Consider the following 56,365-nt stretch of genomic DNA (forward strand, 5'->3'; position numbering starts at 1 on the left):
GGCCAAGGTGGTGGTCGATCCCGGCCTGCCCTCGGCGGTGTCGGCGTCGTGGGTCGCGCCGCCGGACCTCGCCGCCGATTCCGAAGGCCGCCGGCGGGCGAGCCTTCAGCGCGAAATCCTCTTCGCCGTCCTCAACCAGCGGCTTTCCGACCTGGCCAGGGGCCCCAATCCCCCCTTCATCGGCGCCGCCGCCTCCTTCAGCCAGCCCTTCCAGGCGCAGAAGAGCGCCGGGGTCTATGGCCTCGCAAGGGCAGGCCAATGGCGGCCGGCGCTGGAGGCCATACTGACCGAGACCCGCCGGATCGAGGCCTTCGGCGTCCGGCCGGACGAGGTGGACCGCGTGATCTCCGACTGGCGGGCCGGCCTCACCGCCGCCCGGACGGGCTCTGGGACGCGAACGCCGTCGGCCCTTGCCGCGACGGTCACGGGGCTCATCCTCGATGGAACCGTGGTCACCAGTCCTGAACAGGACCTGGAGCGTTTCGAGCGGGAGGTGAAGGCTCTGGACCGCGCGGCTCTCAATCGGCTGGCGGCTGAGGTGTTCAAGGGCTCCGGCCCCCTGGTCCTCCTGACCAGCCCCACCCCCGTCGAGGGGGGTGAGTCCGCCCTCCTCGAAGTCACCCGCTCGACCCTGAAGGCCCGGGTGAGCGCCGGGACCTCCGCCGCAGCCTCCGCCTGGCCCTACACGTCCTTTGGTACGCCCTCGGAGGTCGTTGAGCGGCGGGATGTCGTGGACCTCGACACCACCCTGGTCCGCTTCGCCAACGGCGTTCGCCTGACCGTGAAGCCCACCAAGTTCAAGGCCGACCAGATCCTGGTCCAGGTGAACGTCGGCGCCGGCCGTCTCGGCCTGGCGCCGGACCGGCCAAGCCCGGAGTGGTCGGGCGGCGCCCTGGTGGAGGGCGGCCCGGCCCGGATCAGCGCCAAGGACATGGAAAGGGCCCTGACCGGCAAGGTCTACTCGGCGAGTTTCGGAATGTCCGACGAGGCCCTGGTGCTGTCTGGGGCTACGCGGGCCGAAGACCTGGACACCCAGATGCAGGTCCTGGCGGCCTATGTCTCCGATCCCGGCTGGAGACCAGAGGCCTTTGACCGCTACGCCGCCGTCGCCGCGAGCATCCACGACCAACTGGCCTCGACGGCCTCAGGGGTGATCAGCCGGGACCTTCCCTCTCTCATTCGGGGCGGCGACGCGCGCTGGGCCTTCCCCTCGCGGGAGGAACTGGCCGCCGCACGCCTCGATGACCTCAAGGCCGCCGTGACGCCGGCCCTGGCCTCAGGCCCGCTTGAGATCGTGATTGTCGGAGACATCACCGTGGACAAGGCCATCGACGCGGCTGGCCGCACCTTCGGGGGCCTGCCTCAGCGGGCCGACCCCGCCCCCCTGCCTCCCGGGGCGCTAAAGGTCCGCACCCCCTCCGGAGGCGGCGAGGCCGTCGTGCGCACCCACAAGGGGCGCGCCGACCAGGCGGTCCTGTTCACGGCCTGGCCGACCACCGGCTTCCTCGAGGATCCCCGCGGCGCCCGGGCCAACCGGCTCCTCGCCGCCGTCCTCGGCCTTCGCCTGACCGAGGAGCTGCGTGAGAAACAGGGGGCGACCTATTCGCCAAGCGCCGACTCCACCCAGAGCCTGGAGATCCCCGGCTGGGGCTACATCTCCACGGTCACGGAGATCCCGCCGGACAGGATCGCCGCGGTGACCCAGGACATACGGCGCATCGCCAAGGATCTCGCCGGCCGGGCTCCGACGGATGACGAGATGGCCCGCGCCCGCAAGCCCATGCTGGAGAGCGTCCTCCAGGGCCGCGAGACCAATGGCTACTGGATCAGCATTCTTTCGGGCGTGCAGGCTGACCCGCGCGGCCTGGACGCCGTGCGCAGCCTCATCCCGACCCTGGAGGGGCTGACGGCGGCCGACGTCCAGGCGGCCGCCCGGAAGTGGCTGTCAGACGATCGCCTGTGGCGCCTGGAGGTGATCCCGGAAGCCGGGCGCACCCGGACGGCGCCCTGATCAGGCGGCGACCTCGGCGTCGTCCGGGGCCGGCGCAGGCCGGCCGAGGATCATGTCGGCGGCCTTCTCGGCGATCATGATGGTCGGCGCATTGGTATTGCCGCCCACCAGGGTCGGCATGACCGAGGCGTCCACCACCCTCAGGCCCTTCAGGCCGCGGACCCGGAGCTGGGCGTCGACCACCGCCATGGGATCGCCATCCGCGCCCATGCGGCAGGTCCCGACCGGGTGATAGATGGTCTCGGCCACGGACCGGATCCAGGCGTCCACCGCCTCGTCCGATTCGACGCCCTCGCCGGGGAAGAGCTCTTCGGAGCGGTAGGGGTCGAGGGCCGGCTGGCGGGCCACCTCCCGCATCATGCGGACGCCCTCGCGCAGGGCGCGGCGATCCTCCTCGGCCGCCAGGTAGTTGGCGAAGATGGCGGGATCGTCGAAGGGGTCCGCGGACCGCAGTCCCACCCGGCCCCGGCTCTCGGGCCGCAGCTGGCAGACATGGAAGGTGAAGCCGTCGCGCTCGACCACGGTCTTTCCGTGGTTCTGCATAACGGCCAGCACGCAGTGGACCTGCAGGTCGGGGCGGTCGAGATCCGGGCGCGACTTCAGGAAGGCGCCGGATTCCAGGAACTGGCGACGGCCGAGGCCCTTCTTGAAGAGAAGGTAGCTCAGGCCGACCAGCAGGGTCTTCAGCCCCTTCCGCTGGGAATAGATGGTGATGGGCTGCGGGCAGGCCCAGGACAGGGTCACGTCAAGGTGATCCTGCAGGTTCTCCCCCACCCCGGGAAGGGCGTGGACGGTCTCGATCCCCGCGGCTGAGAGGGCTCCGGGATCGCCGATCCCGGAAAGCTGAAGGATCTGCGGCGACTGGACCGCGCCGGCGCAGACCAGGACCTCGCGGTTGGCCTTCACCTGGGTCCGGGCGCGGGTCTTCTCGTCCGCATACTCCACGCCGGTCGCCACGCCGTCCTCGATCAGGATCCGGGTCGTCCGGGCGCCGGTCACGCAGGTCAGGTTGGGCCGGGACAAGACCGGATGCAGGTAGCCGCGGGCGGCGCTCCAGCGCTCGCCGTCATGGACGGTCAGCTGGTAGGGACCCCAGCCCTCCTGCTGGCGGCCGTTGAAGTCACCCGTCAGGGGATGCCCTGCCTGCTCGCCGGCGCGGATGGCGGCCGAGTAGATGGGATTGGGGTCCGAGGCCTTGGAGACCTTCAGCGGCCCCTCGCCGCCATGCCAGTCGTCGGCCCCGCCCTCGAACGCTTCAGACTTCTTGAAGTAAGGCAGGATGTCCCGGTAGGCCCAGCCCTCCAGGCCCATCTGGCGCCACTGGTCATAGTCGCGGGCGTGGCCGCGGATGTAGATCATCCCGTTGATGGAGGAGGATCCGCCCCAGCCCTTGCCGCGCGGCCACCACAGGCGGCGGTCGTCGAGTTGGGGCTCCGGCTCGGTCCAGAAGCCCCAGTTGTAGTCGCCCTTGTCGCCGATCAGGCTGCCAACGCCCGCCGGCATGCGGACCAGAAGGGAGTTGTCCTTCCCCCCGGCTTCCAGCAGCAGCACCCTGACCGAGGGATCCTCGGTCAGGCGCGCGGCCAGCACGCAGCCGGCCGAGCCGGCCCCGATGATGATGTAGTCGTAGGCGTCCATGGGCGGGCCTCGCAGCTAAACAGTGTTCAGTTGCGCCCTTCTGACGATCTTGCCCGCCCGCGGCAAGGGGCCTGGGTCAGCGACCCTTCCAGTTCGGCGCCCGCTTCTGCGAAAAGGCCAACGGCCCTTCCACGAAGTCCTCGGACGTGAACAGGGCCGACACCGCCGGATAGCGGTTCTGGCCCTTGATGGCGGACTCCAGGGTCGGCTCGTCCAGGCCCTTGAACACGGCTTCCTTGGAGGCCCGGACCGACATCGGCGAGAGCTCGGCGATCTGCGCCGCCCAGCGCCGGGCGGCGATCATGAGGTCGGCGGCGGGAACCACCTCGTTCACGAAGCCCAGTTCCGCCCCCTCGGCGGCGGAGACGCGACGGCCGGTCAGGATCATGCCCATGGCGCGCTTGACCCCGATGGCCCGGGGCAGGCGGTGCAGGCCCCCCGCCAGGGCGGCCAGGCCCACGCGGGGCTCGGGCAGGGCGAAGACCGCCGCCTCCGAGGCGACGATGATGTCGCAGGCCAGGGCGATCTCGAAGCCGCCGCCCATGGCCACGCCGTTCACCGCGGCGATCAGGGGCTTGTTCAGGTCGAACCGCGAGGTCAGGCCGGCGAAGCCCGAAGGCGGGCTGCGCATCTCGCCGCCCGTGGCCTGGTGCTTGAGGTCGTTGCCGGCCGAGAAGGCGCGCTCACCCGCCCCGGTGATGATGCCGACCCACTGCTCCGGATCCGCGGCGAAGGCGTCGAGGGCCTCGTGCATCTCGAAATGGGCCGGCGAATGCAGGGCGTTCATCACGTCCGGCCGGTTCAGCGTGAAGATGGTGACGTGGCCTTCGCGGTCCACGCGGATATGTTCGTAGGCCATCGCCCTTCTCCCTTGAATACTGCCCGCCAGAAAGCGGCTGGCGGGCCGCCGGGTCAACCCTTGTGCCGCAGGCTGGCCCGGTAGCGCTTCCAGTTCTCGACATAATGATGGGCGCCCATGGCCACCGACCGGGCCTGGGCTTCCGACAGTTCCCGCACCACCTTCCCCGGGGCGCCCATGACCAGGGAGTTGTCCGGGATCTCCTTGCCCTCGGTGATCAGGCAATTGGCGCCGATCAGGCAGTTCTTCCCGATCCGGGCGCCGTTCAGGATGATGGAGCCGATCCCGACCAGGCTGTTGTCCCCGATGGTGCAGCCATGGAGCATGACCATGTGCCCAACGGTGACATTCGCCCCGATCGTCAGGGGTGATCCGGTGTCCGTGTGCAGGACGGAACCGTCCTGGATGTTGGAGTTCTCGCCGATCTCGATGGGATCGTTGTCGCCCCTCAGTGTGGCGCCCCACCAGACCGAGGCATTGCGCCTCAGGATCACACGTCCGATCACCGCAGCGGTGGGGGCGATCCAGTACTCGTCGTCCGCGGGCAGTTCGGGCGTCGCATCGCCCAGTGAATAGACAGACATCGTCCCTCCCATGACCCTTTGGTGACCGGCGCATTCACGCTTCCGCAATACGGCCGCTATCATCCTAGTCAGGCGATTCGAGGCTGCGAAGCCCCGGACGACGCCTTTATCCCGAATGCGGGAGACCTGATGTCGATGCAGAGCCCCTGGCGGCCACGGCCGCCGGCAGCAGACCGAGGAAGCGGCCCGCCGGGCGCCTCCCGACGCCGCGTCGATGCTTCCAATTCGCTTTTCCCCATGGGCGGTCCGATCCGGATGCGCCCCTTTTTCGCGCCCAGACGGAGGCCCTCATGACCAAGCGAGCCCTGAAGCGTCAACTTCGCGAAGGCGCCCTGGACCTTACAGAGTTCAATGGTGATCCCCGGATCCGGCGGTTGCCCGTGGAACGGGCCTGGTCCCCCCTCCCCCGCCGGCCGGAGGACGACCGCGAGCAGGGCTTCGTCAAGACCGTCCGGGCGATGTCCGAGGGCCAGAAGGCCATGATGGAGGCCATCGACACGCACAACCTCGTCCTGGCCCTCGGCCCGGCCGGGACCGGCAAGACCTACCTGGCCATCGCCAAGGCGGTGGAGGCCCTGGAGGCGGGGAAGGTCGGCCGGATCGTCCTGTCCCGCCCCGCGGTGGAGGCGGGCGAGTCGATCGGCTTCCTGCCCGGCGAGATGGAGGACAAGCTCGCGCCCTATCTCCGGCCCCTCTACGACGCCCTGTCGGACCGGCTGTCGATGAAGCGCGTCAGGGCCATGATGGCCGAGGGGATCATCGAGATCGCCCCGGTCGGGTTCATGCGCGGGCGGACGCTGAACAACGCCTTCGTCGTCATCGATGAGGCGCAGAACTGCACCTACGTCCAGCTCAAGATGTTGCTGACCCGGCTGGGCTGGCATTCGACCATGGTGGTCACCGGCGACCCGGCCCAGTCCGACCTCCTGCCGGAACTCTCCGGACTGGGGCCCGTGGCCGAGCGTCTCGAGGCCGTCGGGAACATCGCCGTGGTGCGGCTGGCGGAACGCGACATCGTCCGCCATCCCCTGGTCGCCGAGATGCTGGGGGTCCTCTGACCCCCGGCGCGGCCGTCAGGGCAGGTCTTCGGCAAGGATGGCCATCTCGAACATGAAGGAGCCGGCTTCATCCTCGTCCTCGAAGACCACGCCGATGAACTCCTCGCTGATGTAGACCTCGGCGGAGTCCTTCTGCCGCGGACGCGGCACGACATTGATCCGCGCGTTCGCGAAGGTGCCGCGAAGGTGACCTTCGATCTTGCGGAGGGTGCGTTCGTCCAAGGGTCTGCTCCGTCGACAGTCTGAAATTCCCGGGGTCGGCGACCCCGGCGGCTGATCCGTGGATCAGATGACGTAGTCGTAGACCACATCCGCAAGGGTGTGGTCCATGCTCCGCGCAGGCTCGTCCCCGGTCGGGCAGTTGACGAGCCGGGCCGGGACGCCGGCGGCGGTGCAGTGCGCCGGCACCGGCTTGAGGACGACGGAGCCCGAGGCCACCTTGGCGTAGTCGCCGATCTGGATGTTGCCCAGCACCTTGGCGCCGGCGCCAAGCAGGACGCCCCGGCCGATCTTCGGGTGCCGGTCGCCACGTTCCGCCCCCGTGCCGCCCAGGGTCACGCCCTGGAGCAGGGAGACATCGTCGCCGATCACCGCCGTCTCGCCAATGACGATACCCGTGCCATGGTCAATGAAGACCCCGGATCCGATCTGGGTGGCCGGGTGAATGTCGACCTGGAAGATCTCGCTCATGCGGCTCTGCAGGTAGAAGGCCATGGTCTCGCGTCCCTGGCTCCAGAGCCAGTGGGCGATCCTCTGGGTCTGCAGGGCCTGGAAGCCCTTGAAGAAGAGGAAAGGCTGCACATAGCCCTTGCAGGCCGGGTCCCGCTCGAACACGGCCTTGAGGTCGGCCTCCGCCGTGTCCACCAGGCCCGGTGCAGCCCTGTAGGCTTCCATGGCCAGTTCGCGCAGGCTCATGGCGCGCAGCTCCTGGTCGCCCAGCTTGTGGGCCAGGGCGTAGGACAGGGCGTCGCCGAGGTTGTCGTGGCTGAGGATGATGGCGTTGACCAGCGACGCCAGCGCCGGCTCCGTGCGGGCCGCGCGCTCGGCCTCGTTGCGCAGGGCCGCCCAGACGGGGGGCGCGGCGCGCGGGTCGATCACTTCGAGCTTCTGGGTCATCCGGTCCTCCCCCGCTGACAACACCAATCTAGCACAGGGGCGCCGCCACGCGAATCCCCGGCTTGCAAGGACCGGCTGGAGAGCTATCAGGAGCACGAATCCCACGAGGCCAGGCATGACCGGATCCCCCCTTTCGTCCCTTCCGCCGCCCGCCTTCGGTGATCCGATCGGGATCGAGGCCGCCCCTGAGGTGCTCACCTTCCTGGCTCGCCGCCGGTCGGCTTCGGCCCTGAAGCTGGCCGCGCCTGGTCCAGACGCCGCACAGGTGCAGGACCTCCTCCGCCTCGCCTGCCGTGTCCCGGATCATGGCAAGCTGGCGCCCTGGCGCTTCATCCTGCTGGAGGGGCCGGACAAGGCCGCCTTCGCGGACCGGCTCGACGCCCTGGCCCGCGCCCGGGGCGATGAGCGCGCCGCGGGCAAGCTCGGCAAGCTTCGCACCCCGCCCATGGGGATCGCGGTGATCTCAGCCCCGCGCGAGGCGGACGTTCCGGAGTGGGAACAGGTGCTGTCGGCGGGAGCGGTCTGCATGACCCTGGTCTGCGCCGCTCAGGCCATGGGCTTCGGCGCCAACTGGATCACCGACTGGTACGCCTACGACGCCGAGGCGCGGGCCTGCCTGGGGGTGGCCGGTACGGAGAAGGTGGCGGGTTTCATCCTGATCGGCAGCCCCTCAGAGCCGCCCCGGGAGCGCGAGCGCCCGGATCCGGCGGGCCGGGTGTCGCGCTGGACGGCCTGAAGGTCCGCCTCGCTTAGCCGCGGCCGCGGTAGGGGGCGACGCCCTGGTCAGGCAGCCAGAGCCCCTCGGGCGGTGCGCCGGTCTGCCAGAAGACATCGATGGGAATGCCCCCGCGCGGATACCAGTAGCCCCCGATCCTCAGCCAGAGCGGCTTGGCCGTTTCGACCAGCCGGCGGCCGATGGTCAGGGTGCAATCCTCATGGAAAGCACCATGATTCCGGAATGATGAAAGAAAAAGCTTCAGCGACTTGGACTCCACCAGCCAGTCGCCGGGAGCGTAATCGATGACCAGGGTCGCGAAGTCCGGCTGGCCCGTCACGGGGCACAGGGACGTGAACTCCGGGGCCGTGAACCGGGCCAGGTAGACCTGCCCCTTCTGGGGGTTGGGTACGCGTTCAAGGACGGCGGCCTCGGGGCTGTCAAAGCCCGCCACCACCTGGCCCAACTGGGTGACCTGGATCTCGCTCATGGGGGCCGATTACCCCGCGCGCCCCTTGCGGGCAAGCGCCCGGGACGGCCTCATATGGTGTAGTCGGGCTCGCCCTCAAGCCAGGCGGTGATAGCCTCGGCCGCGTCCGGGGCCGACACCTGGGTGGTGTCGATCCGGATGTCGGGGGACTCCGGCGGCTCGTAGGGGCTGTCGATCCCGGTGAAGTTCTTGAGCTCCCCGGCCCGGGCCTTGGCGTACAGGCCCTTCACGTCGCGCTGCTCGGCCACCTCCAGGGGCGTATCCACGAAGACCTCGACGAAATCCCCTTCCGGCATCAGGCCGCGGGCCAGGGCCCGCTCGGCCCGGAAGGGCGAGATGAAGGAGACCAGGACGATCAGGCCGGCGTCGGCCATCAGCCGGGCCACCTCGGCGACACGCCGGATATTCTCCACCCGGTCCTCGTCGGTAAAGCCCAGGTCCCGGTTGAGGCCATGCCGGACATTGTCCCCGTCCAGCAGGTAGGTGTGCCGGCCCATCGCATGAAGTTTCTTCTCCACCATGTTGGCGATAGCGGATTTTCCGGAACCGGAAAGCCCCGTGAACCAGATGACGCGGCCGCGGTGCCCCTTCAGGGCGGCGCGCGCCGCCCGGTCGACGTCGAGGGCCTGCCAGTGGACGTTCTGGCTGCGCCGGAGGGCGAAGCGGATCATGCCCGCCCCCACCGTCCGGTTGGTGATCCGGTCGATCAGGATGAAGCCGCCGAGGTCGCGGCTCTCGGCGTAGGACTCGAAGGCCAGGGGCGCGTCCGTCGAGATGTTGCAGACGCCAATCTCGTTCAGATCCAGTCGCTTGGCCGCCAGATGTTCAAGCGTATTCACGTTCACCCGGTACTTGGGCTCGGTGATCGAGGCCGAGACGGTGCGCGCGCCCAGCTTCAGGAGGTAGGGGCGCCCCGGCAGCATGGGGGCCTCGTCCATCCAGACCAGGGTCGCCTCGAACTGGTCTGCGACGCTGACCGGCGCGTCCGCGCGGGCCAGGACGTCGCCCCGGCTGATGTCGATCTCGTCCTCGAGGGTCAGGGTGACCGACTGTCCCGCCTGGGCCTCCGGAGCCTCCGATGTTCCCGTGATGACCTGCCGGACCCGACTCTCCCGCCCGGACGGCGAGACACGCACCGCATCGCCCGGACGAACCGTCCCGGCGGAGATCAGGCCCGAGAAGCCCCGGAAGTCGAGATTGGGGCGATTGACCCACTGGACCGGCATGCGGAAGGGCTGGCCGGACGCATCATCTCCCACCGGAGCCGTCTCAAGCCAGGACAGGAGGGTCGGTCCGTCGTACCAGGGAGCGCCGCCCCCGGCCTCGGCGACATTGTCCCCCTTCAGGGCGGACATGGGGATGGCCTGGAAGGCGTCCAGCCCGATCTGGGCGGCGAAGGCCCGGTACTCGGCGACAATCCCGTCGAAAACCTCCTGCGACCAACCCACCAGGTCCATCTTGTTCACGGCGACGACCACGTGCCGGATGCCCAGCAGCCGGACGAGGTAGGAGTGCCGTCGGGTCTGGGTCAGCACCCCTCTCCGGGCGTCGATGAGGATGACCGCCGCATCCGCCGTAGAGGCGCCCGTGACCATGTTGCGGGTGTACTGCTCATGCCCGGGCGTATCGGCGACGATGAACTTCCGCCGGTCCGTCGAGAAGAAACGATAGGCGACGTCGATGGTGATGCCCTGTTCCCGCTCGGCGGCGAGTCCGTCGACCAGCAGGGCGAAGTCGATTTCTCCGCCTTGGGTGCCGACGCGGCGGGAGTCCGCCTCCAGGGCCGCCAGCTGGTCCTCGAAGATCATCTTGGAATCGTAGAGCAACCGCCCGATCAGGGTGGACTTGCCGTCATCCACCGAGCCGCAGGTCAGGAACCGAAGGAGGCTCTTGGTCTCATGGGCCTTCAGGTAGGCCTCGATGTCGGTGGCGATGAGGTCGGACTGGTGGGCCATCAGAAGTAACCCTCCTGCTTCTTCTTCTCCATCGAGGCCGCCTGGTCGTGGTCGATCACCCTGCCCTGCCGCTCGCTGGTGGTGGTCAGGAGCATTTCCTGGATGATCTCCGGCAGGGTGGCCGCCGTACTCTCAACGGCGCCGGTCAGGGGGTAGCAGCCCAGGGTCCGGAAGCGCACGGACTTCTGCATGGGGACCTCGCCAGGCCGCAGGGGCATGCGGTCGTCATCCACCATGATCAGGGTCCCGTCGCGCTCCACCACCGGACGGACGTCCGAGAAGTAGAGGGGGACGATGGGGATGTTCTCCAGGTGGATGTATTGCCAGATGTCCAGCTCGGTCCAGTTGGAGATCGGGAAGACCCGGATAGACTCCCCGGGGTTCTTCCTCGTGTTGCAGAGCCGCCAGAGCTCGGGCCTCTGGTTCTTGGGGTCCCAGCGGTGCTGGGCGGACCGGAAGGAGAAGATCCGCTCCTTCGCCCGGCTCTTCTCCTCGTCGCGCCGGGCGCCGCCAAAGGCCGCGTCGAAACCATGCAGGTCCAGGGCCTGCTTGAGACCCTCGGTCTTCCAGATGTCGGTGTGGACCGCCGAGCCGTGATCGAAGGGATTGATCCCCTTCTCCAGCGCCTCGGGATTGCGATGGACGATCAGGTCGAAGCCCAGCTCGCGGGCCATGCGCTCGCGCATTTCGTACATGGCCTGGAACTTCCAGGTCGTGTCGACGTGCAGCAGGGGAAAGGGCGGCTTGCCGGGCCAGAAGGCCTTGGCGGCCAGGTGCAGCATCACCGCGGAGTCCTTGCCCACCGAATACAACATGACCGGACGCTCAGCCTCGGCGACCACCTCCCTCAGGATGTGGATGGCCTCGGCCTCCAGCCTCTGCAGGTGAGTCAGGGTCGCCCTGTCCGTCGTTTCCGTCATCCGACCGCCTCGCACGCCTGCGCCGCGAAGGCGCGCCTTCGCCATATAGGGCATCCCCTGCCGCGATAACCCTTCCGCCCCGTGTCCCGGCGACCAATTCTTCTGGCGCCCCGGCAAGAAATCCTTCGCTTCCCGCCCCCCTTCCGCCCGGGCGGTGATCGGCCTATGCCTTCAAGAAAGCGGAGGAGATCAGACCATGAGCGTCTCGGATTTCGAGAATTTTGTCGTTGTCGTCACCGGCGCCTCCACGGGGCTGGGCCGGGCCCTGGCGGTGGAGACCGCCCGGCGGGGCGCCTCGGACGTGGTGATCAACTATGCGCGTAGCGCCGAGGAAGCCGAGGTGACGGCCGGCCTCGTCCGCGCCGAGGGAGCCCGCGCCCTGCTGGTCCAGGGTGACGTCTCGAAGGACGAGGACTGCCGCACCATCGCCGCCGCGGCCGCGCCCCTGGGACGCATTGACGCCCTGTTCAACAACGCCGGCGTGACCAAGTTCGCCCAGAACCACGCCGACCTCGACGCCGTGTCCGCCGAGGACTTCCTGCATCTCTACGGGGTCAACGTCGTCGGCGCCTTCCAGATGATCCGGGCCGCCCGCAGCCTGCTGGAGGCGGCGCCGCAGCCGGGCGCGGTGGTCAACACCTCCTCCATCGCCGGCGTGGCGGGCATCGGCTCTTCCGTGCCCTACGCGGCGTCGAAGGGGGCGATGAACACCCTGACCCTTTCCCTGGCCCGCGCCCTGGCCCCCAGGATCCGGGTGAACGCCGTATGCCCGGGCTTCATCGACACCCCCTGGTTCGGGAAGGGCATGTCCGAGGAACGCGTCGCGCGGCTTCGGGAAGGCTCCGCGGCTTCAACCCCGCTCAAGGTGGCCTCGACGGCCGAGGACGTGGCGGCGGCGGCGGCCTTCCTGGCCTCCCGCCAGTCGCGGCATGTCACTGGCGAGACCCTTTTGGTGGACGCCGGATCCCACCTGGGATTCGCCCCGCTCGGGATGCGGTGAGCCCGGTTCATGCCCCGTTAATCCGGATCAGGGCTTGGTGAGGCCCTGAGCTTCGGCCGGGACGCCTGAAAAACAGGCGCCCAAAGCCATCAGGGCCTCAAAAAGCGTCAAGTCCGGCTGCACAGGGTCGGCGGATGCCCGGTCTTGTGGCAAGGCGTCGGTTCGGGGGGGAAGGTCCGGGTCACAGGGTCAGGCCTGATAATCAAGGGGATTGCACAGTATGAACTCGATCAAGCTCGCGGCCTTCGCCGCCACCGCCGCCCTCGCTCTTGGCACAGCGGCGCAGGCTCAGGACAAGCCTGAGTTTTCCTTCAATGTGGGCGTGGCTTCTGACTACGTCTTCCGCGGCTTTAGCCAGACGGACAGCAAGCCCCAGGTCTATGGCGGCGCGGACGTCGGCATCGGCATCTTCTACGCGGGGACTTGGCTGTCCAACGTCGACTTCGGCGACTCCACGGATATGGAGTATGACCTCTACGCTGGCTTCAAGCCGACCCTCGGTCCCGTTTCGCTGGATGTCGGCATTGTGCGCTACGGTTACACCAACCAGTCCGATGGCGCGGACCTTGATTTCTGGGAAGGCAAGGTCGCCGGGTCGGTTCCCGCCGGCAAGGGCACGATCGGCGCGGCGGTCTACTACACTCCCGAGAACTTCAACCAGACCGGCAAGGCGACCTATGTCGAACTCAATGGCTCCATGCCCGTGACCGACAAGCTGTCGGTCTCCGGCGCGGTCGGCCACCAGTCGCTTGAGGGGCCCCTCGACTACGAAACCTGGAACCTCGGCGTCGGCTACGCCATCAACGACGTCTTCGGCGTCGACCTGCGCTACTGGGACACCAACGTCGAGAAGTCGGATGACCCCTTCAAGGTGTCTTCGGGCCGCGTGGTGGTGGGCCTGAAGGCCGCCTTCTGACCTCGGCGACTTCGCCACAACCCACAGGGAAAGCCGTCGACCTTCGGGTCGGCGGCTTTTCTTTTTTGGTAAATCGGCGTCTATGCGGAAAGCCGTTAACTTTGCTGTGCGATCCTCGTCACGACTCGGAGACGGAAGTCTTCGGGGAGAGCGTTCAAGGAGCGAAGCGACCTTCGCCACCGCGGCCCCCGGGGGGTGCGGACGTCGCAAGTAAGGAGCTGTTGCGTGGAGCAGATGGCCAACCGGGCCCGCAGTCTTCTGGCCGATACCGCGATTGCGACGGCCGCCCTGTTCGGGGCCTTCCTGCTGACGGCGGGTCGGACCGCGCCCTTTGAAGCCGGCGTGATTGGCGGGATTCTCCTCCAGTCCCTCACCTACGGCGCCGTTGCGGCGGCCTACAGCTGGCTCTTCCGCCGCGAGCTCTCGCCATGGCGGTACGTTTCCACCCCCGACGCCCTGGTCCTGGCGCGGATCTCCCTCCTGACGGCCGCGAGCTTCCTGCTCCTGCATTTCGCCGCGGACCGGGCCAGCGATCTCAGCCGGGCCATGCTGGCCCTGGCCCCCATCTTTCAGATGGTCGGCGCCATCAGCGCCCGTATGCTCCGCAGGGCCGCGCATGAGCGCGCGCTCGACAGCTTCGCCCCCCTCAAGTCCCTCAGCGACCGGGCGCCCCAGGCCCCCGAGCTCCTCCTGATCGGCCCCACCACCGCCGCGGAGACCTACCTTCGGGAAGCCAGCCGCCGGCGCGACAACACCTGGACGCCCGTGGGCATCATCGCCCCCGACGCCGGGGAAGTGGGCCAGCAGGTCCGCGGCGTCTGCATCATCGAGTCCATCGAGCGCCTGGATGCAGCCCTCGCCGACCTGCGCCGCTGGAACCAGTACCCCCGCGCCATCCTCTTCCTGGACGAACCCGGCCGGCTTCGGGGCCTCACGGCCGCCCAGCTGGGCCGGCTGAAGAACGACGGGATCCGCCTGCTTCGCCTGCCTTCCATCGTCGATCTCTCGCATGAAGATGGCGTCGCCCTCCTTCCCATGCGGGACATCAGCGTCGAGGAGCTCCTGCCCCGCGACCCGATCGAGCTGGACCGCGTGGCGCTCCGCGCCCTGGTCTCGGGGCGCCGCGTCCTGATCACCGGCGCCGGCGGCTCGATCGGCGCCGAGCTGAGCCGCCAGGTGGCGGGCCTCGACGCCGGCCACATCACCCTGCTGGACTTCTCGGAGACCGCACTCTTCGAGATCGACCGCGAGCTGGGCGAGACCTTCCCGGTCCTGTCGCGCACGGCGGCCCTCGTGGACGTCCGCAACGCCGACCGGGTGACCGAGTGCCTGCTTGGCGAGCGCCCGGCCCTTGTCTTCCATGCAGCCGCCCTGAAGCATGTCTCCATGGTCGAGCGGCATCCCGTCGAGGGGGTCCTGACCAACGTCCTCGGCACGTGGAACGTGGCCGAGGCGGCCCGGATCGCCGGCGCCGCCCAGATGGTGCTGATCTCCACGGACAAGGCGGTGGATCCCTCCAACGTCATGGGCGCCACCAAGCGCCTGGCCGAGGCGGTGATCCAGGGCCAGCAGGAAGGCTCGGAGACCCGCTTCTCCGCCGTCCGCTTCGGAAACGTGCTGGGTTCCGCCGGCTCCGTCGTGCCGATCTTCCGGTCGCAGATAGACCGTGGCGGTCCGGTGACGGTGACCCACCCGGAGATGGCCCGCTACTTCATGACCATCCCTGAGGCCACCCAGCTGGTGCTCCACGCTACGGCCACCTGCGCCGATGACCTCAACCCCGACCGCGCCCGCCTCTTCCTCCTGGAGATGGGCGAGCCGGTGAAGATCATGGACCTGGCCCGCCAGATGATCGCCCTGTCCGGCCGGACCCCCGGCAAGGACATCGAGATCGAGATCACCGGCCTGCGTCCCGGCGAGAAGCTCACCGAGGAACTCCTCGACGAGATGGAGCGCTCCATCCCCTGCGCCCCCAAGGTCATGGAGGTCGTTTCGCCGACCGCCATGGGGGTCGCCCCGGCGCACCTGAGGCGCCTCGAGGCCATCGCCGCCCGTGGCGACAGCGACGAGATCCGGCGCGCCCTGTTCGATCTTGTGGCCCAGATCCGCGGCGAAAAGCCCGCCGGAATTCCGGCCCTGCGGGTGGTGTCGAACCGTTGATCCGGCGAGGTCGGCTGGGGTCCGGGGACGCTTCATGATCCTCGTCACCGGATCCGCCGGCTTCATCGGCTTCCATGTCGTCCAGGCCCTGATCGCCCGGGGCGAGCGCGTCGTCGGGGTGGACAACATCACCCCCTACTACGACCCCACCCTGAAGCTGGCCCGCCTGGCGCGGCTGGAAGCCCTCCCAGGCTACCAGCACCATCGCATCGACCTCGCCGACCGGGACGCAGCCGCCGGACTGTTCCGCGAGGTCCAGCCCCGGGGCGTCGTCCACCTCGCCGCCCAGCCTGGCGTCCGGTACTCGCTGGAGCATCCCGAAGCCTACGTGGACTCAAACCTCGTGGGTTTCCTGAGCGTCCTGGAAGGCTGTCGGGCGACTCAGCCGGCCCACCTCGTCTTCGCCTCGACGAGTTCCGCCTACGGGGCCAACGCCGCCCTGCCCTTTTCGCCGCACCAGCCGGCGAACCATCCCCTGACCCTCTATGCGGCGACCAAGCTGGCCAACGAGTCCATGGCCCATGCCTACGCCCACCTCTTCGGGTTTCCCTGCACGGGGCTGAGGTTCTTCACCGTCTATGGCCCCTGGACCCGCCCGGACATGGCCCTCTACCGGTTCGCCGACGCCATCGTCGCCGGCCGGCCCATCGAGGTCTACGGCCAGGGCCGGATGCAGCGGGACTTCACCTATGTCGACGACATCGTCAGCGGCGTGATCGCCGCCCTCGACCGGCCTGCTTCGCCCGATCCGGACTGGCGCTCCGAGGCGCCCGATCCCGCCTCCAGCGGGGTGGCGCCCTGGCGCATACTGAACATCGGCGCCGGGACCCGGGTCGAGCTCATGACCTACATCGAGGTTCTCTCAGAGGCCTTGGGGCGCCCGGCCCGGCTGAACCTCATGCCCATGCAGCCCGGCGACATCGCCCGCACCGAGGCGGACATCTCGGACACCCGGCGCCTGCTGGGCTACACCCCCACCACGTCGGTCGAGGTCGGCGTGCGCCGGTTCGCCGACTGGTACTGCGAATACCATGGGGTGTCCCGGGCCTGAGCCCGGGGCCGGTCCGGAAGGCCTATTCGGCCACCACGACGGCTGGGCGGGCCACGGCCTTCAGCCGCCCTTCCAGCGCCTTGTGCTGGTTCCACAGCTCCTGCGGAAGCCGCTCGCCAAAGGCCTCGTAGGCCGGCGGGATCAACGCCGCTTCCTCGGCCCACACCGCCGGGTCGACGGTGAGCAGCAGGTCCAGGTCGGCGGCGCTGAGGCTCAGGCCCGAAAGGTCCAGGGACTCCGGCGTCGGCACCTGGCCGATGGGCGTCTCCAGCGCCGGAGCCCGGCCGGCGAGGCGCTCGAAGATCCACTTCAGGACCCGGGAATTGTCGCCGAACCCCGGCCAGACATAGCGCCCGGTGGAATCCTTGCGGAACCAGTTCACGAAATAGATGCGCGGCAGCTTGGCGGCGTCGGTCTTCTCGCCCACCGAGAGCCAGTGCCGGAAATAATCGCCCATGTTGTAGCCGCAGAAGGGCAGCATGGCGAAGGGATCACGGCGAAGCTCGCCGATGCGGTTCTCGGCGGCGGCCGTCCCCTCGGAGGCCACGTTCGAGGCCAGGAAGACTCCGTGGGCCCAGTCGAAGGCCTCGGTGACCAGGGGCACGGCGCTGGCGCGGCGACCGCCGAACAGGATGGCCGAGATCGGCACGCCCTTGGGATCTTCCCATTCGGGGGCGATCACCGGGCACTGGCTGGCCGGGACGGTGAAGCGGGCGTTCGGATGGGCGGCGGGTTCGCCGGAGCCCGGCGTCCAGGGACGGCCCTTCCAGTCGGTCAGGTTGGCCGGCGGGGTCTTGGTCAGGCCCTCCCACCAGACGTCCCCGTCCTCGGTCAGGGCGACATTGGTGAAGACGCAGTTGGCATGCAGCGAGGCCACGGCGTTGCGGTTGGTCTCGTTGCCGGTGCCAGGGGCCACGCCGAAGAAGCCGGCCTCGGGATTGATGGCGTAAAGCCGGCCGTCGTCGCCGAAGCGCATCCAGCAGATATCGTCGCCGACGGTCTCGGCCTTCCAGCCCGCCAGGGTGGGCTGCAGCATGGCCATGTTGGTCTTGCCGCAGGCGCTGGGGAAGGCGGCGGCGATATAGCGGACCTCGTTCTGGGGCGAGGTGAGCTTGAGGATCAGCATGTGCTCGGCCAGCCAGCCCTCATCCCGGGCCATGACCGAGGCGATGCGCAGGGCGAAGCACTTCTTGCCCAGCAGGGCGTTGCCGCCATAACCCGAGCCGTAGGACCAGATCTCCCGGGTCTCGGGATAGTGGACGATGTACTTCTCGGGATTGCAGGGCCAGGACACGTCCGCCTGGCCGGCGGCGAGCGGGGCCCCGAGGGTGTGCACGGCGGGGACGAAGAAGCCATCGTCGCCCAGCTGGTCCAGGGCCGCCTTGCCCATGCGCGTCATGACCCGCATGGAAATGGCCACATAGGCGCTGTCGGTGATCTCGACTCCCAGCTGGCTGATCTTCGAGCCGATGGGGCCCATGCTGAAGGGGCAAACGTACATGGTCCGGCCGGCCATGCAGCCGTCGAACAGGCCATTCAGGCGGGCGCGCATCGCGACGGGATCAGACCAGTTGTTGGTCGGCCCCGCATCGACCTGCTTCTCGGAGCAGATGAAGGTGCGGCTCTCGACCCGGGCCACGTCGCCCGGATCCGAGGCGGCGTAGAAGGAGTTCGGCCGCTTGGCCGGGTTCAGGCGCTTCAGCGTCCCGCGGCCTTCCAGCTCGCGGGTCAGCGCATCCCACTCCGCATCCGATCCATCGCACCAGTGGACCCGGTCGGGCCGCGTCAGGGCCGCGATCTGCTCCACCCAGGCGATGAGCCTGGCGTGGCGGGTGGGTGCGGGGTGAATGCCGGGGATCGAGGTCATGAATTCAACATCTCCGAGCCGTGGAGGCGCTTTGGGGAGTCGTTAAGGGATCGGCGGACTCGCGCCCTCGTAATGAAGAGGATGCCAAAAGGCGAGCGCATGTGCAGGTCAGTCGTCCAAAAAACGTCACTTAAGCCGAAAGTGCTGGGGATAGTTCCTCCAGCTGCCGGATGGCCCCGACGATATGGTAGAGCGAGGTCGCCGGCGCATCCCCCGGCGCGAATCCCCCTGTGGGTCCCTGGCGGTCACGCCACAGTCCCCGCACTGGGGTGTCGAGATACCGGCGCAGGCCCGCCGCCGCCTGAAGGGCGTCCTCGGTCTCGCCCAGGGCGAGGGCGGATTTCAGGAACTCCGTCTGCGGCCAGAGCCGGGCCCAGCCGTCCCGGACGGTAAGGTCCTGCCAGAGGGCGTTCACCGCGCAGGCCCGGCGCGGGTCCACGCCCTGGCGTCCGGCCTCGTGCAGGGCGCGCGCCGCCAGCTGGCCGTCGGCCCGGCCGCGGGCCCGGCCCCAACGGTCGAGAAGCCAGGCCCATTCAAACTGGTGGCCCGGTTCCACCAGCCGGCCGTCGTCGCCATCCGCGCGGCGCCAGTCGGCGTCAAAGAACTCAGACAGCACCCCGCGATGGTCGATGAAGGCGCCCAGGGCCAGGCTGGCGATTTCGTCGGACAGCCTCCCCCAGCCGGCCTCCCCCACCTCCTCCCAGGCCAGCGAGGCCTCTAGCAGGTGCATGTGGGCGTTGGCCTGGAAAGGCTGGTCGCCTGATTCCCGGAACCCACCCGCCGGATGCCGGAGCGCCTCGAGCCCATCACGCAGGCGGTGGGCGAGGTCGAGGGCCTCGCCGGCCGACTCTCCGGCCTGCCGCAGGCTGGCCAGGCCCAGCAGGGCGAAGGCCTGGTCGTAGACGTGGGGCGTATCGTCCAGGGGGCGACCGTCCAGCCCGACCAGGGTGCGCACCAGCCCGTCCGGCCGCAGGAAATCCGCCTTCATGCCGGCCAGGGCGTGACGGGCCGCCTCCCGCCAGGGCCCGCTCCAGCCCATCATCCCGGCCTGGGCGAAGCTGAAGATCATCCGGCCCTGGACCCTCCCGCGGCGGGGAGCCGGTTGGGGCGATCCATCCTGGGCGATGGCCTCCACGAAGCCGCCCCGCTCCCGGTCGGCGCCGAGGCTCCACCAGACCGGCAGGGCCGCGGTCCGCAGCCAGAGCCCGAACCAGCCGGCCGCCTCGGCCAGGGTGGAGAACCCGGCGGGTCCCCGGGCCTGTAGGCGCTCGACCCCCCGCTTCACCGCCTGGCTGTCCGACAGGGGCGCCACCAGAACCCTGCCTGCGTCCGCCACCACGGCGATGCCGGACAGTCCCACGACCACCGCCTCAGCGCCGCCGTCGGCGCGGATGTAGGACCCGCTGACCCCCTCGGCCTCGACACGGCCCTCAAGGCGGTTGTCGTCGGCGTCCCGTTCGGAGAGGGCGTGGACCACGTCCCAGGCGCCCACGTCGGACCAGGCGAAGTCCGCTGCGGCGACCATGGCGCGGGAGGTCTTTTCCATGACGGCGTAGTCGATGGAGATCTTTGGCGCGGTCCGGAAAACTTCGCCCAGCCGCAGGCCGTCCTCGGGCCCGGTGGCCGTCTCCACCGCCGCCTCGGCCGCCTCCAGCACCTCCGGCGCCAGCCGGCCCAGCTCATAGGCCAGGGTGGTGGCGGGAACGATGAAGTTACCGCTGTTCCAAAGGCAGCCCTCGGCGATCAGGGCGGCGGCGCGCGCGGCGTCCGGCTTCTCGATGAAGGCGTCGACCGTGCGGACCGTATCGCCACGGCCGGGCCGGATGTAGCCGTAGCCCGTCGCCGGAAAGGTCGGCGCGACGCCCAGGGTCACGATCCGCCCGGCCCGGGAAAAGGGCGCGGCGCGGACGACCGTGTCCCGGAAGGCCGCCGCGTCCGGGACATTGTGGTCGGCGGCCAGCACCACCATCACCGCCTCCTCGTCGCGGCGCAGGAGGTGGATCGCCGCCGCGGCCATGGCCGGCGCGGAATCCCTCGGCTCAGGCTCCAGCAGGACCTGGGCGGACAGGCCCAGCTCGGCCAGTTGCTCGCGGATCAGGCCGCCATGGTCCGCCCCGGCGATGACCAGCAGGGGCCCCAGGGGCGCCGCCCGGAGCGCCGTCTCCTGGAAGGCGGTGCGGGCCCCGCCCATGAGCCGGGCGAAGGGCTTGGGACGTTCGGGCCGGGAGACGGGCCAGAGGCGCACCCCCGACCCGCCGCACATGATGACGGGGTAAAGGCTCACGGGACCAGGCTCAGGCCGCCTCGACCTCGCGGACATTCTCGATGCCCGCGGCCCGGAGGGCGGCGATCAGCTCCGCGACGGTGGCGGCCAGTTCGACCCCATCGCGGCTGCGCAGGACCAGGTTCGATCCGTAGAGGCCTTCCGTGAAGAAGGGATAGCTGCCCAAGCTGAGGTCGGGATGGGCCCTGGCCACCGCTTCCAGCGGAGCGGCGATGGCGCCCTCCCCCGAGCCTTCCACGCGGACCGTGCGGGACAGGACCACCGCGCCCGAGCGAAGCCGGGGCCCGACGTCCTCCAGCATGCCGCGCATGATCTGCGGCACGCCGGCCAGGACGAAGACATTGCCGATGGTGAAGCCGGGCGGCCCCTGGACGGGATTGTTCACCAGCGACCCGCCTACCGGCACCCGCGCCATGCGGCGGCGGGCAACGTTCAGCTGGTCGCCCCAGCGGGACTGCATCATGGCCAGGATGTCGGGATGCTCTTCCAGTCCGACCCCGAAGGCCGCCGCCACCGCATCGGCGGTGATGTCGTCATGGGTCGGCCCGATGCCGCCGGTGGTGATCACATAGTCGTAGCGGGCGCGAAGGGCGTTCAGGGCGTCGACGATCTCGTCCTGGATGTCGGGCACGGTCCGGGCCTCGCACAGGTCCACCCCATGCACGCCCAGGTACCGGGCGATGTCCCTGAGATTGGTGTCCTGGGTGCGGCCGGACAGGATCTCGTCCCCGATGATCAGCACCGCCGCCGTCACCACGCCGTCTCCGCCCGGGCTGCCCATGCGTGAAGTCTCCGTTTCCGGCGAACATCTATCGGCTGGAGCCCCGCTTGCCTATACCCGGGGCCATGGACTTCCCCGCCCCCCTGATCCCGGCCACCTTCCTGCGGCGCTACAAGCGCTTCTTCGCCGATGTCGTGCTGGCCGACGGGACGGAGATCACCGCCCACTGTCCCAACCCCGGCGCCATGCTGGGCCTGAACGCCCCCGGCCTCCCCGCCTGGCTGTCGGTGTCCGACAATCCCAAGCGCAAGCTGACCCACACGCTGGAGCTCGTGGAGGCCGACGGCGGCCTGGTGGGCGTCAACACCCTGTTGCCCAACCGCCTCGTGGCCGAAGCCCTTGAGGCGGGGACAATCCCCGAGCTCGCCAGCTACGCCTCCGTCCGGCGGGAGGTGAAGTACGGCAAGGCCAGCCGGATCGACTTCCTGCTGGAGGACCCGGCGCGCGGCCGGTGCTGGCTGGAGGTCAAGAACGTCCACCTGATGCGCAGGCCGGGCCTCGCCGAGTTTCCCGACTGCGTGGCGGCCCGCTCGACCCGCCACCTCGAGGAGCTTGCCGACCAGGTCGCCGCCGGCGACCGGGCCGTCGCCCTCTTCGTCATCCAGCGGATGGACTGCGAGGCCTTCAGCGCCTGCGCCGAGCTCGACCCGGCCTTCGCCCGGGGCCTCGAAGCGGCGGCCGCCGCCGGGGTGGAGGTCATGGCCTGGGCCTGCGAGGTCGCGCCCTCCGGCGTCCGCATCGTCCGCCCCCTGCGCTGGCGCGGTTGACTTCTGCAGGCCAGGCGCCAGCCTCGCATCATGATCGCCGCCCTTGCCCTCGCCGCCGCCCTCTCCGCCTCGCCCACCGCCGCCGAACTCCAGTCCCTGCTGGCCGCCGCGCGGGTCGACGCAGCCCGGGTCCGGGATATCCGGTGCGAGGTGCTGGGCGATCCCACCGAGCATCGCTGCGACTGGCGCCAGAAGTCGGCCAAGGGGCGCTGGGAGACCTGGTCGGCCATCCTGGCCCGCGACGGCGGCCGGTGGATCCTGATCGACACGCCCGGCCGGGCTTCGCGCCCCTGACGCAGATGTGCTAGGTTCCCCCCCATGAACCAGAGCGAAATCGCCCAGATCGAGCACAAGACCGGGGAAATCCGGCTCCACGGCCCCGAGGGCTTCGAAGGCATGCGCCGGGCCGGACGCCTGGCCGCAGAATGCCTCGACATGCTGACGCCGCACGTCAAGCCGGGCGTCGTAACCGAGGACCTGGACCGCCTGGCCCGGGAGTTCATCCTCGACCATGGCGGCCTGCCCGCCTGCCTGGGCTATCGCGGCTATCGCCACACCCTCTGCATCTCGGTCAATCACGTGGTCTGCCACGGCATCCCCTCCGAGCGCACCCTGAGGGAGGGCGACATCGCCAATATCGACGTCACCGTGATCGTCGACGGCTGGCACGGCGACACCTCGCGCATGTACGGCGTCGGCAAGGTCCCGGCCCGGGCACGCCGCCTGGTGGAAGTCACCTACGAGGCCCTCCAGAAGGGCATCGATGTTGTCCGCCCCGGGGCGACCACCGGCGACATCGGCGCGGCCATCCAGGCCTGGGTGGAATCCCAGCGCTGCTCGGTGGTGCGGGACTTCTGCGGCCATGGCCTGGGCCGCGTCTTCCACGATGCGCCCAACATCCTGCACTATGGCCACAAGGGGACAGGCGAGGTCCTGAAGCCCGGCATGTTCTTCACCATCGAGCCCATGGTGAACCTCGGCAAGTGGCAGGTGAAGATCCTGGCCGACGGCTGGACGGCGGTGACCCGCGACAAGTCCCTCTCGGCCCAGTGCGAGCACTCCATCGGCGTAACCGAGACCGGGTGCGAGATCTTCACCGCTTCTCCCACCGGACAGTTCCAACCGGCCATCGAAGCCGGCTGAACCCCGAATTCGGCTGACTTTTCTTTAACTTGCGCCGGAAGCCGGACCGGGCGACCTCACGAAGGATCGTGAGGAGGCGCCCATGCTGTCGATCCGCAACCTGAGCCACGTCTATCCGGGAGGGACCCGCGCCCTCGATGACGTCAGCCTGGAGATCCCGGCGGGCATGTTCGGCCTACTGGGGCCAAACGGCGCTGGCAAGTCGACCCTGATGCGCTGCATCGCCGCCCTCCAGACCCCGACCTCGGGCGCCATCGACTTCGACGGGATCGACGTCCTGGCCGAGCCGTCGCGTCTGCGCCAGACCCTTGGCTACCTGCCCCAGGACTTCGGGGTTTACCCGCGGGTCTCGGCCCTCGACCTCCTGGACCACCTCGCGGTCCTGAAGGGTCTGACCGACCGCGCCGAGCGGCGAGAGACGGTCGAGGCCCTGCTGAACCAGGTCAATCTCTGGGCGGTCCGCAAGAAGGCCGTGGCCGGCTTCTCCGGCGGCATGCGCCAGCGTTTCGGCATCGCCCAGGCCCTGATAGGCCAGCCTCAACTCATCATCGTGGACGAGCCCACCGCCGGCCTGGACCCGGAGGAGAGAAACCGTTTCCTCAATCTTCTTGCAGAGATCGGCGAGAAAGTTGTGGTGATCTTGTCGACCCACATCGTCGAGGATGTCGCCGACCTCTGCCCCCGCATGGCGGTCCTGGCGGGGGGGAGCCTGCTCCGCGAGGGCTCGCCCGCGAGCCTTGTCAGGGAACTTGAAGGCCGGGTCTGGCGCAAGGTGGTGGACAAGGCCGAGCTGCCGGGCCTCGCCGGGATCGCCCCGGTCATCTCCACCCGCCTGTCGGCTGGCAAGACTGTGGCGCACCTTCTGTCCGACGCCTCACCCGGCCCGGGCTTCGAGACCGTCCAGGGCGGGCTGGAGGACGTCTACTTCGCCGCCCTGCACGCCTCCCGGCAAGCGGCGTAGAGGCGCGCCATGCTCGGCCGCATCGCCGCCTTCGAACTCCGCTACCAGCTCCGCAACCCCGTCTTCTGGGTGGCGGGCGCCTTCTTCTTCCTGCTCGTCTTCGGCTCCATGACCGTCGACAACATCCAGGTCGGCGGCGGCGGCGGCGGCGTCCACAAGAATGCACCTGCGGCCATCGCCATGACCCACCTGGTCATGTCGATCTTCTTCATCTTCGTCACGGCGGCCCTGGTGGCCAATGTCATCGTCCGCGACGACGAGACGGGCTTCGGCCCCCTGGTGCGGTCCACCCGGATCACCCGGCTCGACTACCTCCTTGGCCGGTTCACCGGCGCCTTCGCCGCGGCGGCCCTGGTCTTCCTGGCCGTGCCCCTGGGCATGTTCCTGGGCAGTCTCGCGCCGTGGGTGGACCCGGAGACCCTGGGTCCCAACCATCTGTCGCACTACGCCTACGCCTACGGCGCCCTGGCCCTGCCCTCCATCTTCCTGACCTCGGCCCTGTTCTTCGCCCTCGCCACGGCGACCCGGTCGATGATGGCGACCTACATCGGCGCCACCGCCCTGCTGATCCTTTGGGTCGTCATGGGAACCCTGACCGCGCGCCAGGAGATGCGCGAGCTGGCGGCCTGGCTCGACCCCTTCGGCGGCATCGCCCTCGGCGAGGCCACCCGCTACTACACGACCTTTGACTCCAACACCCGCCTGCCGGCCCTGGGGGGCGTGCTCCTCGCCAACCGACTGATCTGGACGGCCGTTGGCCTTGTCGCCCTGGCTGCAGCCTGCCTGACCTTCCGGTTCGAGACCCGCGGGGCCGGGGCCCGCGCCTCCCGGAAGGCCAAGGGGGAGGCGGAGGCGCCGCCGCCGGCGCGCCCCGCCGCACGGCCCCTCGCCGAGCCGAGGTCAGGCGGGTCGACGGCGTTCGTCCAGGCCCTGCACCGGGCGCGGTTCGAGGCCGGCCAGGTGCTGAGAAGCCCGGCCTTCGGGATCCTGATGGTTCTGGGGCTCTTCAACGCCTCCGGCGGCATCTTCCTGGGCCTGGAGCAGAATGGCTCGGCGTTCCTGCCGACGACCCTGCGGATGATCGAGCAGCTTCAGGGCGCCTTCAGCTTCGTGGTGGTCCTGGTGGCCATCTACTACGCCGGCGAACTCGTCTGGCGGGACCGCGAACGGCGCATCGCTGACATCGTCGACGCCACCGCCGCCCCGGACTGGACCTTCATGGTCCCCAAGGTGCTTGGCCTGGTGCTGGTGCTGGGCGCCATGCTGCTGGCCAGCGCCCTCGCCGCCGCCGCCGCACAGGCCATACTCGGCTTTCCTCACCCCGACTGGGGCCAGTACCTCGGCTGGTATCTCCTGCCGACCCTGGCGGACTGGACCCTCCTGGCGGTCCTGGCGGTCTTCCTCCAGGCCCTGGCCCCGAACAAGTTTGTCGGCTGGGCGCTGATGGCGGTCTACCTGGTCCTGCAGCTGGGCCTGGGGACTGCAGGCTTCGAGCACAACCTCTACAACTATGGCGGCGGCCCGGGCGTACCCCTGTCCGACATGAACGGCCAGGGCGACTATGCCGGCTTCGCCGCCTGGTTCCGCGCCTACTGGTCAGCCTTCGCCGTCTTCCTGCTGGTCCTGACCCAGGGTCTGTGGGCGCGCGGGGCCCGGGACGGGGCGCGGGCGCGGATCGCCCGCCTGGGCTGCCGGCTGAAGGGGCGGACGGGCCTCGCCGCCGCCGCCGCCCTGGTGGTCTTCGCCGGCCTGGGCGGCTTCATCTTCCTGAACACCAATGTCTGGAACCCCTACCGGACCCAGACGGAGGGCGAGGTCTGGTTGGCGGACTATGAGAAGGGCTTCCTGAAGTACGAGAAGCTGGCTCAGCCCTCGGTCACCGACGTGACCCTCAACCTCGACCTGGACCCCCACGCGCCGCGCCTTTCGGTCACCGGCGCCTACGACCTCGTCAACGACACCGGGGCGCCGCTCTCACAGCTTCACGTCCGCTTTGACCGGGACGTGAAGGTCGAGCGCCTCACCCTGTCTGCGCCATCCCGGACCGAGGCCTTCCCAAGGTTCAACTACCGGATCCTGCATCTGGAGAAGCCCCTGGCGCCGGGACAGACCGTACGCCTGGAGTTCGCCACCCTCGTGACCCAGAAGGGGTTCAAGAACTCGGGCAATACGACGCGCCTGGTGGACAATGGGACCTTCGTCTCCAACGACGAGTTCGCCCCCATACTGGGCATGTCCCGCTCCGGCCTGCTGGAGGACCGGACCAAGCGCCGCAAGTACGGCCTGCCCCCGGAGCTCCGCCCCGCCAAGCTGGAAGACGAAAGCGCCCGGGCCCGCAACTATGTGCGGAATGCGGACTGGGTGAGGGCCGACATCACCGTCACCACGGTGGCGGACCAGACCCCGGTCGCGCCGGGCTACCTCGTCTCGGATACGACCGCGAACGGCCGCAGGACGGTGCGCTTCCGCACCGACGCCCCGGTCCTGAACTTCTTCTCGGTTCAGTCCGCCCGCTACGCCATCCGTCGCGAGACCTACAAGGGCGTCGACCTGGCGATCTACCACCACCCGGGCCACACCTGGAATGTCGAGCGGATGATGGCGGCCATGAAGCGGAGCCTGGACTACTTCCAGGCCAACTTCAGCCCCTACCAGTTCCGCCAGGCCCGGATCATTGAATTCCCGGGCTATGAGACCTTCGCCCAGGCCTTCGCCAACACCATTCCCTATTCCGAGGCCATCGGCTTTACCGCCGACCCCGACAAGCCGGACAAGATCGACTTCGCCACCTACGTCACCGCCCACGAGATGGCCCACCAGTGGTGGGCGCACCAGGTCATCGGCGCCGACATGCAGGGCGGCACGGTCCTGTCTGAAACCCTCGCCCAGTACTCCGCCCTGCTGGTGATGGAGCAGATCTACGGCCCCGAGGGCATCCGAAAGTTCCTTCGCAACGAACTGGACAGCTACCTCTCGGCCCGCGGCGGCCAGGCGGTGGAGGAGACGCCCCTGATCCGCGTCGAGAACCAGGGCTACATCCATTACCGCAAGGGCTCCCTGGTCATGTACCTGCTGCGCGACCAGATCGGCGAGGCCAAGGTCAACGCCGCCCTGCGCAGCCTGCTGGCCCGCTACGCCTTCAAGGGTGCGCCCTACCCCACTTCGCGGGACCTGGTGGACGCCCTGCGGCGCGAGGCGGGCGACGATCCCCGCACCCAGGCCCTGATCACCGACCTCTTCGAGAAGATCACCCTCTACGACCTGAAGGCCGAGGAGGCTGCGGCCCGGCGGCGTCCCGACGGGCGCTACGACGTCACGCTGAAGGTCAGCGCCCGCAAGCTCTACGCCGACGGCAAGGGCGTGGAGACCGCCTCGCCCCTGGGAGCCGAGACCTTCGATGTCGGGGTCTTCACCGCCGAACCCGGCAAACCCGGCTTTACCCGCGCCTCCGTGCAAGGCTTCCGGGTCAAGACCCTGAAGGACGGCGAGCAGACCGTGACCGTGACCGTCGATGGCAAGCCGGCCTTCGCCGGTGTCGATCCCTACAACAAGCGCATCGACCGCAACTCCGGCGACAACGTCACGCGGGTGAAGGTCGACGGATAGGCTTGCGTCACGTGAACGTTTAGGGAACATTGTCGGGGTCGCCGGAGCCCCGCCATGCCCCCATCCGACCTTCAGGAAGCCCCCCTCTTCCTGTCCGCCCCCGTCCCGCCATCCCCGCACGCCGGGCACCGGGAGCGCCTGCGCCATCGCGCACGCCATGGGGGTCCGGCCGCCCTGCCTGACTATGAACTCCTGGAGCTGCTGCTCTTCCGGTCCCTGCCGCGGGGCGACGTCAAGCCTCTGGCCAAGGCCCTGTTGTCCCGTTTCGGATCGCTGGCCGGCGTCTTCGGCGCGCCGCTGGAGGATCTGGTGCGGGTCCGGGGCCTGGGCGAGCAGGCGGCCCTGGACCTCAAGCTCACCCACGAGGCCGCCGTACGCATCAGCCGCGAGCCCGTCGCCCGCCGGACCGTGATCACCTCCTGGACCCAGCTGTCCGCCTACCTGCGCACCGCCATGGCCCATGAACCGCGCGAGCAGTTCCGCGTCCTCTTCCTGGACCGCAAGAACCAGCTGATCGCCGACGAAGCCATGAATGAGGGCACGGTCGACCATGCCCCGGTCTATCCGCGGGAGGTCGTCCGCCGGGCGCTTGAGCTCTCGGCCAGCGCCCTGATCCTTGCGCACAACCACCCTTCGGGAGACCCCACGCCCTCCCAGGCCGACATCACCATGACCCGTGAGGTCATCGAGGCCGCCAGGGTCCTGCGCCTGTCCGTCCACGACCACGTCATCGTCGGGCGCGACGGCCTGACCAGCTTCCGGGCCCAGGGCCTGATCTGACGGCGGGTGGCCCGCCCCCCCTCGCCGGTCTAGACTGGCGCCCAGGGCCCGCTTGGCGGAATCGGTAGACGCAACGGACTTAAAATCCGTCGCCATCGGCGTGCCGGTTCGAGTCCGGCAGCGGGCACCATCCTACACCGCGCGACATTTTGTCGCAGACTTCCCGAGGCCTGGTGGTCAGGTCTTAACCTTGCAGGCCCACAAGGACCTGTCCCGACCCGAACCAGGATCCGGCGCGGGACGCTCTGGAGCGAAACGGCATGGATCTGGCCGGGACCATCGGCTGCAACGCGACGGGATTGGGAGGGGCGGCTTGACCCTCGCATCTTCCCGGCCCGAGGAACCCAATACGGTGCGCCTCCTGGGCCTCGCCTTCGCAGGCGCGGACCTTGTCTTCGAAATTGATCCCCACGGGGTGATTGTCTTCGCCCTGGGCGCCGCGGAGCGACTGACCGGCCGTCCCGACCCCGAACTCGTCGGCCGGGACTGGGCGAGCCTCTTCAACCCCTCGGAGGCGGCGCTCCTGTCCACCCTTCGCAAGGACATCGTCGCCGGGGAGCGGCGGGGTCCGATCCGGGTCGAGCTGACCCCCCGGGCGCAGGCGGGGGCGCCGTCCGCCGCCAGCCTGTCCGTCTTCCGGCTTCCCCAGTTGGGTTCCCGCCTGTCCTGCGCCCTCAGCCTCGGCGCTCCGGCAGGCGCGCCGACATTTTCCCGCGACGCCCGGGGCTTCACCTCTCCGGAGTCCTTCGCGAGCTCGGCGGAATACCTGCTGGCGGAAGCCGGCAAGGCCGGCCTGGTCCTCAGCCTCGATCTTGTCGAGGTGCAGGGCTTGAGGGACCGCCTCGCCCGCCTCAGGCCTGAAGACGCGGAGGAGGCGCGGCAGTCCCTCGAAGCGGTCCTGCGGGCGGATTCCTTCTGCGGGGTCGGCGGCGCCGAGGTCAGCGCCGACCGCTTCGCCTTGATGCGGTCATCCGACGCCCCGCCAGGACGCCTGCTGGACAACGTCGGCGCAGCGACAGGCGGCCCGCGCCCGCAGCTGGCCCGTCTCCCCCTCGGCGGCTCGGCCTCGGCGCGGAACATGCGCACCATGCGCCTGGCCCTCGACAGGTTCATCGAGTCCGGACCCGGGGCGGCCGCTTCCGGCTTCGAGGACACAGTGGCCCGCACCCTGAGGGACTCCAGCCGGTTCCGCGACATTGTCGCCCGCAGCGCCTTCAACCTGGCCTACCAGCCCGTGGTCTGCCTCGCGACGGGCGAACTCCATCACTTCGAGGCCCTCGCCCGGTTCTCCAAGGACACCAGCCCGGCTGAGACCATCGAGCTTGCCGAGGATCTCGACATGATCCAGGCCTTCGACCTTTCGGTGGTCCGGGCCATCGTGCGGGAACTGCAGGCACAGCCAAGGACGACGCGGATCGCCGCCAACCTGAGCGCCCATTCCCTGATGATCGACGGGTTCCTGGAGGAAATGCTCGGCCTGGTCGGGAACGCCCCGGACATCCGCAGCCGGCTGATCCTGGAGATCACCGAGACCCGCAAGATCAACGACCTCGACCGCGCCAACACCCTGATCGCGCGCCTCCGCCAGGCCGGACATGTCGTCTGCCTCGACGACTTCGGCGCAGGCGCGGCCTCCCTCGACTACCTGCGCCGCCTGGAGGTGGACTTCATCAAGATCGACGGGCGCTACATCCAGTCCATGACCGAGGGGTCGCGGGACGCCCTGGTGGTCAAGCACCTTGTCGCCCTGTGCCGCGAACTCGGCGTGGCGACCATCGCCGAGATGATCGAGACCGACGGCGTCGCCCGCCTGTCCCAGGACCTGGGCGTGGAGCTCGGCCAGGGCTGGGCCTTCTCCAAGCCCCTCGACAAGCCGAAGTGGAAGCCCCCCGCACCGGCGCCCAGGCCTGCGCGCGCACGGCCCGGCGCCCGCGACGTCTGGGGCTGATCCCCGCCCACGGGACCGCGACGGTTGCAAGACTCCCTTGGCCGGGCGCATGGAGGGGCCATGAAGACCGCCCTCCTCTGGTTCCGGCGCGACCTGCGCCTCGTCGACAACCCGGCGCTTGTGGCCGCCCTCGCCGACGGCGCCGTCCTTCCCGTCTACATCTTGGACGAAGGCCCCGAGGTCCGCCCCGCGGGCGCCGCCTCCCTCTGGTGGCTGAACCGGTCCCTCGCCGCCCTTTCGGCGGACCTTGAGGCGCGCGGGTCACGGCTCATCCTGCGCCGGGGGGATCCGGCGCGGCTGATCCCGGAAATCGCCGACCAGGCGGGCGCCGCCTCGGTGCACTGGAACGACCTCTACGATCCCGGCCTGCGCGAGCGGGACGACCGGCTGGAGACCCGTCTCTCGGCAGCCGGCCTGGCCGTCGGCCGCTGGAACGGCGCCCACCTCCTGCGCCCGGACGAGGTCCGGACCCGGACCGGCGGGGCCTTCAGCGTCTTCACCCCGTTCTGGCGCGCCGCCAGGCCGGGGATCGGTGCGCCTGAACGGACCGAGCCCCCCGAACGCCTGCCTGCGCCGGCGGGCTGGCCCGCCTCGGACACCCTGGAAGCCTGGGGCCTCCAACCCACCGCACCCGACTGGTCGACAGGGTTCAGGGACTGGTCGCCGGGCGAGGCGGGCGCCCGCCAGCGCCTGGCCGCCTTCCTCGCCCGGGGCCTGAACGGCTACGGTCGTGCGCGGGATTTCCCGGCCGAGCCGGGCGTGTCGCGCCTGTCGCCCCACCTCCACTTCGGCGAGATCAGCCCCTTCGCCCTCTGGCGGGGCGCCCAGAACGCCGTCGAGCGCGGCGCCGCGCCCGAGGCGGACGCCGAGAAGTTCCTGGCCGAACTGGGCTGGCGCGAATTCAACGCCGCCATCTGCAGCCGCGGAACCGACCTCGCCCGCACCAGCTTCGATCCGCGCTTCGAGGCCGTCGCCTGGCGGCGGGACCCCGCGGCCCTCGCAGCCTGGCGCCAGGGGCGCACGGGCTATCCCATCGTCGACGCCGGCCTGCGCGAGCTCTGGACCACGGGCTGGATGCACAACCGTGTGCGGATGATCTGCGCCTCCTTCCTGGCCAAGCACCTGTTCATCGACTGGCGGGAGGGCGAGGCCTGGTTCTGGGACACCCTGGTCGACGCCGACCACGCCTCCAACGCCGGCAACTGGCAGTGGGTGGCCGGCAGCGGCGCGGACGCGGCCCCCTATTTCCGCATCTTCAGCCCCATGGCCCAGGGCGCAAAGTTCGATCCCGACGGACGCTATGTCCGCAAGTGGGTCCCCGAGATCGCCCGCCTGCCCGACCGCTGGCTCCACGCGCCCTGGACGGCGCCGCCGATGGTCCTCGACCAGGCCGGGGTCGGGCTGGGCCGGACCTATCCTGCGCCTATCGTCGACCACGACTTCGCCCGGGCCCGCGCCCTGGAGGCTTACGCGGTGGTCAAGGGCAGGTAGATTGCACCCCTAACCGGAGGATTCCCCATGCTTGGATACATGACCCTGGGCGCCAGCGACTTCGAGCGCGCCAAGACCTTCTACCGAGCGGTGCTCGCCCCCCTCGGGGCCAAGCCCGCCATGTCCGGCGACCGGATGGAGCTCTATTCCAATGGCACGGGCGCCATGCTCGGGGTCTGCATCCCCTACGACAAGGGCGCGGCGACCCCCGGCAACGGCGTCATGCCGGCCATCTCGGCGTCGAGCCGCGAGGTCGTGGACCAGGTCCACGCCGCAGCCCTCGCCAATGGCGCAACCTGTGAAGGCCCTCCGGGCGAGCGCATGCCCACCTTCTACGGCGCCTACTTCCGCGATCCGGACGGCAACAAGATCTGCGTCTACAAGATGGGGTGACGGGCGCGCGGGGCGCGGGGACCCTCAGGTCTCCAGACGCCCCGCCGCCTCCCACTCCAGGAAGGCCGGCCAGGTCAGGAGCCGTTCCATGTAGGTCGCAAGAGCCGGCGTCCCCGGCTCCACTGCGTAGGTGCGGAACCGCGTCGCCACCGGGGTGAAGAAGGCGTCGGCGATCGACCATTCACCCAACAGGAAGGGCCCGCCGCTGCGGTCCAGCAGGTCGGTCCAGAGGGCGCGCACCCTGGCGATGTCGGCCTTCGCCTCATCCGTCAGTTCGATCGCCTCGACCGGCCGGGCGAGATCCATCGGGCATTCCAGGCGAAGAGCGCGGAAGCCCGCGTGCATCTCGCTGGCCGCGGCCCGCCCCAGGGCGCGCAGGTCCGCATCCTCCGGCCAGAGCCTGGCGGCCGGGAAGGCCTCCGCCAGGTATTCGCAGATGGCCAGGGACTCCGGGATCACGATGTTCCCGGCCTTCAGGGCCGGAACCCGGCCCGAGGGCGAGTGCGGCAGGATCTGCGCGCGGGTCTCGCCATCGGCCTGGTACAGCCGTATCAGCCGTTCATGGAATGGCGCCCCGGTCCGCTTCAGGGCCAGCCAGGGCCGCATCGACCAGCTTGACCAGCGCTTCGATCCGATAACCAGCTCCATCACCACTCCTCGTGATCCCCGTAAAACATCCCCACGTTCAGTAGGGATTCATGCTTGCCGCCGGCGGCCGGCGAGGTCTAGACCGGAGGCAACAAGAACAATCACCCCGGGAGGATCAGGGTGTCCATCATTTCCACCTCGCCAGAGGATGTCGTCGATTCCGACGAGGACGCGCCCCTCGTTCCCCTGGTGTCCGCAGGCTTCCGCCGCTACGCCCTCATCCTTCTTCTGGCGGTCTACACCGTCAATTTCCTGGATCGGCAGATCGTCTCGATCCTCGCCGAGCCCATCAAGCGCGACCTGCACCTGTCCGACACCCAGCTGGGCCTGCTGACCGGACTGGCCTTCGCCATCTTCTACACCTTCCTCGGCCTGCCGATCGCCCGCCTCGCGGAGCGCAGCAACCGGGTCACCATCATCGGGGCGTCCCTGGCGGTCTGGAGCGGCTTCACCGTGGTCTGCGGCCTGGCCACCAACTACACCCAACTGCTCCTGGCGCGGATCGGCGTTGGCGTCGGCGAGGCGGGCTGCACGCCCACCGCGCACTCCCTGATCGCCGACTACGTGCCGAAGTCCCAGCGCGCCTCGGCCCTCGCCTTCTTCGCCATGGGCACCCCCTTGGGCTCCCTTCTCGGCTCTTCCCTAGGCGGGGTGATGTCCGACACCTTCGGCTGGCGTACGGCCTTCCTCCTGGCTGGGGTGCCGGGTCTTCTGCTCACGGCCGTGGTGTTCCTGACCCTCCGCGAACCGCGCAAGGAGCTCTCGGCCCTGGCCCGCGCGCGCATGGCCGAAACCCAGAAGAACGAGGGAAGCTTCGGGGCCACCCTCCGGTACCTCGCCCGCAAGCGCACCTTCTGGCTGGTGGCCTTCGGCGCGGCGACCCTGGCCTTCATCGGCTACGGTAACGGGGCCTTCGTCTACTCTTTCTACCTGCGGAACCATCCGCAGGAGGTGGCGGAACTGGCCGGCCACTTCGGGCTCAAGTCCGTCGGCTTCCTCGGCCTGGTCCTGGGCATCCTTGGCGGCGTCATGGGCATCCTGTCCAGCTGGCTGGGCGGGGTCCTCGCCGACCGGGCCGGGGCCCGGGACATCCGCGCCTACATGACCGTGCCGGCCATCGCCGCCCTGATTTCGCCGGTCTTCGCGGTCATCGGCTACCTCCAGCCCACGGCCATCGGGACCATGCTGGTCATGCTGATCCCGGGCCTGGTGGGATCGCTCTGGTACGGGCCGGTCTACGCCTCGGGCCAGAGCCTGGTGCCGCCCCACATGCGGGCGACGGCCGCCTCGGTGCTCCTGTTCATCATCAACCTGGTGGGGCTGGGGGCGGGTCCCCTGATCGTCGGCGCCCTCTCGGACGTCTTCGCCACGGGCTTGGGCCTGGGCGAGGCCGAGGGCGTGCGCTGGGCCATCATCGTCACGTCCTGCTGCACCCTCATCGCGGCCTGCCTGTTCTGGATGGCCAGGAGGTCCATCAAGGAGGATCTGGTCAGCTGATCGTCGCTTTCAATTGAAAGTTAACGACGACGGGCCATCCTGATCCTGCGGAGTGGGGGAATCACTCCGCAGGAGACCCGCCATGTCGACCCGTAAATCAGGCTTCACGCGTTACAGCTCCGACCACTTCGAGCCCCAGGAAGACATGGACCTGGCGGCCCAGCGTCGCCTCAGGGGCCAGCTCGAGCATATCGACTACACGGTCTTCGCCTCCAACCGCGAGGTGATCCACGCCGCCCTCGGCAGCGCCGACGCGGAGAAGTTCCAGCGCCTCGCGGTCGCCGCCGCCCTCGCCCGCGCCCAGTGGGTCAAGGAAGCCCTGGCCATGTCCGAGAATCCGACGGGCTTCGAGACCCGCCAGGTCATGCGCCTGGCCGAGCTGCGCACCCGCTACGAGGAACTGTCCAGCGCCTATGAGGCCCTCCGGCGGATGGTGGAGCGGGGCTACATCTCCTACGCCACCCCGGCCCCCTCTGCGAGCTGACGCGCCGGCGGTTGTGAAGCCGCCCCAATCCGGTCCAGACTTCGGTCCACCTTCCCGGTGACCGGAGATCCCCCATGTCGCAGCCCGCCGCCCTCAGCCGTTCACTCCAGGGCTCCATCGTCCATGTCACCGGCGCCGGCTCAGGGATGGGCCGCGCCACCGCAGAAATCTTCGCGGCCGAGGGCGCGCACGTCGCCGCCACCGACTTCAGGGGCGAGACCGCCGAGGCGACCGCGGAGGCCATCCGCGCCACGGGCGGCTCCGCCCGGGCCTGGGCCCTGGATGTCTCCGACGCCGACGAGGTGCGTCGCGTCACCGGGGAGGTCGCCGGCCACTTCGGCGGCCTGGACATCCTCGTCAACAACGCCGGGATCTCGGCCTTCAGCCCCATCGACTCCAACGACTACGACGCCGCCTGGGCGAAGTCCCTGGCGGTCCTGCTCACCGCCCACCAGCTGACCATCCGCGCCGCCCTGCCCTGGCTGCGCAAGTCGAAGGCCCCGCGGATCGTCAACATCGCCTCTACCGAGGCCCTGGGGGCTACCAGCCGCGACAGTCCCTACGCCGCCGCCAAGGCCGGCGTCACCGGCCTCACCCGCGCCCTGGCGGTCGAGCTGGGCAAGGAGGGGATCACCGTGAACTGCATCTGCCCCGGACCGATCCTGACCGGCATGACCGACCGGATCCCCGACGCCGACCGCGCCACCTACGCCCGCCGGCGAACGGCCCTCGGCCGCTACGGCGACCCCGCCGAGGTGGGCCACATGACCGTCAGCCTCTGCCTCCCGGCCGCCAGCTTCATCACCGGCGTCACCATCCCGGTGGACGGCGGCCTCATGGCCCGCAACGCCTGACCCCGTCGCCGGCGCGGAGGGGTTCAACCGAGCCGCCGTTGACCCCCTCGCCCCGCTTCGCCGGGAGCTCCCCCGTGGGGCGGCAATCACCGTCCTGATTCCTCCCTCCAGGGGGAGGTGGACCGGCGCTTGCGCCGGGCCGGAGGGGGTCCACGGCGCCCGCAAACGCAAAGAGGCCCCGGACGCTTGCGCCCGGGGCCCCCCTTGCAGGTCGGTCCCGCCGCCCGGAGGCGCCGGGAACCTTTCCAGCCTTACTTCACGCTGACTTCCACGCGACGGGCTTCCTTGAGGTCGCCGCCGCCATCGGTGGAGATCGGCTTCACCAGGTCGATGCGGTCCGCAGCGACGCCCGCGGCCACGAGGGCGGCCTGGACGGTCTGGGCCCGCGACTTGGCGAGGTCATGGTTCCGTTGGGCGCCGCCCGTCGGGTCATGATAGCCGGTCACGACGGCGCGGGCCGACGGGTTGGCCGCAAGCCAGGCCACGATGGGGGCCAGCAGGGGCTCGCCCTCTGCGATCTTGTCAGAGACATCGACGTCGAAATAGAGCCGGGCGGCGGCCGGAGCCGTCGGAGCCGCGGCGGGAGCCGCAGCGATGGCGGCCACGGCGGGCGCCGCGGCAGGCGCCGCAGCGGCGCAGCAGTTCGCCGGAGTGGCGATCTTCAGCAGCCAGAGAAGCCCAAGGAGCGCGGCCAGGAGGGCGGCGCCGATCTTGTGCAGGCGGTCCCAGGCGGCGAGGGAGGTGTTGTTAGACATGGGTCAGATCTCCTTCGTTCAGCGCCGGACGCCGGCGTCGAGGCGTTCCATCAGGTTGCGCAGGTCCTGCCAGCGGTTCTGCGCGGCGAGGCCAGCCTGCTCAGGCCAGGTCTCGGGGTTGGCGATGTCGTAGGCCGGGCCACCCTTCTTGAGGATGTCCTTCAGGGCCGACTGGCTGGCCGCGGCCAGCAGGGCGAAGGTGCCCACGCCATTGGAGCGCAGCAGGTGCGCGATCTTCGGGCCAACGCCTTCGATGATCTCGAGGTTGTCAGGGCCGCTGACCACGAAGCCGGCGGCCTTGGCCGCGGCGTAGTCAATGCCCGGGGCGGCGGCGATGGTCGAGGCGGCGAGCCGTCCACGGCCAAGGAGCCAGCTTGCCAGCCAGCCCAGCAGGGCGCCCGCAAGGAGCCCCCACAGGTTGCAGAGAATGAATTGGAGCATCAAGTCCTCCCGGATTGAGGTGTCGTTTTCTATAAACTCAAAGGCTTACTTCAGGGATCAAGACGCGCCGGAATCGCCCGTCCATCACCCCGGCCGGCGCCGGACGGGGAGGTCCCCGGACCGGCTACGGCCTGTCTACTAAGACCTGAATATCATGTTCAGAAAGTAATAATCATAAAACTTATGCGATGCCCCTCCCCGGCCCCCCGGCCCGACAGGGTTTCCCCACCGGTCAGCCCACTTCCGGGGCCTGGCGAAGTGATCTTCCAGGCGTCTGTGCTCCGCCTTGCTGGCCTGGACGTGTCGGAATCCAGACAAACTCGGTCCATCAGACAGATTCACATACGGACAACACGGCGCATCCGGCGCACGACTGTGCGGGCCGGCGCCGGGACGCAGGAAGCGCGCCCGGACCCTGGGGGCCTCAGGCCGCGACAGTCGCCTTCCGGTCCACCCGCGCGTTCGGGAAGATGCGCAGGAAGTTCTCGGCGTAGAACTTGTCCCGCACGCTGGCCGGCCGCTCGCCGAGCGAGGCCTCGAAGCGGCCGATCGGGTTCCGGCCGCCCTCGATGTGCGGATAGTCGCTCGAGAAGAGGTAGAGGTCCTCGTTCGACTGGTCGATGAAGTTGCCGACCTCCTCGAAGACGAAGGGGGTGAAGGCCAGCTGCTGGGTGATCTGCTCGGAGGGCGTCCGGTGCAGGCCCTGCAGGTTGGCGTCGTTGCGGCTCCAGTGCTTCACCACCCAGTCCAGGCGGCGCAGCAGTTCGGGAACCCAGCCGGCGCCCAGCTCCACCGCCGCGCCCTTCAGGCCCGGATTGCGGTGCAGGACCCCGTCCAGGATCATCATGGTCAGGAACTGCTCGGGCCCCTCGTGCAGGACGGCCACGTCCTTGGTGCGCAGGTTCTCCCCGCCGCCCAGCCAGTCCTTGGTCGGCGGCCGGCCATTATTCATCCAGGCCTTGGCCAGTTGCAGGGGCGCGCCGCCCACGTGCAGGACGAAGGGGACGCCGGCCTCGGCCAGCTTCGCCCAGAAGGGGTCGAAGTCGACATGGCCCGGCGAGCGGTCCAGGGGCGCCCGGTGCGGCACCCACACGGCCTTGAGGTTGCTGGCCAGCACGAAGTCCAGCTCTTTCAGGGCCAGCTCCGGGTCGTCCAACGGAATGGCCGCCACGCCCATCAGCCGGTCGTCGGCGGCGCAGAAGTCGATCATGTGCCGGTTGTGCGCCCGGGTCGCGCCATAGCGCAGCCGGCTCTCCAGCTTGCTGGACGGCGAGAAGGGCATGCGCAGGCTGTGGGTGGCGAAGACCAGCTGCTTGCGGAAGCCCAGGAGGTCCATGGCGGTGCGCCGGTCGCCGGGATTGAAGGCCCCGAGGGCCTGGATCTCCTTGGACTTCTCGATCAGGGCGTCGCCCAGGGCCACCTGCGCCGCCACGTGCTCATCGCTGTGCTTCCCGCCCTGGTCCATGATCACCGCCACCTCCTCGTCGGTGACGATGGAGGCCGAATAGGACACCTCGGGGATCTCATCCCTCAGGCCCGGGTCGGCATAGCGCTTGAGGAAGTCCGGCAGCTCCATGATGTGGCTGTCGGCGTCATAGATGTCGCGGTCCGCCGGCGCATAGGCCATGGTCGTCTCCCCCGGATGGCGTTCTTTTGGACGCAGACTATGGGGTCAAGTCCGGGCGGAGGGCAAGGCGGGGCGATCCGACACCTTGTCGCCCCACCCGCGCCGGAAAATCGCCCATCCGATGCCGCCCAGTGCAGGAGTCCTCGGGACTCAGCGTCGGCGGCGGGGGTCGATGCTTGATGAAATCATAGCTCAGGAGCTATATTTGAACTGGGTCGTACTCTTCCATGAAGCGTTTGATCCGGAGTTTGAGCGACTTCCCGAGATCGTTCAGGATGAACTGCTTGCGACGGCCCTGCTCCTGCAGGAGCTCGGGCCTAAGTTGGGACGGCCCCATGTGGACACCCTGAAGGGCTCGGATTTCGCGAACATGAAGGAACTCAGGTTCGCAGCAGACCAGGGTGTCTGGCGGGTCGCCTTCGCCTTTGATCCGGATCGGCAGGCCATCCTGCTGGTCGCCGGCGACAAGTCAGGGGGCGGGGAGAAACGGTTCTACCGGGGCCTGATCGCCCGTGCAGATACGCGGTATCGGCGGCACCTGGTCAGGCGCGGCGAGGAGGGGCGGAAAAGAACGTGATGCAACGTAAGCTGGATGAGGTGATCGCCACCCTGCCCGAGGCGCGACGCAGGCGCGTCGAGGCGCGGGCTCAGGCCCTGATGAGCCAGGTCGAGGGCCTGGGAGAACTGCGGCGCGCCGCGGGCAAGGCCCAGGTCGAGATCGCCAGGGCGCTTGGCGTTCGCCAGCCTACCGTTTCCCGGATGGAGCGGCAGGCCGACATGTACCTCTCGACCCTGCGGAAATATGTGGAGGCCATGGGCGGCGAACTGGAAATCGTCGTCAGGCTGCCCTCACGCGAGACCGTCAGACTGGAGCGCCTGGGCGACATGACCGCTGGCCAGTCCGAGGCCTGATCTCACAGCCCCAGCACAGCCTTCGCCATGATATTCCGTTGGATCTCATTGGTCCCGGCATAGATCGAGCCGGCGCGGTCGTTGAAGTACTTGGGCGCGGCGATCCAGGCGTGGGGCGGGCCGGCCAGGAAGCCGTCGGCGGGGGGCGTGAAGCCCGGGGTCGGGCCGCCGAGGGCGCCGCCGTGGGGCTGCCAAGGGGCGGCGTAGACGCCGGCGGCCTCGACGGACAGCTCGGTCAGGCGCTGGCTGAGCTCGGTGGAGACCGTCTTCATCAGCGAGCTTTCGGCGCCCGGCGCCTCGCCGTTGGACAGGCGCGACATGACCCTCAGCTCGATGGCCTCCAGGGCGGCGATGTCGATCCCGGCCTGGGCCAGGCGGGCGGCGTAGCCGGGTTCGTCGATGAGGCGGCGGCCGTCCGCGTCCGGCGTGCGGGCGATCTCGGCCAGGCGCTCCAGGCGAACGCCCAGGCCCGGCGCGGCGGCCGAGCCGCCCCGCTCGAACTGCATGAGGTATTTGGCGACGGTCCAGCCCTCGCCCACCCGGCCCACCACATTGGCCCTGGGCACGCGCACATTGGTGAAGAAGACGTCGTTCTGGATGTGCTCGCCCGAGAGCATGAGGATAGGCTTCACCTCGACGCCGGGCGTGGTCATGTCGATGAGCAGGAAGGTGATGCCCTGCTGGGGAATGGCCTCGCGGCTCGTGCGGACCAGGCAGAAGATCCAGTTCGCCTCGTGGGCGTGGGTGGTCCATAGCTTGTGGCCGTTGCAGACGAAGTCGTCCCCGTCCTCCACCGCGCTCATCTGCAGGGAGGCGAGGTCCGAGCCGGAGCCGGGCTCCGAATAGCCCTGGCACCAGAAGTGCTCGCCCGAGAGCATGGGCGGCAGGAAGCGGTCCTGCTGGGCCTTCGTCCCGTGGCCGATCAGGACCGGGCCGCACATGCCGATGCCCATGGGCGAGACGGGCGGGGCGCCGGCCAGGGCCGCCTCCCGCGCCCAGATGTAGCGCTGCACCACCGACCAGCCGGCGCCGCCGAACTCGCGGGGCCAGGCCGGGGCGACCCAGCCGCGGGCGTGCAGCTTCTTCTGCCAGGCCATGCCGGTGGCGTGGTCGGCGTAGACGCTGGTCATGGCCCGCCCCTTGGCGCGCAGGTCCGGCGTCAGCTCGGCGTCGAGGAAGGCGAGGACCTCGTCCCGGAAGGCGCGGTCGGCGTCACTCCAGGCGAGGTCCATGGGCCTTACATCCGCTCGACGATGATGGCCGGGGCCATGCCGCCGGCGGCGCACATGGTGACCAGGCCGCGCTTGAGGTCGCGGCGCTCCAGCTCGTCGATGATGGTGCCGATCAGGATGGAGCCGGTGGCGCCGATCGGGTGGCCCAGGGCCATGGCGCCGCCGTTCACATTGACCTTGTCGCGGTCGAGCCTGAGGTCGCGGATGAACTTCTCGGCGACGACGGCGAAGGCCTCGTTGATCTCCCACAGGTCGATGTCGTCCGGGGTCAGGCCGGCCTTCTTCAGCACCTTGAGGGCGGCGGGGACCGGCGCGTTCAGCATCAGGGTCGGGCTGTCGCCGACATTGGCGGTGGCCACGACGCGGGCGCGGGGCTTCAGGCCGTTCCGGCGGGCGTAGTCCGGCGAGGCCAGCAGGACGGCGGCGGCGCCGTCGACCACCCCCGACGAGTTTCCGGCATGGTGGACGTGGGTGATCTTCAGGTCCGGATAGACCCGCTGGATCAGGCCGGCCAGGGTCGTGCCCTCCTTGTCCATGGGCACGTTGGCCATGGCCTCGAAGGAGGCCTTCAGGGAGGCCAGGCCCTCGCGGGTGGTCTCGGGGCGGGGGAACTCCTCGTGATCGAGGGCCACCGAGCCGTCCTCGTTCAGCACCGGCACCAGCGAACGGCTGAAACGGCCTTCCTTGATCGCCTGGGCGGCGCGCTGCTGGCTGACATAGGCCAGCTCGTCCAGGGCCTCGCGCGGGATGTTCTCCAGGGTGGCGATGGCGTCGGCGCAGACGCCCTGGTGCGACTGCGGGTGCAGCTTGCGCAGGGCCGGGTTGCCGGCGTCCATCAGGGCCGGGCCGTCGAAGAAGGCGGCGGCCTGCGGCGCGCTGGAGGCGGTGTAGGACATCATCTCCGTGCCGCCGGCGATGATCAGGTCCTCCATGCCGGCCATGATCTGGGCGGCGGCCAGGTTCACCGTGGTGATGCCCGAGCCACAGAAGCGGTCCAGGGTCATGCCGCTGGCCCGGACGTCGAAGCCGGCGGCCAGGGCGGACATGCGGCCCAGGTCGTTGCCCTGCTTGCCCCGCTGGGAGGAGGTGCCCCAGATCACGTCGTCGACTTCATTGGTCTTGATGTCGTTGCGCTGGGCGATGCCCTTCAGGACGGTGGCCGCCAGGTGCTGCGGGTGGAAGTCCGCCAGGGCGCCCTTGCCCACCTTGCCGATGCCCCGCGGCGTGCGCGCCGCGTCGATGATCCAGGCCTCACCCATCTTGCGTCTCCCGTTCGTGTGCGCCGTCGCGCGGCGATGAAGACGCACTTTGAGCGCCGGACGCGACGTCAGGGAAGCCCCTTTCGACGGGATTGCCTGCCGGGCCGGGCGCGCTAGAAGGGGGCCATGACCGAAACACCCCCCGCCGACACGCCCCCCGACCGCCTCTGCGTCGATCCCGACAGCCCCTGGCACGACGCCGACGTCCTCGCCCGCGGCGTGGGGGTGCGCTTCAAGGGGGCCGAGAAGACCAATGTCGAGGAGTACTGCATCTCCGAGGGCTGGGTCCGCCTGGCCGTCGGCAAGACGGTGGACCGGCGCGGCAAGTCGATGACCATGCTGCTCAAGGGCCCGGTCGAGGCCTGGTTCGAGAGCTGAGGCCGTGGCGGCAGGGCCCTCCGATCCCACCCGCAGGGGCGTGGTCGCCGGGGCCGCGGCCGCGCCGCTGGCGGCGGGGCCGGCCCTTTCGCAGGACCTGATCTCCATCCGCACCGACCTCGAGACCTGGGTCGCCATGGGCGACAAGGCGTCGGGGGGACCCGGAGACAGGGACTCCGGCGCCTGGATGGAGAGCCGGCTGAAGCGGTTCGGATACCGGACGCAAAGGCAGGCCTTCGAAGCGCCCTCCCACCGTCCTGGCGTCGTCGCCCTGACGCTGGGGAATACGTCCGTGCAGGGTGTGGCCCAGGGGCCCGCCAGGGTCACAGGACCGGGGGGCGTCACCGGCGCCCTGACGTGGGGGATACCCGCCTCCCCCTCGGGGGGCGCCCTGGTGTTCATGGACCTGCCCGCGCGACGCTGGTCGAGCGTCCGCCAGGCCGAGCTCCGGGACCTCCCGGACCGGGTCCGGGCCTCCGGCGCCGCCGGCCTCCTCCTCGTCACGAACGGACCGACCGGCGAGGCCATCGCCCTGAATGCGCCGGCCGGGGCGCCGCCCTTCGGCGTTCCGACCCTGGTCCTCGCCCCGAAGGACGCCGGGCCCGTCCTGGCCGCCGCCCGGGAGGGCCAGACGGCGCGGCTGGTCATCGACGGCGAGGCCGGCCAGCGCCCCGCCTTCAACCTCATCGGGCGGATCGACCGCGGAAAGGGCAGGACGGTGATCCTGTCGACGCCGCGCTCGGGCTGGTTCACCTGCGCCGGCGAGCGCGGGCCAGGCGTCGCCCTGTGGCTGGCCCTCCTGCCCTGGATGGCCAAGCGCCTGAAAAACCACGACATCGTCGTCGTCTCCGCCAGCGGGCACGAGTATGAGAACCTGGGCGCCGAGGCCTTCCTGCACGGGGAGGCGCCGGACCCGAAGCGGACCGCCCTGTGGGTCCACCTGGGCGCCGGCATCGCCGCCCGGGACTGGGAGGAGACGCCTCAGGGCCTTGAGCCCCTGGACCGCCCCGACCCGGCGAGGGTGCTGATGGGATCAGCCCATCTCGTTGAGATCCTGAAGGAAAGCTTCGCCGGCGAGGCCGGGCTGGACGCCCCCCTCCCCGCCGGGCCGGCGGCCGCGGGCGAGCTGGCCGAGATCCTGAAGGCCGGCTACCCCGCCGCCTTCGGCGTGTTCGGGGCCCACCGCTTCCACCACACGACCCTCGACGACGCCCGCTGCCTGGACCCCGCCTTCGTGGAGCGCCTGCTCCCCCGCTTCCAGGCCGCCATCCTGAAGGCCCTCGGCGAGGCCTGACTTCCCCTTGCCTGACCCCGGGTCAGGCCGCATCAATTGGCGGCGTGACAGAGGGGCCCGGCCCCCGGGGAGGACGCATGACCTACGAGACCCTGCTCTGGGAACAGGACGGCCCCGTCCTGACCCTGACCCTCAACCGTCCCGACAAGCTGAACGCCTACACGGCGACCATGGGCCTGGAGATCGAGGACGCCTTCGTGCGCGCCGACGAGGACGACAGCGTGCGGGTGATCATCGTCACCGGCGCCGGCCGGGCCTTCTGCGCCGGGGCGGACATCTCCTCGGGCGCGGGGGCGTTCGACGCAAAGGCCGAGGGCTCGGTGGCCTTTGGCGACGCCGGGACGACGGCGCGGCGGCGCTCGGGCGGCGGCTTCGTCGGCGCCATCTTCAACTGCCGCAAGCCCATCATCGCGGCCCTGAACGGCGCGGCGGTGGGGGTGGGCGCGACCCTGACCCTGCCCATGGACATCCGCATCGCGGCCAGGGGCGCCCGGATCGGTTTTGTCTTCGCCCGGCGGGGCCTGGTGCCCGAGGCCGGCAGCGCCTGGTTCCTGCCCCGGCTGGTGGGCCTGCCCACCGCCCTGCGCTGGTGCCTCTCCGGCGCCCTGATCCAAGCCGAGGAGGCGAAGGCCGGCGGCCTGGTGGCCGAGGTGGTGGAGCCCGAGGCCCTGATGGACCGCGCCCGGGAGCTGGCCCGGGAGATCGCCGAGAACACCGCCCCCGTCTCCGTGGCCCTGACCCGGCAGATGCTGTGGCGCTTCAGCGGCGAGCCCGACCCCTGGGGCGCCCTGAAGGTGGACGGCGCCATGGCCATGACCCTGGGCGCCGGCCCCGACGTGCGCGAGGGCGTCTCGGCCTTCCTGGAGAAGCGCGCGCCTGACTTCCCCGGCAAGGTCTCCAGCGACATGCCGCCCCAGTACCCCTGGTGGAAGGACTGACCCCGCCATGAAAATCGACCTCCTGGCCCCCGCCAGCTTCGCCGCCGGCCACCCCCTCGCCCAGTACGACTGGCTGCGGGAGAACGACCCCGTCCACTGGCACGAGGAGCCCGGCGGCCGGGGCTTCTGGGCGGTCACCCGCTATGCGGACGTGCGCGCCGTGGACCGGGGGTTCGAGACCTATTCCTCCGAGCCGACCATCATGATCCCCGACCCGGCGGAGGAGTCGGCGGCCTTCGGGCCCTACAAGATGATGCTGATGATGGACCCGCCGGACCATACGGGCTTCCGCAAGCTCATCCGCTCGGAGTTCACCCTGCCGACCGCGAAGATGCGCGAGGCGCGGATCCAGGCCCTGGCCCGCCAGATCGTCGATGCGGTGATCGAGAAGGGCGAGTGCGACTTCGTGGCCGAGGTGGCGGGCGAGATGCCCTCCTACGTCATCGCCGAGCTCCTGGGCCTGCCGCTGGAGGACGGGCGCGAGCTCTACAAGCTGACCGAGGTGATCCACACCGCCCCCGAGGCCCAGGCCCCCGGCGCCGGCGCCCAGGCGGTGATGAAGATGTTCGAGTACGGCTCGAAGCTGATGGCCGAGAAGCGCGCCCGCCCCGGCGACGACCTGGCCTCGCGCCTGCTGGCCTGCGAGGTGGACGGGCGGCGGCTGGAGGACATGGAGTTCCTGCTCTTCTTCCTGCTGCTGATCGACGCCGGCGGCGACACCACCCGCAATCTGCTGGCCAGCGGCCTGAACGCCATGCTGGACCATCCCGACCAGCTGGCCTGGCTGAAGGCCGACCTGCCCGGCCGCCTGCCCGCCGCCCGGGAGGAGCTGCTGCGCTGGACCACCCCGGTGATCTACATGCGCCGCACGGCCAGGGCCGACGCCGAGCTGGGGGGCAAGACGATCCGCAAGGGCGACAAGGTGGTCATGTACTTCGGCGCGGCCAACCGCGACCCGGCCCGGTTCGACCGCGCGGCCCAGCTGGACCTGGCCCGGGCGCAGAACGCGCACATCGCCTTCGGCAACGGCCCGCACGTCTGCCTGGGCCAGCACATCGCCCGCATCGAGATCGACGCCATGCTGGTGGAGGTGCTCTCGCGGATGGAAGAGGTGGAGCGCACCGCCCCGCCCGAATGGCTGGCCAGCAACTTCATCTCCGGGCCGCGGACCATGCCGGTGCGGTTCCGGGCGGGGCGGCGGGTGGGGGTGGAGTGAGACCTGGACCAACAGGGCGGCGCTGAGACGCAATGAGGTTGGCCCAACCTGAACCTGCCTTCGCACAATTCGAGTGATAGCGTCGAAATGCAGTTAGTTGGCCGATCAATCGCGGCGCTCTATTATGACGGTCAGTATAGTGTAAAATCAGCTTTCGCGTAGCTTCATCTTCTGGAGCCCATGGAAGTGATGTTCAGGATCTAATTTTCCTCATCAAGGATGGGGCCCGCTAACTCAGTGAGGCCTTCGATCGTGATGTGAGCCCCTGAAAAAACACAAGGCAAAATCAGTAGCATCGATCGATGCGCCACTTTCATTCTGTCAATGGCTCACGACTTGAGCGGTATGCTACCTCCCGCATGGCAGCGTACAAGTCGAAGGACGTGAAGGCGTCGCCCGTTGCTTCGACTCGCCCCTCATACTCCGATTGGGCAGTCATCGCGCGGTCGCCGTAAAGGCGCGGCGCTGAGTTAGCGCGGCGCACCACCTCAACCTCGCCCAGGAACTTCTCGCCTCTCCATATCTCATAAAGATTGCCCCTGATCGCTTCATAAGTCTCGAAATCTCCGATTGATCGGAGCTGACGCCCCCTTGGTTCACGCGGACCGCTCAGGGAGTCGGCAGCCGTAGCTTCGGAGACAACAACACCCTCTGACGCGCCGACTGCTGGTCGGCTTTCAATCGGTGGGACCGGCGCAGCTGCGCTTCGCTGGTTTGGCTTAGGAACCTGATCTGGCTGCGCCTTTGAACCAAGCTCTCGAGCAATCCGTTCGCGAACCCGTTCCAGCCATGACAGCAGCTTTGCTGTTTCGCGTGCTGGATCGGCGAACCAATCTGTCGACCACACCCGATAGATATTCCAACCCAAGTTCTCGAGAATCGTCTGTCGAATATGGTCTCGATCCCGGACACTTAACCCCGAATGGTACGGAGCTCCATCACACTCAATGCCAGCGATGAACCCCACCGGACAGCTTGCATGTCGAACTCCCAAATCAATTCGGAACTTCTCTACACCAACCTGATACACAACGTCGTAGCCACCTCGGCGCAACGCATCGGCGACGAAAAGCTCGAAATCGCTATCAGTTTCGCCACCCGAGGCGTCGTCGTAGTGGGCGCCGCCGTGGGCGTAGTTCAAATAGCTCTTAAATGCGATCACGCCCTTGGAGGACTTCTCGGTCACCTTCACGTCATCGGGACGAAGCGACGTGATCAGGCGGCAGGACATCTTCGCACGGGTTACAAGTACGTTCAGCCGTCGCCAACCAGCCTCGCGATTCATCAGGCCGAAGTTTTGCCGCACAACGCCATTCTTGTCTGGCCCATAGACGGTCGAGATCAGTATAATATCGCGCTCGTCACCCTGAACGTTTTCGAGATTTTTGATAAAGAACTCATCGATCGTCCCGGCAAATGCCTCGACATAATTTCGGACTCGCTCCTCTTCGACGATCAGCCGGTCGAACTCGTTCCGAAGCAGCTCCGTTTGCTGGGCATTCATCGCAACAATCCCGATTGACCGCTCGGGATGGGTCTGCATAAGCCCAAAAGCCTGTTCGATAACTAATTCCGCCTCACGCTGGTTGAGCGACGACTCATAAGCTGTGTCTGGGTAGAATAATGGTGCATAGAAGCACTTCACGCCCATCAGTTCGTCATCGTTTGCCATCGGACTGGGAAAAACTACTAGATCACGATTGTAAAACTGGCGATTTGAAAACTGGATGAGGCTCTCATGCTGAGATCGATAGTGCCACTTTAGGCGCGGCTTCGTTCTGAACCTCTGATTTGCTAGGTCCAGGATGGATTCGGTCCCTTCATCGACTCCAACCCCGTCGCCATCGTCTGAGCGGCCATCAAGGCCCACAACCTGAAAATGGTCGCTTGGCGGTAGCTGATTGGCATCACCAACGACCACGAACTGGTCGGCTCTCATAATGCAGCTTACCGAAAACTCCGGGCGCATCTGTGAAGCTTCGTCGATGATCAGGAGGTCGAAATTGAGCGACCCAGGACGGATGAATTGGGCAATGGATGTCGGGGACATCATCCAGACTGGCTTCAATACCTGCAAGGCCCGACCGGCACGGTGCACAACATCCCGGAGCGGCGTCCTAGGACGGGTGAGCCCCACCTCGCTCTCCAGCAAGCGCAGCTCCGTGAAGTCGGCCTTCCGTCCATACCCGACCCCAGTCGGCGGTGTTTCAGCAAGACACCGTACGACAATTGCTGCGGCTTCAAGCTTGTGTAGGTCCTTGTCGACCTTCTTGAACGACTGCCTTGCGGCATCCAGCGACAGGCTGCCAAGACGTCCCAGTTCCTGCCCGTCGCCCCCTAGGTAAGAGCTCAAGAGCTTAGAGACAGTGACCAGCTCATAGAGATCGTCGATCAGGTCAGCGGGTACCTTCTGCAACGTCGCAGCATCTGCGAACGGCGAGAGGTTGCATGCTGCAACTGCCGCTCGGTATTTTAGGAGGTCTGCGGCCAGGCTGATCCCCCGCTGGTCGGCGCCTAGTTCGCGAAGTATGGTCGAGGCTTGTTCCCAGTTAAGCTCGCCACACAGGTCCGCAGTGTCGAGCTCGGCCTCGTCCAAGAGTTGATCGGACGCGGTCTCCCAACTCGCAACGACACCGCGCAGATCCGATGCACAAGCCTTCACCGCTGAGATCAGCGCGACTGGCGTGGCGGTTCCGCTGATTAGCGCCTTGATGTTGATAGGGCCGCCAATCGAATGCAAAGCATCAAGCTCTGCCAAGCTAGTTTGTAGATTGTGTAGGGGCTCTGCCACGTCTCCTAACCAGCTGAACATGGGCTGATTGTGAAACGCACCAAAGGTATCCTTCGAGCTATGAAGCAATAGCACTGCATCCACAATAGTCCCGCCCACCTTGCGACGATATGGAGCGTCATCTCTAAGTCCCATTGCTGTGCTGGCTTCAATGATTCTCCGCATCTCAGTCGATCTATCGGAACAGCTATTCAGCAAATCACTGAGTGCGACGTCCGCCAGACCCGCTTCTGTCATCTCAGAGAGTAAGCCACCGAGCCGATCACAACTGGCAGACAGCGTTTGGCGCTCCGTTTCGTCGGCGGCCAGCCAGCCGCGCAGTGCGCCTGCTTCGTCTAGCGTCGCGAGTTGAGCCGCTGCTTCGCGAATTAGGGCTCGCGCTGCGGCGAGAGACGCGAAATCGCTCTCGTGACCATCCCAAAGCATTGCCGGGAATAGCGGTCGGGCCTTGTTATCGTCATGAAACGTCCGCCGCGCCCGGATGTAGCTGGCCGCTCTGCGCAAGAGGGACGCCGTTTGGGCGCGGTCGACAGACCCTTTGCAGATCCGACTAGCGCGCCGCCATGCGGATTTGTACCTGCCGCTGAAGAGCCGCGCCATCGCCCCCGTGGATTCGATCGTGTCCGAAAGCTCTTCCAATTCAGCCGGGTCAGCGTTCAGCGTCTCAGCCTGGATCAGCGAAGTGACGGAGTCGCTCTCCGCCAGCAATGCCGCAGCCTCGCGTGAAGCAGCTGCGATCACGCCGTCTGATACCGCGTCAACAAGGCTGTTTGACAGGAGAGCGCCAATCGATGGTTTGGCCTTCCCGAGTCGAGCCAAGGTTAGAACGACCTGTTCGGCCTTGCCGGTGTCGGTACCCGCTCCATCCGCCAACCTGCCGCTCAAACGGTCGAGGTCGCGACCAGCTCCGGCCAGCAATGCGCCCAGTCGTTCATGCAGGACCTGAATGCGCCGCGCATCGGCAAGTGTCTCGGGGCAGCGATTGACGCACAAGGCCTCCGCCAACCTTTGAGCGGCAGCCAAGTCAACAGACTCGGGGCGCTCCACATCATTTGCTATGTCATCGCGTTGCTTCTGCCACTCAGCCTGCGCTGATAGAAGCTTGAGGCAGGCTGAACGATGATGAAGTGCCGCCCCGACAATCGTTTCGTCAGAACAGGTGAATTCGGGGAGCGCTGAAAGCTGTTCGCTAGCGTCAAGGATTTCGTCGTCCCCAGGGCCTGGCAGAACGATGCCCAGTTCCGCTAGCCGGGCTGCGACTCCCGCAACTGCGCTAGCAGCCTGCCCCGCGGCGGTGGCCGCCTCAAGTGCTGCACTCTGGTCGAATGGGTGCAACTTGTCGGCCATTGTCCATCGGGTAGCATCGCTTCCCTCACCTGGCCGTGTTGCGAGAAGAGCCTTACCAAACTGCGCCAGTACCTCGCGGCCTTCCCGAATCGTGGAACGCTCGAGCGCGGAAACGCCATTGAAATGCCAGCGCGACTCAATCGCCCTGACTTGGTCACGGTCGAACAGCTTGCGCAGGCGGATTTCTCGCCACGCCAAGGCATGCGCCGTCATTCCGGTTTTGCCCAAAGGAGTGCGGACGAGCGAAAGATAGCGCCGGAGCAGATCACGATGCCGACGCAGCTCACTCCGCTTTTCTTCAAGAGCGCGGGCGTTGAACTGCGGCATGGTGCCGAGCCGCTCGCGCACACCAGCATAGACTTCAGCTCGGCTTGCCTTGTCGCCATGAAGCTCGAGCAGCAGCGGACCGAATCCAGCTACCCGTAGGCGGTCGGAAACGACGCGGAGCGCCGCCTGCTTTTCGGCAACGAAAAGAACGCGTTTGCCCTGTGAGAGGGCGGTTGCGATCATATTTGTGATCGTCTGTGACTTGCCCGTTCCCGGCGGGCCCTCAATTGCCATGTCGCGGCCGGCGGCCATGTCCATGATGGCTTTGTGCTGCGATGCATCGGCATCGGTGATAAGCGCGGGAACCCTCGCCTCGAACGCCGGATCGTCGATATCGATGAGGGTGTCATCACCATCAACGCCCGCAATCTCTGCTGCTCCGACAAGCCCAGGCAGCAATCGATGTCCAGCAAAAGCGCCATCTGGCCATTTCTGAGGGTCGAGATCGCGCCAGAGAATCATAGGCGGAAGAACCGATAGCGTGACGTAGGTCCGCAGCGTTAGCCGTCGCCCCTGCGCGAGCACCGCCTTCACCCGGAGAAAATAGGACTCCGGCGTTTCACTTTCGCGCAGAGAGGGAAGCTGAAGCCCCCAATGCTCGCGCGCCTTCTCAACCAGCGCGACGTTGACCTCAAGCCCGCCTTCCCAGACGCTTAATCGATAATCCTTCTTCGCCCGGCCATCGTCCTTCGCCAGCTTCACGGGCAACAGCAGCAGTGGGGCATGTGAGGCGACGTCGGACTCGTCGTCCTCGAACCACTGCACAAAGCCAAAGGCGACGTGGAGCGTATGGTGACCAGTTTCGCGCAGGTGGCTGGTGGCACGGTCATCGATCGACCTAAGGCGACGGTCGAGTTCCTTGCGGATCAGCAGAACGCGGATCTGGTCGTCTTCATGATGCGCGGCGACATCGCCGTCATCGCTCATCCTGAGGTCGTAGGAAGGATCGAAACCATGTGCGCGCGCTAGCGCGGCAACGTCCAGGCCCTTCCCGTAGTCCAGTTTTGGCAGGCCAAGCTGCTGGCGGACCCGGTTGCGAAGGCCGCGCTCGGCATCCTGCCAGGCCCGCGCGTCGCCCTCGGCATCGCCGAGCTTTTCCGTTGCAGCAAGGAACTCTTCGTCCGTCAGGCGGGCACGTTCGTAGGCAATCCCGAAAGTGGGTGTTCGTTCATCGGCCGGGGTCTGCTCCTCGCCCGGCAATGGTTCGAATCCCATACTCCCAGAACCGAGCTGTTCGAACAGCAGGTCGGGTCTCTCATCAACGAACCGAAGCTGACTGGCACTGCGTGATGTATGATTGAACGCGATCAGCGGCGATCGGCGCGATAGGTCAATCAATTTGGAGCGAAGCTTTGCAACGGCTTCATCGGTCCACTCCCGAATCTGCGGATGCCGGGGCGAAGTGGAGTTGGCTGGCGCAACCGCGGTATCGTCCTGCGTCGATTTGGAATCCGTTAACAATACAATCTGCTGTTCAACGCTGCTCAATAGTCGCCTTGCACCATCAGTATGACGATGGACCAGCTCGCAGCGAACAAGATCAAGCTCAGCAATGTTGCTAAAGTTTCGGGTGACTATACCGTTGAGCTCTTCAAGGGATTTGTTCAATAATGGACGACTCACGTGCCCCGCCTCAGGTGCTGATATTTCGCTCGAAATCGATTGTTCGGCATGATCTGGACTAAAACTCAAAATCTTCAAACGCGAATGAACGCTCGGTGATGTTGAGCGTTTACTTTCACCTACCATGCTGCTTGGCGAGTCGAGGTCGCGTCCCAAAGGCTGGAGTCGGAACCGTCGATCTGCGTCAGTATCAGGTTCGGGTCAGGTGGTCAGAGTTGGCAAGCTGACAACCGGGTTATGGCTCACCGAGCCGATTGTTTCTAGCATCATGTAGCTACGCGACACCGCCCAGTTATCAGATTGCTCCAGAATCAGCGCGTCGACGACGCGAATGCCCGTGGCGGAATTCGGGAAGATGTCGATAACAGCGGCTCTTCGCTTGAACTTGCTGTTCGGCTTTTCCGGCGGGTTTGTGCAGGAGATCCGCGCCGATGGTTCTTCGGGAAAGCCGAGTAGGCCAGTATATCCTCGAGCGAGGCGGCCAGCATGTCAGCTAGTTTGAGGACCTTCGCGCACCGGCGCCGGCGCCCAGGCGGTGATGAAGATGTTCGAGCACGGCTCGAAGCTGATGGCCGAGAAGCGCGCCCGCCCCGGCGACGACCTGGCCTCGCGCCTGCTGGCCTGCGAGGTGGACGGGCGGCGGCTGGAGGACATGGAGTTCCTGCTCTTCTTCCTGCTGCTGATCGACGCCGGCGGCGACACCACCCGCAATCTGCTGGCCAGCGGCCTGAACGCCATGCTGGACCATCCCGACCAGCTGGCCTGGCTGAAGGCCGACCTGCCCGGCCGCCTGCCCGCCGCCCGGGAGGAGCTGCTGCGCTGGACCACCCCGGTGATCTACATGCGCCGCACGGCCAGGGCCGACGCCGAGCTGGGGGGCAAGACGATCCGCCAGGGCGACAAGGTGGTCATGTACTTCGGCGCGGCCAACCGCGACCCGGCCCGGTTCGACCGCGCGGACCAGCTGGACCTGGCCCGGGCGCAGAACGAGCACATCGCCTTCGGCAACGGCCCGCACGTGTGCCTGGGCCAGCACATCGCCCGCATCGAGATCGACGCCATGCTGGTGGAGGTGCTCTCCCGGATGGAAGAGGTGGAGCGCATAACGCCGCCCGAATGGCTGGCCAGCAACTTCATCTCCGGGCCGCGAACCATGCCGGTAAGGTTCCGGGCGGGGCGGAGGGTGGGGTGAGGACCTGGGAAGGGGCCTGACCTGGAATCTGGCGACAAGCCGGCGCACCTGCGCTATCGGACCGTCATGAGGCGGGGCCTTCACGCGCGAGGTTGGCGATGCCGGGCATGGCTGGTGCTGGCCCTGCTCTCCGTGACGCTGCGCGTCCTGACGCCGTCGGGCTATATGTTCGCTCCGGACTCGCCCTCCGGGTACGCCCTCTGCACCAGCCAGGGGATCCAGGAACCGGACCGCGAACCTGGCGAGACAGACGCCGCGGCCGGAATGAAGGATGCGCCTTGCGCCTTCGCCGGTGTCGGCGCCGTCGACGTCCCACCAGTCTCACCAGGGGTCTCGTCGCCCATTGGCGACCTGTCGCGCCATGGGGTCTACGCCCTGCAGGAGACCCTTCGCCCCGGCCTCGGGCTTGCTGCGCCGCCCCCGCCCTCCACGGGCCCTCCCCTATCCTGACCTGACCGCCGCCTCCCGGCGGCCCGGCCGAGCATCCTGTGGGATCCGGCCGCGACCATGATCGCTGGCCGGGCTGCAAGGCCCGGTCGCCCAGGTGTTCATCCCCCCCGGGTTTCAAGCCGAAGTGTCCGCTGGTCGGGGGTCAGGAGCGTTCCCAATGAAAAGCCGTCTCTTCCTCACCGCCGCCGTCATGGCCTTGCTGTCGCCCCCGCCCGCTCAAGGGGGGCGGGCGCCCTTACGGAAGCCGGAGACCAGAATTGAGCCCTGATCGCCGGACTCTCCTTGGCGGTGTCACAGCCCTGACCGCCCTTTCCCCCCTTCTCACACTCGAGGTCGCCATGACTGCCCCCGCTCCGCCAACCCTGAAGACTGTCGACGCCGCTGCGGCCGACGCCCGCACCCAGCTCATGTCGGTTCCCGGACTGAACATGCACGGGGACGAGGAGGTCGCCATGCTGCTCTATCCCGGGTTCACCGCCCTGGACCTGGTCGGTCCCCACTACTTCTTCGCCTCGATGATGGGCGCAAAGGTCCATCTGGTGACCACGACCGGCGACCTGTCGCCCGTGTCCAGCGACCTCGGCCTCGCCATCGCCCCGACCGCGACCCTTGCCGACTGTCCGAAGGATCTGACGGTTCTGTTCGTGCCGGGGGGCTCCACGGGAACCCTGGCTGTAGCGTCCGACCCGGTGGTGCGGGCCTTCGTGGCGGATCGCGCGTCCCGCGCCACCTGTGTGACCAGTGTCTGCACTGGCTCACTCGTTCTCGGCGCCGCAGGCGTCCTTCGCGGTCGCCGTGCGACCTCGCACTGGGTGGTCAGGGACATGCTGGAGCACTTCGGGGCGATCCCGACAGACGCCAGGGTGGTCATGGACGGACCGGTCGTGACCGGAGCCGGCGTCTCGGCCGGCCTCGACTTCGCCATCGCCGTCGTGGAGCGCCTCCGGGGCCGGCCTTACGCCCAGGCGCTCATGTTGCAGGCGGAGTACAAGCCCGAGCCCCCGTTTCCCGGCGGGACACTCGCGAGCACGGACCCGGCCATAGCGGGTCCCATGCGGGACATGTTCGCCGGCTTTGCGGCCCGCGTCGCCGAGCTGCCGGCCCCCTGACGGCTGAAAAAGCCCCGAAAGGGCCTTAATCCGGACCCGACCCGGACACATCCGCCCGTCAGGTTGGCAAGGTCGGCGGTCGGACCTGGTTCCGGCCCCTGAACGCCCCCCCAGCCCCCCCGGGGCCGGGACCGGCCGCCGCACCTCTCTCCATCCCGGATTTGACCCTGCGGTTTCGCGACGGCGGCCCTCCCTGCGGAAGGCCGTCGTTCTTGTGTCGGTGATGGAACCGTTGGACAGAGCTTGCAGGCTGGCGCAGGTTAGCCATATCCTTAGCTAAGGAGGCGCCCATGGCCCAGTATTCCGTTCATGACGCCAAGACCCAACTGTCCCGCCTCATCGCGCGGGCGCTCGCCGGGGAAGAGGTGGTGATCGCGCGGGGGAACTCGCCGGTCGTTCGGCTGGCGCCGCTCACCTCGCCCGGACGGCGGCGGTTCGGCGCGCTCAAGGGCAGGATCGCCATGGACGCCCGGTTCGACGAGCCCCTGCCCCATGACGAGCTCGAGGGCTGGAACCTTCCGTGAGACTCCTGCTCGACACCCACGCCCTCATCTGGTGGCTGGCGGGAGATGAGAAGCTGAGCCTTCGTGCGCGCGACGCCATAGCCGACGAGGCCAACACCGTCGCCGTCAGCGCCGCCTCGGCCATGGAGGTCGCCACCAAGCACCGGATCGGCAAGCTGCCGGACGCCGCCCTGCTGGCGCAGGACTTCGAGGCCATCGTCGCCGACCAGGGCTTCTCGGAGCTGTCGATCAGCGTCCGGCACGCCCGACTGGCCGGCGAGATGGGCATCGCCCACAAGGATCCGTTCGACAGGCTGCTGATCGCCCAGGCCCTGGCCGAGGACATGGTGCTGGTCTCCAACGAGGCGCGCTTCGACGACTCTGCAGTCAAGCGGCTCTGGTAGGCGGACCCGTCCGGAAACACTGGCGGACCGGCGCGGGGTTTGGCAAAGGCGTCTGGCGCACGCCGGCCGGCGGTCGGGGGCGGCGCGGGGAGGCAGTCCATGGCCGATGGTGATGACGGCGCGCAGACCTGGCGCCACGAGACGGTGACCGAGGGGCCCTGGGCGGGCTGGATCGCCTATGGCTCGGACCCGTTCGAGGAGCACGCCGGCCCCTTCTATTACCGCCTCGACGCGGCAGGCGCGCCGGTCTGCGCCATGCGGACCGAGGCCCAGCACATGAACGGCGGCGGCTTCATGCACGGCGGGGCCCTGATGACCTTTGCCGACTACGCCATCTTCGTCTTTGCGCGCGAGCACCTGCAGGACGGCCACAGCGTGACCGCCAACTTCAACGCCGACTTCGTGGGAGCCGTTCCCCTCGGCGCCCTCCTGGAGTGCCGGGGCGAGGTGGTGAAGGGCGGACGGAGCCTCATCTTCCTGCGCGGCCTGATGACCGTGGAGGGCCAGACGGTGTTTTCCTTCTCCGCCGTCATCAAGAAGACCGGCAAGCGGACTTGAAGGCGCGGCTCTCCGTCCTGGACCTGTCGCCG

Annotated in this window: 51 protein-coding genes and 1 tRNA gene (2 of these 52 running past the window's edge); 33 read left to right on the forward strand and 19 right to left on the reverse strand. The window is 68.4% G+C overall.

Translation table 11 applies throughout. The features are described from left to right. A protein-coding gene (locus HYN04_RS09045) for a M16 family metallopeptidase (protein WP_162599612.1) crosses the window boundary here: on the forward strand, positions 1 to 2,011 show its 3' portion. Its footprint begins 866 nt before the window's first position; the window shows 2,011 of its 2,877 coding nt (coding positions 867–2,877); its start codon lies off the left edge, out of view; its stop codon occupies positions 2,009 to 2,011. Here HYN04_RS09045 and HYN04_RS09050 read toward each other — a convergent pair whose 3' ends face one another. From HYN04_RS09050 to HYN04_RS09060, 3 genes are all read right to left on the reverse strand, one after another. Next, on the reverse strand, positions 2,012 to 3,649 hold the full coding sequence (locus HYN04_RS09050) for a choline dehydrogenase (protein WP_110450460.1): 1,638 nt from the start codon (positions 3,647 to 3,649) through the stop codon (positions 2,012 to 2,014). A gap of 76 nt (positions 3,650 to 3,725) precedes the next feature. Then, on the reverse strand, positions 3,726 to 4,508 hold the full coding sequence (locus HYN04_RS09055; RefSeq protein ID WP_110450461.1) for an enoyl-CoA hydratase-related protein: 783 nt from the start codon (positions 4,506 to 4,508) through the stop codon (positions 3,726 to 3,728). A gap of 53 nt (positions 4,509 to 4,561) precedes the next feature. After that, positions 4,562 to 5,092: a gamma carbonic anhydrase family protein gene (locus HYN04_RS09060; RefSeq protein ID WP_110450462.1), complete on the reverse strand. Its 531-nt coding sequence runs from the start codon at positions 5,090 to 5,092 to the stop codon at positions 4,562 to 4,564. Between the two features lie 290 nt (positions 5,093 to 5,382). Between HYN04_RS09060 and HYN04_RS09065 the strand changes: the two genes are divergently transcribed. Next, positions 5,383 to 6,150: a PhoH family protein gene (locus HYN04_RS09065; RefSeq protein ID WP_110450463.1), complete on the forward strand. Its 768-nt coding sequence runs from the start codon at positions 5,383 to 5,385 to the stop codon at positions 6,148 to 6,150. 15 nt (positions 6,151 to 6,165) lie between these two features. On the opposite strand, the gene HYN04_RS09070 is transcribed toward HYN04_RS09065, so the two are convergent. Together HYN04_RS09070 and cysE are read right to left on the reverse strand one after the other, a co-directional pair. After that, the gene (locus HYN04_RS09070; RefSeq protein WP_110450464.1) at positions 6,166 to 6,372 is read right to left on the reverse strand and encodes a DUF3126 family protein; all 207 of its coding nucleotides are present in this window, start codon (positions 6,370 to 6,372) and stop codon (positions 6,166 to 6,168) included. Positions 6,373 to 6,435: 63 nt separating this feature from the next. Continuing rightward, a complete protein-coding gene (gene cysE, locus HYN04_RS09075; RefSeq protein ID WP_110450465.1) occupies positions 6,436 to 7,266 on the reverse strand; it encodes a serine O-acetyltransferase in 831 nt (276 codons plus the stop codon). Positions 7,267 to 7,381: 115 nt separating this feature from the next. Here cysE and HYN04_RS09080 point away from each other — a divergent pair, with 115 nt between their 5' ends. Beyond that, complete coding sequence (locus HYN04_RS09080) at positions 7,382 to 8,002, forward strand: nitroreductase family protein (RefSeq protein ID WP_110450466.1); 621 nt, start codon at positions 7,382 to 7,384, stop codon at positions 8,000 to 8,002. A 13-nt stretch (positions 8,003 to 8,015) separates the two neighbouring features. On the opposite strand, the gene queF is transcribed toward HYN04_RS09080, so the two are convergent. Genes queF through cysD form a run of 3 tightly spaced genes read right to left on the reverse strand, consistent with a single transcriptional unit; the run spans position 8,016 to position 11,346 of the window. Next, the gene (gene queF / locus HYN04_RS09085; RefSeq protein ID WP_110450467.1) at positions 8,016 to 8,471 is read right to left on the reverse strand and encodes a preQ(1) synthase; all 456 of its coding nucleotides are present in this window, start codon (positions 8,469 to 8,471) and stop codon (positions 8,016 to 8,018) included. 50 nt (positions 8,472 to 8,521) lie between these two features. Further along, positions 8,522 to 10,426: a sulfate adenylyltransferase subunit CysN gene (cysN, locus tag HYN04_RS09090; protein WP_110450468.1), complete on the reverse strand. Its 1,905-nt coding sequence runs from the start codon at positions 10,424 to 10,426 to the stop codon at positions 8,522 to 8,524. Beyond that, the gene (gene cysD / locus HYN04_RS09095) at positions 10,426 to 11,346 is read right to left on the reverse strand and encodes a sulfate adenylyltransferase subunit CysD (protein WP_110451364.1); all 921 of its coding nucleotides are present in this window, start codon (positions 11,344 to 11,346) and stop codon (positions 10,426 to 10,428) included. The genes cysN and cysD overlap by 1 nt, the downstream gene beginning before the upstream one ends. 196 nt (positions 11,347 to 11,542) lie before the next feature. Between cysD and HYN04_RS09100 the strand changes: the two genes are divergently transcribed. The 4 genes from HYN04_RS09100 to HYN04_RS09115 all read left to right on the forward strand — a co-directional run bounded on the left by HYN04_RS09100 (position 11,543) and on the right by HYN04_RS09115 (position 16,473). After that, positions 11,543 to 12,346, forward strand: coding sequence for an SDR family NAD(P)-dependent oxidoreductase (locus HYN04_RS09100; protein ID WP_110450469.1), 804 nt, complete (start codon positions 11,543 to 11,545; stop codon positions 12,344 to 12,346). Positions 12,347 to 12,566: 220 nt separating this feature from the next. Next, positions 12,567 to 13,262, forward strand: coding sequence for a TorF family putative porin (locus HYN04_RS09105; protein WP_110450470.1), 696 nt, complete (start codon positions 12,567 to 12,569; stop codon positions 13,260 to 13,262). Between the two features lie 234 nt (positions 13,263 to 13,496). Further along, the gene (locus tag HYN04_RS09110; protein WP_110451365.1) at positions 13,497 to 15,422 is read left to right on the forward strand and encodes a nucleoside-diphosphate sugar epimerase/dehydratase; all 1,926 of its coding nucleotides are present in this window, start codon (positions 13,497 to 13,499) and stop codon (positions 15,420 to 15,422) included. A 34-nt stretch (positions 15,423 to 15,456) separates the two neighbouring features. Further along, positions 15,457 to 16,473 (forward strand): NAD-dependent epimerase, encoded by a 1,017-nt coding sequence (locus HYN04_RS09115; protein ID WP_110450471.1) that lies wholly within the window; start codon positions 15,457 to 15,459, stop codon positions 16,471 to 16,473. Positions 16,474 to 16,495: 22 nt separating this feature from the next. Here HYN04_RS09115 and HYN04_RS09120 read toward each other — a convergent pair whose 3' ends face one another. From HYN04_RS09120 to HYN04_RS09130, 3 genes are all read right to left on the reverse strand, one after another. Then, positions 16,496 to 18,340 carry a phosphoenolpyruvate carboxykinase (GTP) gene (locus HYN04_RS09120; RefSeq protein WP_199285941.1) on the reverse strand — a complete coding sequence of 615 codons (1,845 nt, stop codon included), beginning with the start codon at positions 18,338 to 18,340 and terminating at the stop codon, positions 16,496 to 16,498. 130 nt (positions 18,341 to 18,470) lie between these two features. Continuing rightward, on the reverse strand, positions 18,471 to 20,624 hold the full coding sequence (locus HYN04_RS09125) for an AGE family epimerase/isomerase (protein ID WP_110450472.1): 2,154 nt from the start codon (positions 20,622 to 20,624) through the stop codon (positions 18,471 to 18,473). Between the two features lie 10 nt (positions 20,625 to 20,634). Next, positions 20,635 to 21,405: a competence/damage-inducible protein A gene (locus HYN04_RS09130; RefSeq protein ID WP_110450473.1), complete on the reverse strand. Its 771-nt coding sequence runs from the start codon at positions 21,403 to 21,405 to the stop codon at positions 20,635 to 20,637. Between the two features lie 65 nt (positions 21,406 to 21,470). Here HYN04_RS09130 and sfsA point away from each other — a divergent pair, with 65 nt between their 5' ends. From sfsA to HYN04_RS09180, 10 genes are all read left to right on the forward strand, one after another. Continuing rightward, positions 21,471 to 22,172 (forward strand): DNA/RNA nuclease SfsA, encoded by a 702-nt coding sequence (sfsA, locus tag HYN04_RS09135; protein WP_110450474.1) that lies wholly within the window; start codon positions 21,471 to 21,473, stop codon positions 22,170 to 22,172. A gap of 30 nt (positions 22,173 to 22,202) precedes the next feature. Continuing rightward, entirely contained in the window at positions 22,203 to 22,466 is a 264-nt protein-coding gene (locus tag HYN04_RS13775; protein WP_110450475.1) for a hypothetical protein, read from the forward strand. A 24-nt stretch (positions 22,467 to 22,490) separates the two neighbouring features. Further along, positions 22,491 to 23,315: a type I methionyl aminopeptidase gene (gene map / locus HYN04_RS09145; protein WP_110450476.1), complete on the forward strand. Its 825-nt coding sequence runs from the start codon at positions 22,491 to 22,493 to the stop codon at positions 23,313 to 23,315. 82 nt (positions 23,316 to 23,397) lie between these two features. After that, on the forward strand, positions 23,398 to 24,276 hold the full coding sequence (locus HYN04_RS09150) for an ABC transporter ATP-binding protein (protein ID WP_110450477.1): 879 nt from the start codon (positions 23,398 to 23,400) through the stop codon (positions 24,274 to 24,276). Positions 24,277 to 24,285: 9 nt separating this feature from the next. Then, positions 24,286 to 27,882, forward strand: a complete 3,597-nt coding sequence (locus tag HYN04_RS09155; RefSeq protein WP_110450478.1) for an ABC transporter permease/M1 family aminopeptidase — start codon at positions 24,286 to 24,288, stop codon at positions 27,880 to 27,882. Between the two features lie 54 nt (positions 27,883 to 27,936). Beyond that, the gene (radC, locus tag HYN04_RS09160) at positions 27,937 to 28,662 is read left to right on the forward strand and encodes a RadC family protein (protein WP_110450479.1); all 726 of its coding nucleotides are present in this window, start codon (positions 27,937 to 27,939) and stop codon (positions 28,660 to 28,662) included. A 46-nt stretch (positions 28,663 to 28,708) separates the two neighbouring features. Continuing rightward, a tRNA-Leu gene (locus HYN04_RS09165) sits at positions 28,709 to 28,792 on the forward strand. Positions 28,793 to 28,975: 183 nt separating this feature from the next. Beyond that, complete coding sequence (locus HYN04_RS09170; protein ID WP_110450480.1) at positions 28,976 to 30,610, forward strand: sensor domain-containing phosphodiesterase; 1,635 nt, start codon at positions 28,976 to 28,978, stop codon at positions 30,608 to 30,610. 60 nt (positions 30,611 to 30,670) lie between these two features. Next, the gene (locus HYN04_RS09175) at positions 30,671 to 32,101 is read left to right on the forward strand and encodes a cryptochrome/photolyase family protein (RefSeq protein WP_110450481.1); all 1,431 of its coding nucleotides are present in this window, start codon (positions 30,671 to 30,673) and stop codon (positions 32,099 to 32,101) included. A 27-nt stretch (positions 32,102 to 32,128) separates the two neighbouring features. Next, a complete protein-coding gene (locus HYN04_RS09180) occupies positions 32,129 to 32,494 on the forward strand; it encodes a VOC family protein (RefSeq protein ID WP_110450482.1) in 366 nt (121 codons plus the stop codon). 24 nt (positions 32,495 to 32,518) lie between these two features. Here the strand turns inward: HYN04_RS09180 and HYN04_RS09185 are convergent, their stop codons facing one another. Next, a complete protein-coding gene (locus HYN04_RS09185; protein WP_110450483.1) occupies positions 32,519 to 33,142 on the reverse strand; it encodes a glutathione S-transferase family protein in 624 nt (207 codons plus the stop codon). A 120-nt stretch (positions 33,143 to 33,262) separates the two neighbouring features. Here HYN04_RS09185 and HYN04_RS09190 point away from each other — a divergent pair, with 120 nt between their 5' ends. From HYN04_RS09190 to HYN04_RS09200, 3 genes are all read left to right on the forward strand, one after another. Next, positions 33,263 to 34,639 carry a spinster family MFS transporter gene (locus HYN04_RS09190; RefSeq protein WP_241962602.1) on the forward strand — a complete coding sequence of 459 codons (1,377 nt, stop codon included), beginning with the start codon at positions 33,263 to 33,265 and terminating at the stop codon, positions 34,637 to 34,639. Positions 34,640 to 34,721: 82 nt separating this feature from the next. Beyond that, complete coding sequence (locus HYN04_RS09195; protein ID WP_110450484.1) at positions 34,722 to 35,123, forward strand: hypothetical protein; 402 nt, start codon at positions 34,722 to 34,724, stop codon at positions 35,121 to 35,123. A 74-nt stretch (positions 35,124 to 35,197) separates the two neighbouring features. Continuing rightward, positions 35,198 to 35,977: an SDR family NAD(P)-dependent oxidoreductase gene (locus HYN04_RS09200; protein ID WP_110450485.1), complete on the forward strand. Its 780-nt coding sequence runs from the start codon at positions 35,198 to 35,200 to the stop codon at positions 35,975 to 35,977. A gap of 251 nt (positions 35,978 to 36,228) precedes the next feature. On the opposite strand, the gene HYN04_RS09205 is transcribed toward HYN04_RS09200, so the two are convergent. The 3 genes from HYN04_RS09205 to HYN04_RS09215 all read right to left on the reverse strand — a co-directional run bounded on the left by HYN04_RS09205 (position 36,229) and on the right by HYN04_RS09215 (position 38,800). After that, positions 36,229 to 36,732 (reverse strand): OmpA family protein, encoded by a 504-nt coding sequence (locus tag HYN04_RS09205; RefSeq protein WP_110450486.1) that lies wholly within the window; start codon positions 36,730 to 36,732, stop codon positions 36,229 to 36,231. 18 nt (positions 36,733 to 36,750) lie between these two features. After that, complete coding sequence (locus tag HYN04_RS09210) at positions 36,751 to 37,173, reverse strand: helix-hairpin-helix domain-containing protein (RefSeq protein ID WP_110450487.1); 423 nt, start codon at positions 37,171 to 37,173, stop codon at positions 36,751 to 36,753. Between the two features lie 424 nt (positions 37,174 to 37,597). Further along, the gene (locus tag HYN04_RS09215) at positions 37,598 to 38,800 is read right to left on the reverse strand and encodes an amidohydrolase family protein (RefSeq protein WP_110450488.1); all 1,203 of its coding nucleotides are present in this window, start codon (positions 38,798 to 38,800) and stop codon (positions 37,598 to 37,600) included. Between the two features lie 205 nt (positions 38,801 to 39,005). Between HYN04_RS09215 and HYN04_RS09220 the strand changes: the two genes are divergently transcribed. Together HYN04_RS09220 and HYN04_RS09225 are read left to right on the forward strand one after the other, a co-directional pair. Beyond that, a complete protein-coding gene (locus HYN04_RS09220; RefSeq protein WP_110450489.1) occupies positions 39,006 to 39,377 on the forward strand; it encodes a type II toxin-antitoxin system RelE/ParE family toxin in 372 nt (123 codons plus the stop codon). Continuing rightward, on the forward strand, positions 39,377 to 39,712 hold the full coding sequence (locus tag HYN04_RS09225; protein ID WP_110450490.1) for an XRE family transcriptional regulator: 336 nt from the start codon (positions 39,377 to 39,379) through the stop codon (positions 39,710 to 39,712). Before HYN04_RS09220 ends, HYN04_RS09225 begins: the two co-directional genes overlap by 1 nt. A gap of 2 nt (positions 39,713 to 39,714) precedes the next feature. Here the strand turns inward: HYN04_RS09225 and HYN04_RS09230 are convergent, their stop codons facing one another. Then, positions 39,715 to 40,944, reverse strand: coding sequence for an acyl-CoA dehydrogenase family protein (locus HYN04_RS09230; protein ID WP_110450491.1), 1,230 nt, complete (start codon positions 40,942 to 40,944; stop codon positions 39,715 to 39,717). 5 nt (positions 40,945 to 40,949) lie between these two features. After that, entirely contained in the window at positions 40,950 to 42,203 is a 1,254-nt protein-coding gene (locus HYN04_RS09235) for an acetyl-CoA C-acetyltransferase (RefSeq protein WP_110450492.1), read from the reverse strand. A 126-nt stretch (positions 42,204 to 42,329) separates the two neighbouring features. Between HYN04_RS09235 and HYN04_RS09240 the strand changes: the two genes are divergently transcribed. The 4 genes from HYN04_RS09240 (at position 42,330) to HYN04_RS09255 (ending at position 46,029) form a co-directional block, all read left to right on the forward strand. Then, entirely contained in the window at positions 42,330 to 42,581 is a 252-nt protein-coding gene (locus HYN04_RS09240; protein ID WP_110450493.1) for a DUF3297 family protein, read from the forward strand. A 4-nt stretch (positions 42,582 to 42,585) separates the two neighbouring features. Then, positions 42,586 to 43,875, forward strand: a complete 1,290-nt coding sequence (locus HYN04_RS13485) for a hypothetical protein (RefSeq protein WP_162599614.1) — start codon at positions 42,586 to 42,588, stop codon at positions 43,873 to 43,875. A gap of 77 nt (positions 43,876 to 43,952) precedes the next feature. Next, positions 43,953 to 44,813, forward strand: a complete 861-nt coding sequence (locus tag HYN04_RS09250) for an enoyl-CoA hydratase-related protein (RefSeq protein ID WP_110450494.1) — start codon at positions 43,953 to 43,955, stop codon at positions 44,811 to 44,813. A gap of 7 nt (positions 44,814 to 44,820) precedes the next feature. Then, the gene (locus HYN04_RS09255) at positions 44,821 to 46,029 is read left to right on the forward strand and encodes a cytochrome P450 (RefSeq protein ID WP_110450495.1); all 1,209 of its coding nucleotides are present in this window, start codon (positions 44,821 to 44,823) and stop codon (positions 46,027 to 46,029) included. A gap of 313 nt (positions 46,030 to 46,342) precedes the next feature. Here the strand turns inward: HYN04_RS09255 and HYN04_RS09260 are convergent, their stop codons facing one another. Both HYN04_RS09260 and HYN04_RS13830 read right to left on the reverse strand, forming a co-directional pair. Beyond that, positions 46,343 to 52,243 carry a DUF4011 domain-containing protein gene (locus HYN04_RS09260; protein WP_110450496.1) on the reverse strand — a complete coding sequence of 1,967 codons (5,901 nt, stop codon included), beginning with the start codon at positions 52,241 to 52,243 and terminating at the stop codon, positions 46,343 to 46,345. 75 nt (positions 52,244 to 52,318) lie between these two features. Next, positions 52,319 to 52,540, reverse strand: coding sequence for a transposase (locus HYN04_RS13830; RefSeq protein ID WP_110450497.1), 222 nt, complete (start codon positions 52,538 to 52,540; stop codon positions 52,319 to 52,321). 115 nt (positions 52,541 to 52,655) lie between these two features. On the opposite strand from HYN04_RS13830, the gene HYN04_RS09270 reads away from it, so the two are divergent. The 7 genes from HYN04_RS09270 to HYN04_RS09300 all read left to right on the forward strand — a co-directional run. Further along, entirely contained in the window at positions 52,656 to 53,309 is a 654-nt protein-coding gene (locus HYN04_RS09270) for a cytochrome P450 (RefSeq protein ID WP_110450498.1), read from the forward strand. Positions 53,310 to 53,423: 114 nt separating this feature from the next. After that, positions 53,424 to 53,759 (forward strand): hypothetical protein, encoded by a 336-nt coding sequence (locus tag HYN04_RS09275; protein ID WP_110450499.1) that lies wholly within the window; start codon positions 53,424 to 53,426, stop codon positions 53,757 to 53,759. A gap of 338 nt (positions 53,760 to 54,097) precedes the next feature. Beyond that, a complete protein-coding gene (locus HYN04_RS09280; protein WP_110451368.1) occupies positions 54,098 to 54,868 on the forward strand; it encodes a DJ-1/PfpI family protein in 771 nt (256 codons plus the stop codon). Positions 54,869 to 55,158: 290 nt separating this feature from the next. Then, entirely contained in the window at positions 55,159 to 55,392 is a 234-nt protein-coding gene (locus HYN04_RS09285) for a type II toxin-antitoxin system Phd/YefM family antitoxin (RefSeq protein WP_110450500.1), read from the forward strand. After that, entirely contained in the window at positions 55,389 to 55,775 is a 387-nt protein-coding gene (locus HYN04_RS09290; RefSeq protein ID WP_110450501.1) for a type II toxin-antitoxin system VapC family toxin, read from the forward strand. Before HYN04_RS09285 ends, HYN04_RS09290 begins: the two co-directional genes overlap by 4 nt. A gap of 99 nt (positions 55,776 to 55,874) precedes the next feature. After that, positions 55,875 to 56,333, forward strand: coding sequence for a PaaI family thioesterase (locus HYN04_RS09295; RefSeq protein ID WP_110450502.1), 459 nt, complete (start codon positions 55,875 to 55,877; stop codon positions 56,331 to 56,333). After that, on the forward strand, positions 56,330 to 56,365 hold the 5' portion of the coding sequence (locus HYN04_RS09300; protein ID WP_110450503.1) for an MsnO8 family LLM class oxidoreductase. Its footprint extends 978 nt past the window's final position; the window shows 36 of its 1,014 coding nt (coding positions 1–36); it begins with the start codon at positions 56,330 to 56,332; its stop codon lies beyond the right edge, outside the window. The genes HYN04_RS09295 and HYN04_RS09300 overlap by 4 nt, the downstream gene beginning before the upstream one ends.

It is taken from the genome of Phenylobacterium parvum (assembly GCF_003150835.1).
Lineage (GTDB): Bacteria > Pseudomonadota > Alphaproteobacteria > Caulobacterales > Caulobacteraceae > Phenylobacterium > Phenylobacterium parvum.

Excerpts from the sequence above, each read along its gene's own strand:
- HYN04_RS09130 (WP_110450473.1), bottom strand. The coding sequence starts at position 21,405 with ATGGGCAGCCCGGGCGGAGACGGCGTGGTGACGGCGGCGGTGCTGATC.
- HYN04_RS09150 (WP_110450477.1), top strand. The coding sequence starts at position 23,398 with ATGCTGTCGATCCGCAACCTGAGCCACGTCTATCCGGGAGGGACCCGC.
- cysE (WP_110450465.1), bottom strand. The coding sequence starts at position 7,266 with ATGACCCAGAAGCTCGAAGTGATCGACCCGCGCGCCGCGCCCCCCGTC.
- HYN04_RS09210 (WP_110450487.1), bottom strand. The coding sequence starts at position 37,173 with ATGCTCCAATTCATTCTCTGCAACCTGTGGGGGCTCCTTGCGGGCGCC.
- HYN04_RS09155 (WP_110450478.1), top strand. The coding sequence starts at position 24,286 with ATGCTCGGCCGCATCGCCGCCTTCGAACTCCGCTACCAGCTCCGCAAC.
- HYN04_RS09270 (WP_110450498.1), top strand. The coding sequence starts at position 52,656 with ATGAAGATGTTCGAGCACGGCTCGAAGCTGATGGCCGAGAAGCGCGCC.
- HYN04_RS09230 (WP_110450491.1), bottom strand. The coding sequence starts at position 40,944 with ATGGACCTCGCCTGGAGTGACGCCGACCGCGCCTTCCGGGACGAGGTC.
- HYN04_RS09100 (WP_110450469.1), top strand. The coding sequence starts at position 11,543 with ATGAGCGTCTCGGATTTCGAGAATTTTGTCGTTGTCGTCACCGGCGCC.
- HYN04_RS09285 (WP_110450500.1), top strand. The coding sequence starts at position 55,159 with ATGGCCCAGTATTCCGTTCATGACGCCAAGACCCAACTGTCCCGCCTC.
- HYN04_RS09065 (WP_110450463.1), top strand. The coding sequence starts at position 5,383 with ATGACCAAGCGAGCCCTGAAGCGTCAACTTCGCGAAGGCGCCCTGGAC.
- sfsA (WP_110450474.1), top strand. The coding sequence starts at position 21,471 with ATGGACTTCCCCGCCCCCCTGATCCCGGCCACCTTCCTGCGGCGCTAC.
- cysD (WP_110451364.1), bottom strand. The coding sequence starts at position 11,346 with ATGACGGAAACGACGGACAGGGCGACCCTGACTCACCTGCAGAGGCTG.
- queF (WP_110450467.1), bottom strand. The coding sequence starts at position 8,471 with ATGAGCGAGATCCAGGTCACCCAGTTGGGCCAGGTGGTGGCGGGCTTT.
- HYN04_RS09050 (WP_110450460.1), bottom strand. The coding sequence starts at position 3,649 with ATGGACGCCTACGACTACATCATCATCGGGGCCGGCTCGGCCGGCTGC.
- HYN04_RS09200 (WP_110450485.1), top strand. The coding sequence starts at position 35,198 with ATGTCGCAGCCCGCCGCCCTCAGCCGTTCACTCCAGGGCTCCATCGTC.
- HYN04_RS09295 (WP_110450502.1), top strand. The coding sequence starts at position 55,875 with ATGGCCGATGGTGATGACGGCGCGCAGACCTGGCGCCACGAGACGGTG.
- HYN04_RS09175 (WP_110450481.1), top strand. The coding sequence starts at position 30,671 with ATGAAGACCGCCCTCCTCTGGTTCCGGCGCGACCTGCGCCTCGTCGAC.
- HYN04_RS09110 (WP_110451365.1), top strand. The coding sequence starts at position 13,497 with ATGGCCAACCGGGCCCGCAGTCTTCTGGCCGATACCGCGATTGCGACG.
- HYN04_RS09055 (WP_110450461.1), bottom strand. The coding sequence starts at position 4,508 with ATGGCCTACGAACATATCCGCGTGGACCGCGAAGGCCACGTCACCATC.
- HYN04_RS09250 (WP_110450494.1), top strand. The coding sequence starts at position 43,953 with ATGACCTACGAGACCCTGCTCTGGGAACAGGACGGCCCCGTCCTGACC.
- HYN04_RS09205 (WP_110450486.1), bottom strand. The coding sequence starts at position 36,732 with ATGTCTAACAACACCTCCCTCGCCGCCTGGGACCGCCTGCACAAGATC.
- HYN04_RS09185 (WP_110450483.1), bottom strand. The coding sequence starts at position 33,142 with ATGGAGCTGGTTATCGGATCGAAGCGCTGGTCAAGCTGGTCGATGCGG.
- radC (WP_110450479.1), top strand. The coding sequence starts at position 27,937 with ATGCCCCCATCCGACCTTCAGGAAGCCCCCCTCTTCCTGTCCGCCCCC.
- HYN04_RS09180 (WP_110450482.1), top strand. The coding sequence starts at position 32,129 with ATGCTTGGATACATGACCCTGGGCGCCAGCGACTTCGAGCGCGCCAAG.
- HYN04_RS09215 (WP_110450488.1), bottom strand. The coding sequence starts at position 38,800 with ATGGCCTATGCGCCGGCGGACCGCGACATCTATGACGCCGACAGCCAC.
- cysN (WP_110450468.1), bottom strand. The coding sequence starts at position 10,426 with ATGGCCCACCAGTCCGACCTCATCGCCACCGACATCGAGGCCTACCTG.
- HYN04_RS09115 (WP_110450471.1), top strand. The coding sequence starts at position 15,457 with ATGATCCTCGTCACCGGATCCGCCGGCTTCATCGGCTTCCATGTCGTC.
- HYN04_RS09195 (WP_110450484.1), top strand. The coding sequence starts at position 34,722 with ATGTCGACCCGTAAATCAGGCTTCACGCGTTACAGCTCCGACCACTTC.
- HYN04_RS09120 (WP_199285941.1), bottom strand. The coding sequence starts at position 18,340 with ATGACCTCGATCCCCGGCATTCACCCCGCACCCACCCGCCACGCCAGG.
- HYN04_RS13775 (WP_110450475.1), top strand. The coding sequence starts at position 22,203 with ATGATCGCCGCCCTTGCCCTCGCCGCCGCCCTCTCCGCCTCGCCCACC.
- HYN04_RS09235 (WP_110450492.1), bottom strand. The coding sequence starts at position 42,203 with ATGGGTGAGGCCTGGATCATCGACGCGGCGCGCACGCCGCGGGGCATC.
- HYN04_RS09060 (WP_110450462.1), bottom strand. The coding sequence starts at position 5,092 with ATGTCTGTCTATTCACTGGGCGATGCGACGCCCGAACTGCCCGCGGAC.
- HYN04_RS09260 (WP_110450496.1), bottom strand. The coding sequence starts at position 52,243 with ATGGTAGGTGAAAGTAAACGCTCAACATCACCGAGCGTTCATTCGCGT.
- map (WP_110450476.1), top strand. The coding sequence starts at position 22,491 with ATGAACCAGAGCGAAATCGCCCAGATCGAGCACAAGACCGGGGAAATC.
- HYN04_RS09225 (WP_110450490.1), top strand. The coding sequence starts at position 39,377 with ATGCAACGTAAGCTGGATGAGGTGATCGCCACCCTGCCCGAGGCGCGA.
- HYN04_RS09255 (WP_110450495.1), top strand. The coding sequence starts at position 44,821 with ATGAAAATCGACCTCCTGGCCCCCGCCAGCTTCGCCGCCGGCCACCCC.
- HYN04_RS09240 (WP_110450493.1), top strand. The coding sequence starts at position 42,330 with ATGACCGAAACACCCCCCGCCGACACGCCCCCCGACCGCCTCTGCGTC.
- HYN04_RS09280 (WP_110451368.1), top strand. The coding sequence starts at position 54,098 with ATGACTGCCCCCGCTCCGCCAACCCTGAAGACTGTCGACGCCGCTGCG.
- HYN04_RS09105 (WP_110450470.1), top strand. The coding sequence starts at position 12,567 with ATGAACTCGATCAAGCTCGCGGCCTTCGCCGCCACCGCCGCCCTCGCT.
- HYN04_RS09080 (WP_110450466.1), top strand. The coding sequence starts at position 7,382 with ATGACCGGATCCCCCCTTTCGTCCCTTCCGCCGCCCGCCTTCGGTGAT.